Source organism: Candidatus Manganitrophaceae bacterium (assembly GCA_016200325.1).
Classification (GTDB): Bacteria; Nitrospirota; Nitrospiria; order SBBL01; family Manganitrophaceae; genus Manganitrophus.
In genome coordinates this window covers 57672-105572 of sequence record JACQEZ010000003.1, presented here as the reverse complement: position 1 = coordinate 105572, position 47901 = coordinate 57672, and the positions used below count along the sequence as shown (strand labels likewise).

Genomic DNA, 47901 nt, shown 5'->3' with positions numbered 1-47901 from the left:
CGCGGTGCTCTCCCGCGCGTGGTACAAGTTGTGACCGTAAGGGGGGAGCGGGGGGGATCTCCCCCCGGCTGCACGGGGAGGCCGGAGGGGGCCGGGCAGTCGGCCCCCACGGTGGGGGGTGGGGTAAAACCCCACGACCTTCATGCAGTAGGGGTCCGGGGCGCAAGCCCCGAATTCAGCCCTTCACGTAGAACCGCTCCCGCCGATCTTTGAAAAGATGATTATACCGATTCAGCGATTTATTCCGGGCAAGCTTCGGATCGATGTCCACGACATGCGCCTCTTCCTCCTTGTCCGAAGCGCGATAAAGAATCTTCCCCTTCGGGTCGACTATTTCACTTCGTCCAATATAAGTCAGCGTCTCTTTTTTGCGCGACTCGGAGCCGACCCGATTCGCCGTGACGGCAAAAAGGCGGTTCTCGATGCAGCGGGTCGGCATCGCATCGGGACAATAGGGAAGGACCAGATTGGAGGGATGGGCGATCACGTCGGCCCCGAGAAGGGCGAGGCTGCGCGCCGCCTCCGGGAAGAGCCAGTCAAAGCAGATCATCATTCCGACGCGGGTTTTTCCGACCAGAGAGATCTGGAACGGCAGGTTCCCGGGGGTGAACCACCGGGTTTCTTCATAAAAGAGGTGGATCTTCCGATAGACCGCAATCAGCCCCTTCGGCCCCACCAGGACCGACGCGTTGTAGAGCGATTTTCCGCTCTTCTCGGCCAATCCGGCGACGAGATGGCTCTTCCCTTCTTTCGCCAGCCGGATCAGCCGCTGTGTCGTCGGGCCGGCCGGCACCGGCTCGGCCAAGGAGACGACTTCTTTCTTCGAGACGAACTGATAGCCGGTATTAAACAGCTCCGGCAGGACCCACAGGTCGGCCCGCTCCTGCCCCATCAGCTCCGCCGCCCGCGCGGCATTTTTCTCGACCTCCCCGAACTTACAATCGATTTGGACAAACCCGACTTTCATAAAAAGCTCCTAAAAAGAAGCAATCCGCTTTCAGCGATCAGCCATCAGCAAAGAGAAGTCTTCTTAAGCTGATCGCTGACGGCTGAATCCTGACCGCTATTTCTCTTCCCTTATTTCTCTTCCCTCGTAAAATAAAGAAACGCTTGGTGAAACGAGGCGGCTTTCGCCTCTTGCTTCAGCGCCTCCGGGCTCCCCTCCCCGACCACCCCGCCCCGCTTGAGAATCAAGACCCGCCGGCAGAGCCGGTCGACATATTCCATCAGATGGCTGGAGAGGAGGATGGTCGCTCCGTTTTGATTGAAGGTGACGATCATCTCGGCCAGCCGCTCCATCGTGGCGACGTCGAGCCCGTTAAACGGCTCGTCGAGGATCAGCAGCCGCGGCGCGCCGATAAACGCGGTGGAGAGGGCCACCTTCTTCTTCATCCCGAATGAAAGGTCGCGGACCAGCGCCCGCCGCTTTTCTAACAACCCAAACGTCGTCAGCCATCGGTCGACTTCGGCCGCGGGCGACGGGACCTTTTTGACCTCTGCGATGTAGGTCAGCAGCTCCTCCGGCGTGAGCCTCGGGTAGAGCATCGGCGACTCCGGAAGATAACCGATCTGCCGTTTCGCCTCCTCCGGCTCCTGCTTCGGATTGATCCCGTTGATCTCGAGCTTTCCGGCGTCGGGCTGAAGCAGTCCGGTGATGATCTTCATCAACGTCGATTTGCCGGCGCCGTTGTTCCCGATCAGTCCGCAGATCTCCCCGTCGATTTTTAAATCGATCGGCTGGAGGGCAACCATGTTTCCATAACGTTTGGTGATGCCGTGAAGTTGGATCGACATCCGCTACGCCGCCTCCTCATTTTCCAGCCGGGTGATCGCCGAGCCGCGGAGGTATCCGAGGACGGGGAAGACGAGGACAAAGAGAAGGGGGTGAAACGCCGAGATAAAGAGGGTCGCCAATACGGAGAGGAATCCGGCGACGATCGCATGGAGCGCCGGTTTTTGATCTCCCTCGCAAATGGTCCCGCCGGTCAACGCAGCGACGGCGAGGCCGATCAAGACCAGCTCGACCAGCAGACGAAGCCCTGCGCCGGGGGGTTGCGGACGCATCGCCATTTCGATGAGCCAGGCCAACAGCGGCACCGGCGCCGAAATGAAAATGGCGTAGAGGATCTTTCCCCGCCAGATCCGCTCGACCGGAAGGGGAAGGGCATAGTCGATCCCCCGATAGGGCCGCTGCAGCGCAAAAAGGGTCGATGCGGTCGAGGCGAGAAAGTAGACCGCCGCCGCGCAGAGGACGGCGACCGAAACGCTCCCCCGGAAGGCGACGGTCAAGAGAAGGATGAGCGCCAAGGCGACATTGCGCCAAAAGAGCGGGGCGAAATTCCGGAGGGTTAAAATAAAATCTCGGACGACGAGCGGACGGACCGTCTCGGGGAGCAGAAAGCGGACCCCCGGAAAGGGCCGGCCGGTCGGCTGCGACTCCAGCAGCAGCGCTTCGACCGCCGCCACATCTTTATAGCGCCACCGTCCGAATCCCCAGACGCCGATTGTCACGAGGAAAGGGGCGATGAAATCGACCCACCACCCCATCGTCTCGACCGGCAAAAACCAGATTAACCAGAGTAGGATGAAGAAGGCGAGGACCAGCTCGCTCTGGCTCGGCGGCTTGAGGTGATTCCAGAAAAGGGTCAGACCGACCTCGATGCCGGGAAAGAAGAGCCAGAAGGTGACGACCCAGGCGATCAGGTCGGTTCTTCCGAAGAAGAGGACGACGAAGAAGGCGATCAAAAAGAACGGAAAGTCTCTCACGAGTTGGTCGATGTAAAACATCTGATAACGAACTTCCGACCGGATCGGCAGAAGATCGTCGATCCCGAGAGACGACTCGGTGGGATAGATCCGTTTCGACAGGGGGAGAAAGTTAAAGAACATCTTTAAGAAGAGGGCGGCCAAGGCGAGCTGCAACATGGTCTCATTGGAAATCGAGGACGGCGCGATCTTCCCGACGCTCGACGCAAAGTCATGAAAGATCCGCCGGCCCAACAAGAAGACGGCACCGACCATGACCGGTCCGAGCAGAAAATAGGTCGGCCATTCCTCCCCCAGGAGCCGAAGGAGGGCTTTTAAACGGAATTTGAGATACGAACGAAGCAATGGGCGGCCTACTCCATCTTAACGCGCTTTTGCCGGTTGAACATGTCGACGATCTCATCGACCGTCGTCGAATCCGGGGGACTCTTATCGGTCCGGATGAAGCCCTGCACCCGGGGGAAGCGGAGGGCATAGCCGACCCCTTCGGCATCCCGCCCCGCGGTATGGTTGGGGGAGCGGGTAATCTCGTCGGCGGTGACCGTCACGACATATTTGGGGAAGATCCAGACGTCCGGGACGATTTCGGAGTCGACCGGGTGCGGCCGTTCGGGGGAGACATTTTCATCGAGCAGCCGCTTGAGCTCGACCAGCTCCTCTTCCGAAAAGCCGGTTCCGATCCGGGTGACCGTCTTGAACCGGTCTTCGTTCGGATCGTATACAGCGGCGAGGATCGTCCCGATCCCAAACTGCGCCCGGTGTCCCTTGCCGACGAAGTAGCCGACGATGGTGAGATCGACCGAGTCGGAGAGCTCCCCTTTGTAGCTTCGCTTCAGCTTGATCCAGTTGAAGTTTCGCGAGCCGGCGGCATAGGGGGCATCGAGCCGCTTGGCGACGATCCCTTCCAGCCCCCGCTCTAGCGAGGAATCGAAGAATTTTTGAATCTTGACCGGATCGTCGGTTTCGATCGCTTGCGACGCTTCCATCACGGCGCTCTTTTTCTGAATCAGCTCGATCACTTTTTTACGCCGGTCGGCATATCCGTAATGGGTATAATCTTCCCCGTTCAGATAGAGGAGGTCGAAGACGAAGAATTTCAGCGGGAAGGCCTTCGCCATGTCTTCGATTCCATGTTTGCGCTTCCGTTGGCTCGTCACCTGGAAGGGAAGGAGATCGCCGGTTGCCTCATCGTAGGCGAGCGCCTCTCCTTCCAAGATCGCCTCCTGTTTTCCAAAGAGCGCGCGGCAGGCCTCGGCGATTTCGGGAAACATCGGCGTTGTCCGTTCTTGATTCCGGGAGAAGATCGCCAGGTCGTTTTTACTTTTATGGACCTGGCAGCGGAAGCCGTCGTATTTCACCTCGACGGCGCAGCGCCCGATCTTCTCGACGATCTCCTCCGGCGAGCTGAGCCGCTCGCAGAGCGCCGGGCGGATCGGATAACCCATCCGAACCGACATGGCGCGGATACCCTCTTCTCCCGACGCAAAAAGGGTCTTGGCGACCAGCCCGAGGTCGGAGGTGATATTATAAGCCCGATCGAGCTCTTTCCGAAACGCGCGATCCCCCTTGGCGAGGGCGAGCGATTCGAGGACGGTTGCATCTCCCGCGCCGAGCCTCAATTTGCCTGCCATGAACCGGGAGACATATTTTGCTTCCAACGGAGAGACGGAAGAGAAGAGGCGGCAGACGGCGTCGATCTTCCGTTCGACACTCCCCTCCCCCGAGGTCTCGGCGATTTCATAGATCGACTGATACACCTCCGAGACGCTCCGGCCCTTCCCACGACCTTGGATCACCGTCTCCGCCAGACCGCCGAGGTCTCCGAGGATCCGATATTTTTTCGAGACGATCTCGAGCTCGACCTCTCCCGCTTTGGCCAGCGCGCGAAGAAGATACTTCTCCGACATTCCGATGTTGATGCCGTGAAACGGCGGAAGCAGCTCCCCCTGGGTGAAGTAGATGATCCGGTCGATCTCTTCCGCGTCGGCCTGTTGAAACAGCTCCGCCAGGATGGCGAACATTTCAAGCCGCTTGGAGGTCGCTTCCAGCTTTTCAAAATAATGAACCAGGTCTAGAAATTTCATTTTTTATTTAAACCTCTGCGCCCGTCAGAAAACGATCAACCTACTCATCATATCATAGACCGATCCGAGCTAAAAGGAGACGTCATCAGCAGAATGCAGAAGCGGATCAGCCGCGGCGGGGTCGGTCGCCAAGTTTGACCTCGACCTCTTTCTTCTCCCGTCCGCGAAAGAGGGTCAGTCGAATCCGCTCGCCGGGGCGTTTCGTCCGCATGAACCGGTGGAATTCCTCGGCCGATTCAACCGGCTCCCCGTCGATGGCGACGATGATGTCTCCGCCGACGACGAGGATGGCGTTTCCAACCTCCACCCGCTGGGTTCCCCCGCGAATGCCGGCCTGCGCAGCCGGCCCGCCCCGCGCGACCCGGGCGACAATCACCCCCCGCCGAACCGGCGCTGAAAGGGCCTCCGCAAATTCAGGAATGAGGCTTTGTGTGTCGATCCCGATCCAGGCATAGGCGACATACCCTTTCGTGATCAGCTCGTTGAGGACCCGCTTTGCGGCGTTGATCGGAATGGCAAATCCGATTCCGACGCTCCCGCCCGATGGGGTAAAGATCGCGGTGTTGATTCCGATCATCTTTCCATCCGAGTCGAGCAGCGGGCCGCCGGAATTGCCGGGGTTAATCGCCGCATCGATCTGGATGACTTCATCCATTTCGAGGTCGCTCGCTTTGATGCTCTTTCGAACGGAGCTGATGATGCCGGAGGTAAGCGTTCGCTCCAGACCGAACGGATTTCCGATCGCCAGGACCTTCTGGCCGGGCCGGATTCCGTCGGAGCTTCCGATCTGAATGGTGGTCAGCCGCTCGGAAGGGACATTGACCTTGATGACGGCGAGGTCGGTTTGCGGGTCGGAGCCGATCAATTGGCCCGGCCACTTGCTTCCGTCGGCCAGGGTCACCTCGAGACGTTGGGAGTCGCGGATGACATGGTTGTTGGTAAGGATATATCCTTTTTTATCGATGATTGATCCGGAACCGGACGCTTCCGAGGGGATCGGGTTCAGAAAAAAATCATAGGTGACGGCGATGCTGGTAATGTTGACGACGCTGGCGTTGACCCGCTGGTAGATGTCGATGGTGTTTTCTTCATCCGCCGACAACCCCCAGGCGGAAGGAACGAAGAGGAGGAGAAGAAAGATCGAAAAAAGCCCCGCAATCCGATGCATTCGAGTGTAAATCGCCTCTCCGGATGAATTAGAGGATGTAAGGTTCCGAATCAGGGATCCGCTCTTGCGGCGGTCTCTCACGGTCTCGATCGGACGGCGCCGGTCTGCGGTTCGGATCTTCGACGACGATTTTTCCGGTCGCTTGCCCGAAGGTTTTTGCCGATGAGAAAAAGAGGGTATAAGAATAGGTTCCCGGCTCCGCGAAGACCGTCTCTACGGTCGCGTTGTGTGAAATGAAGGCGGGGCGTTTCTCCGAAGATTCGTCGGGATCGATGTTGATCTGAAGGTCATAGGTGGTCTGGTTGTGCCAAGAGACCTTTTCCCCCGGCGCGATGGTTACGAGTGATGGAAAGAGCTCCAGGCCGCCGCCGATTCCGGGACTGGCGATTTCAATCCGGGCGGTTCCTTCGTGCCGGCTGGGTGACAAGGAGGCACAGCCGGACAAGACGGCGATCAGGAGACAACAGAGCAGGATGCCCTTTCCACGAAGGGGAGGCGAATGGGTCATGGTGTTTTGGGAGACTCTCCTTGGATCCGACTGATCAATTTTTCACGCTCTCCCGGCAGCTCCGGCATCACGAGAAATTGGATCAGCGCCCAGGAGCGATCTCGGTCTCCGTCGACATGAACCCGATAGAAGCCGTGATACTGAAGCTTGGACCCCTCGGGCGCAATGGCGAGGTCCTTGAGGTTGGTCTGAATGAGACCGGCCTGTTTGTCGGCGATCGCGATATCATACCCTTCCGCTTCCAATGCGTCACCGATCCGATCGAAGGCGGTGGAATAGCCGAACGGGAACATGACCGCGTCTTTTGGAAGCTCTTCCGGCTCTTTTCGTTCCGGACCGCTTGCACAAGCAGAGAAGAGAAGAATCACGAGAAAAAGATAGGGAATGGCCTTCACAGCACCCTCCGAACGATGGTCGCCACTCTAATGGAGGTGGACGAAGTTGTCAATTAAAATATGCATAAAATGTACGACTCAGCTTGGAGTGCAACGCGTGAAATCCCAGGATACGGCCGGTCCATGTTCCGACCGTCGTTGCGGGCCATGCCGCCGGAGATCTCGCCGCACATTGTTCTGTGCTTTGAGTTTAATCTCCTTGTTTGGAGGCTGTCAAGATAAGCGGCGAGCGGAGGAGGACCGACGGTCAAGAGAGCTTTTCGAGATCGGCAATAATTTCGGAAACCTTCTTATACCTTTTTGATTTGCCTTTTTCGATGGCCTTCAGGATCAGGCGATTGAGGGCCTCTGAGACGTGAGGGTTGAGCTCGCGGGGGGGGGTGGGGGGGTGATGGTAATAAACGTCGCCTTGAACGAAGGGAGGGCGGCCCGCCGCCATCCGGTAGAAAGTACATCCGAGGGAGTAGATATCCGATTGGTGGTCGACCTTCTCTCCCAAGATCTGCTCCGGCGCCATGTAAAGCGGCGTTCCCTTGACCGACGTTTTGTCGGCGGCCGATTCGCTCACCACCTTTGCGAGACCAAAATCCATGATCTTGACCCGGCGATCGTGCGCAAGCATGACATTGGCCGGCTTGAGGTCGCGGTGGACGACATTTTTGCTGTGGGCGTAAGCGACGCCGAGGCAGATCTCCTTCATGATTTCGAGATGCGCCTTGAGGTCGGAGGGGTTCTTCTCCAAAAACTCCTTCAGCGTAATCCCATTTACATATTCCATGGTGATGAAAATCTCGTCTCCGTTTTTTCCGGTGTCGAAGATCGTCACCACATTGGGATGGTTCAGCCCGGCGGCAATCCGGGCTTCTTGAAGGAAATTCTGAAGGATCACTTCATTCTCCCGGATCGCCGCGGGAAGAATCTTATAGGCGACAATTCGTTTCAGGACGGTGTCTTCGGCCTGATAAACGACCCCCATTCCTCCCTGCCCGATCTTCTTGATGATCTTATAGCGGGAGGAAGTCTGCTGCGCGGAGGGGGAAGCCGGTTTGGCGGGAAGCTCCTCCATCCGGGTCGCCTCCAAGACTTTCTTTACCTCGGCGAGCGCTTTTCTGATCACGGCGTTTCGGGTCTTTACGTCGCGATAGCTAAAATCCTCCGCCAGGATCTTTTCATAGAGGCTTTGCGCTTCTTCAAACTCCCTTCGCTTTTCATACAGAAGCGCCAGCCGGTAGTAACATTCCAGATTATCCGGACCGATCGACTCCTGCGAGAGGATCTTCTGGTATCGCTCGCGCGCCGCATCGACCATCCCCTTTTCCGTAAGCAGCTGGCCGAGTAAAAGCGATGCCTGGTAGTAATTCGACGACTGAGAGTCGATCTTCTGCAGATAGGAGATCGACTCGTCGACCCGTCCTTGCTGTTTGTAGAGAACGGCCGCGTCGAAGAAGTTTCCACCCGCTTCTTGCATCTGAGCGGCTTTATCAAACTGGCGCAGCTGCACATAGAGTTCGGCCGCTTCCCGAAATCGGCCCCCTTTCTCATAAGCCTCCGCAGCCGCGGTCGGATCGTCTTCTGCGAGGAACAGCTCGCTGGCGCGGTGATAGTCGCCATTATTCATCAGCATCCGGGCCGCCTGGCTTTTCCTCCCCATCAGCTCATACATTTCAGCGGCCTCGGCCCAGCCCTCGCCCCTTTCGAAAGACTCCGCGGCCGCCAGGTATTCCTTCTCCTCCTTAAACTTTTTCCCGACGACGCGATGCCCTCGGTGCATATCGCCCATTTGCTCATAGAGCGCCGCAGCCCGATCAAATGCGCGGGCGGCGAGAAAAAGCTCCGCCGCTTTCTCGACCTCCCCTCCATGGACGGCCGCTTCCGCCGCCTCCAGGTGAAATCCTCCGGCGGTGAGAATCTCCGTCGCCTTTTGAAATTGTTTTACCTTGATATAGTGCTGGCCGCTCTGATAAGCGCTCTGCGCAAGCTGCCGGCTCTTTTCGGAAGGAGGTCCTGTGTGGGCTCTCTTCTCTCTCAAGAAGTACTTCTCATACATCTCGGCTGATTTATCCAGCTCATTTGCTTGTTCATAAACGGTCGCTGCTTTGAGAAGGTTTCCGAATCGCTCATACTGGGCGGCCGCCTCATGAAACCGTTTTCCCTTTTCGTAGGCCTCGGCGGCCAGCGAGATCTTTTTACAGGCGAGATAACATTCGGCCGCGCGGACATATTCTCCCCCTTTTTGATACATGACCGCTGCTTTTTCCGTGTCTCCTGAAAGCTTGTAGAACTGGGCCGCCTCTTGCCATTGTTTTCTCAGTTCGAAGATCCGTCCGACCTGTTGATAGGCCCGTGCCTCTTTGTAGGCTCGGATCGCCTCGTCGTACTCTCCTCCCTGCTCGTATAGTTCCGCCGCTCGGAAAAGATCACGCGATTTCTCCGCCTCCTTTGCTTCTTTGAGGGGATTGAATGTATTGGTCGATCCCCGCATGGACAGGTAGCGCTGGCCGAAAATAAAGCCGATGATGATCAGCAAAAAGAGAAAGGCATAACCGATGACGGTTGCCTCTGAAGCGCCTGAAATGAATTGCTGGAAAAAAAGGAGGGGATCATTGAAGAGCAAGGAGCCGTCGAAGCTCCATGGGGACTGGTTCATTTCTTTAAAACGACCCTCAAGCGGGTGTCCCCCACTGTGATGATGTCATTTTCGGAAAGGGATGTTTTCTCTACCCTCAGATCATTCACCAGAATTCCATTGGTGCTCTTTAAGTCGACGAGGACGAAACCTTTTTCCGACCATTCCAAATCGGCATGATGACGGGAAACCTTCGGATCATTCACGGAGATATCGGCCTTTCCCCGGCCGATGGAAAGCCGCCTGGGGGCCAATTCATAAGCCCGGCCGATCTCTTTTCCTGAAACAACCTCCAATGTCCAGGCGATGGTCCCCTTTAAAGTGCGCTCGGAAGGGGTCAGCTCCAGAGAAGCGGAAGATGCCGGACGGCTTGGCGCTTCCTTTTCCGAGAAAATAAATTCGGCCGAGCCGATCTTGATTTCATCATGGTCTGAGAGCTTTTGACGGGTGACCTTCTCTTTGTTTACGAGCGTTCCGTTCCGGCTTCCCCGGTCCTCAATATGAAATCCGTCTTGATCCTGACTGATCAATGCATGTTCCCTTGATACCATCGGGTCTTTGATCACCCAATCGCTTCGGAGATCCCGCCCCAATGTAAAGAACCCCTTGTCCAAAATTTTTTCGACGTGCGCGCCTCCCCCTTCCTGCTTCAGGATGAGTCTCGGCAGGGAAGCGAGTCGCTGCTCCACCCCTTCGCCGAGCGCTTCGAGGGCATCATCCACATCGGCGGCGGGTGTGACGTCTAAGTCATAAAAAAGTTGAATCTCCATCGGGTCCGATTCATCCGATGAATAGGTATATACCAAGAGCTGCTCTTGAAGCGTACCCTCTTTCTTCGCTTCGCCGGGAGATTGAAAGTAACCTTCCGAGAGCTTACCGCTCCTAAAATAGAACAAATTGACCTCTCCGCTCTTCTTTAGAAGGAGGACGGCCTCTTTTTTCTTTTTTTGAACTTGGGCCAGCAGTGCTTCAATATTAAGGATATCGGTGGTTGCGACAATACTCGGTTTTTTTTGCGATAAGACAAGAAGGGCTTTAAAGAAGATTGGATTGGTTATATAAAGGTGGAGCGCTCCCTCTGCTTGAGACATCAAGTAAAAGTAATCGGCGAAGGGAAGGGAAGAAAATGTATCGTCCTTTAATTGAACCGCCGCATAAAGATCGTCCTGCAATATGAACAGAAGAAGCGAGCGATCTTCTTCCTCTAACGTTAAAATGGCGGTGACCAGATCTCCTTTCGATTTCAGATCATTAAAAAGAGTTTCAATCTGCCCTGCGGAATAGAGATCTTTCGAGAACAATACCCGTTGATTTGAAATGAGGTCTTTTAACATTTCCCCTCGGCGGATGGAAGAGATCGGTTTGAATTTAGTGTAGTTTATAACCTATTTCTTGTCAAACCAGAGGGGGTATTTTAGATGGCAATAAGGGATATTCACGGGGCGGCATGCGCCCCGATGGATGGTGCAAATCAGGGATTGAGGGAGAATGTGGAATAACGAGGGCGCGCCGCGAGCAACGCGGCGACCCGGCCGAAAAAAGAGTTCCGACCGGTTCGATCGGACGTGGCCGTCCGGGTGTTGCGCTTTACGCCTCGCTCCTGGTTTTTTCGATCTTATCGAAGAGCTCTTGCCGCTCTTTGCAGGTGACGCAATATTGTGCAAACGGCATTGCTTTCAACCGACCTGCACTGATCTCCGCGCCGCATTCTTCGCAAATTCCATATCGGTTTTCCCGTAACTTCAAGAGCGCTTCTTCTATCTCTTTGAGCCGGCGGTTTTTCATCTCCAGAAGGGTGAAATCGACATCGGTCTCGTGACTTTTGAGCGCCTGGTCACCCGTGTCGAGAATCCCATCTCCCGCGACGGCGTCGCCTTGGTTTTCCATGAGGGCTTCAATCTGTTGGACGACCTCCCTCCGCCTTGCCGCGAGCATTTCTTCCAACGCTTTTCGTCTTTTTTCACCTTGCTCCATCAACAACCTCCACCCAAAAACAGAAGCTTATCGCTTATAATGTTTGAGGATTGCTCGAATCGTCAGGCAGTTTCACTTCCGCATTTCCCATCGGAACTTGAATGTCCTGGCTGTATGCCGCCGTTAAATAGCGGACCGCCTTTTCCATAATCGCCCTCTCACTGCTGTGTGTCAGCATTCCCAACGCCTCTTGGAGGGCGACCCACCTTGCCTCATCGACTTCGGAATCGTGATCCTTTTCGTTTCCGGTTAAAAACTCTAAAAGATAGAAGTGAACCGTTTTAAAAATTTTTGTTTCCTCTTCCTTGGAATAAAACCAATATTGGATTTGACCGATCTTCTCAAGAATACGGCCGAAGATCCCCGTCTCTTCGCGCACCTCTCTGACGGCGGTCTCTTGTAACGTTTCACCCTTTTCGACCGAGCCCTTCGGAAGACACCAGATCAGCTTTCCTTTCTGGTTGTAATGCGAGATGAGCACAACCTGGATGTCATTTTCCTTTGCCTTAAAAATAACCCCCCCGGACGATGTGTGTCTTCTGGTTTTCATTTCAACTCTCTCATTCAGCAGCGACCGAGCCTGCCGAACGCCCCCTTTAAATCCTAAAAAATTGTAGCACTAACAAAATCCAAATGACAAGACCTTTTCGAGAGATGACGACATTTCGATCTCAAAAGGGGATCACCGCACCCGCTTTACTTAAAGAGCGGCTCGGCCCGGAGAAGCAGGCGGAATAGGTCAGAGAGAATCAAGGAGGGTCTCGAACGGATGACTTGGAGGAGGTCGATCAATTATAGTGTCTGACAGAGACTCCGATCACTCTTTTTCATGGCCGACCGTCACAGGAACCTCTTCTTCTTGCTTGGCGACGCCCCCCGATTTGACGGTCCATTGCCTTCGGACCCGGCCGAGGGTAAAGAGATTGAACTTGAACCCCGAGATCGGCCGCATCTGAGCGATGACGATAAAAAGATCCTTCGTCTCGAACGGTTTAACCTCTCTCACTTCGGTAATCATCGGCAGGAACTTCATTGCGACAGCGAACCGGAAAATTGCAGAGAATAAAAATAAAAGTTGCAAATTGGAGGTCAACAGCAGATGGAACGACCCGATGTTGATTTCTCTCGGCAACCAGCGGCTCAAATATCCTCCGAACGTAGCGCCGAGAAAGATTCCGATGGCGTTGGCGGAATTATAGATTGCGACACACTGCGGCCGCTTTGCCGGGGAGACGGCATCGAAGACGAAGTTTCCCATCGAGAGCGAAAATCCGGCCCAGATGATCCCCCCGAACGTCTGGACCGCCAGGATAAAATAGAAATTCGTTGCAGAGAGCCAAAAAAGAGGGATGATCGGAAGAACGAGTCCCGTGATCGTGAGGACCCTTTTGTTCCCGAATTGATCTCCGAACCGGCCCCAGATGTGAAGGGTGAGGAATTGCGCCAGGACCGTGACCGCGGAGGAACCCATGAATTGAAGGTAGCTGAAATGGAGATCCCGGAGAAGAAAAGGAGAGATAAACGGTCCGGAAACCTGAACTGAAAAATGGATCAATGCGATAAAAAGAACAAACCGGCCGAAGTTGGTCTTTCTGCCGTTCCGGATAAACTGCCAGACCGAAAATTGGTCTTCGGCTTTCGGAGTGTATCGAGGCTCGGTCATGCGGGAGAGATAGTACGCCGAGATCAGCCGCGCGATGAATGCAATGGAGAATAGGATCGCAAAACCGAGAGCGACTTTCCCCCATCCCTGCGCCTGATGAAGAAGAAGGCCTGCCCCGCAAAGCGAGGCAAAGGCGGCGATGCTCATTACCCCGTTTCTTCTTCCGAAATACCTTCCACGCTGATTTGAATTGACCAGATCTCCCATCAGACTATTCCAGGCCGGATTTGCAAAGCTGCCGAGAACGAAGTAAACAGAGACCGATGCAATCAGCCAGGGAAGCGCGCTCTCTTCGGAGATGATAGACGTCGAAAGAATAAAAAGCCAAGCCAATGCTTGACCGATCACCCCGCAGAGGATAATCTTTTTTCGGCTTTTCAGAAAATTAAGAAGCTTGACCGAGATGAATTGGAAAAATGCGCCGATCAGCTGCGGAAGGGAGGCCAGGAGCGCAATTTGAGGGTTGGTGGCCTTCAGGAAAATGGCGAAAGCGCTGAAGTAGCTTTCTCCGGCCCCCGACATGATTGAAAAAAAAAGACCGTCGCGAATGGCGTATTTAAGACTTTTCCGAGCGTGCGTTCCAGGAGATGGTTCTTTTTCTACGATGATTGCCTTTTCCAACGGACCCTTCCAGATCAACCCGAGAGCGACGAATGATCTGGCTATTTATACCATACGAATTTCATTTTCGAGGCAAAAATTGAAATTAAAGGTCTTATTCTTTCTTTTTTTGATCAGATGACGCGCCGGACGAAGCGCGTTTTCCCCTCAGCGCCGTCAATCGTGCTTTATTCTCGGAGAGCTTCGGGAGATGATATTTTTCATCGAAGGCAACGACCTGCTCCAGACAGCGAATGGCCCCCTCTAAATTGCCTTTCTCCTCGTGGAGGAAGGCTTGATGATAAAGGGTGGCGGCGCAGCCGATCTCATTCCGTAGTTCCGCATAGAGGACATGGGCCGCCTCGCTGAGTTGTTGCGCGGCTTCCATCTCGCCCGATGCCCCCTTCGCTTTGGCGAGCCGATGGGAGAGGTCGGCAACAATTGCCGGCCGCTTCAACTTTTTTGCAAGGGCCAGCCCCTTTTCCGCATAATTCAACGCCTCTTCCGGTTTTGATTTTCTCAACATGACCATCGAGAAGTTTCCATATAACACCGCAACCTCTTCCCAACGCTCTTCCCGCTCCAAGAGCAGCGCCCCCTGTTTATAGAAGTGGATCGCCTGATCATAATCCTCTTCGTCGGCATAGAGATTGCCGATATTGACATAGGAGATCCCCAGGCGCGCGTAATCTTCACCTCGCTTGAGAATCTCTACCGCTTTTTTATAATGATCGATCGCCTGATCGACCTGTCCGGTCGCAGCGTGTACATTTCCGATGTTGCCGTGCAGGTCGGCGAGCTGATCGGGATCGCCTCGGATCCCCTCCAGCGCCTTATGATAATACTGAAGCGCTGTTGCGTAATCGCCCTGAGCGAATGCGTTGTTTCCCCGCTGCAGAAAGGAATGAATCTGCATCAACTGTTGAGAAACGTCTCCACCGCTTTCTTGCCGTTTTTCAGGATCGGTTTCCCATCTCCCACCAAGAGGATTTCAAAATCATGCTCCAGCAGTCGCCGGAGGCCCTCTTTTGCCTTTTTAACGTCGGCATATCTGTCTGGAGGAAGCAGGCCCACGGTTCCATCGTTTCGGCCGATGAGCGCGTCCCCCACGATAAAGATCCCCCCTTGCTGGTTCAGATAGAGCGCCGATTCTCCGGGAGACTTCCCGTTCGAAATCGACACGACCTTCAATCCGGCCGGCAGCAGCTCTCCGTCTTTATAGGTGTGATCGACGGTGATGGACCCCATCTCAGCGGCATCCGCTTCCGGGGCCCAGATCTTGGTGTTGAGCAGCAGCCGACACTCCATCGCTTCCCGCATATGATCGCGGTTGGTCAGGATGACCGCCTTCACCCCATTGATCGAGAGATCTTGTTTATCGTCAATGGTCATCGGAGGGGGATCGATCACGACACGCTCTTTCCCCTGTCCGACGAGATATCCATTAAAATGGATCTTTTTTTCTTCCGAATACCATGACCATGTTTCAATGCCTGGAAAAATTTCTTCCATTAATGCCTCCTGGAGTATATGTTGCCGGTCGCCATTATAACATGAGAGGCATTGAAATCAAATCGAATTGCCTCTTTTCAGGGGCTATATAAGCATTATTTTATTGATTTTATTTTTATCGCTGATCCCGGATGACAAAAAATGGGACCGACCGGCCTGGAGCGCACCGATCGATCCCGTCGATTTGGGCCCATCGATTTGGGCATATCGCTTTGGGTTCAACAGGGTCGATCTGAGGAGATGTTCCAAGGGCGCTTCGCGACGACCCTACTTGATGGTAACACGCGAGGCTTGCAGTCCCTCTTCCCCTTCCTCGACCTCGAATTCGACCCGCCTTCCCTCTTCAAGTTCATCAAACGCCATTCCATGAACCGAGTTCCGGTGGAAATAGATGTCTTCATGACCGTCGGATTGAATAAAACCGTAATTGCTTTCCTTAAATAGCCGAGCGATGACCCCATGGGGGTGGCTTTCAGCGGGCAGTTTCTGTCCGATCTGTTCCTTCTTACCCCGGTAGCGTTGGAGCTCTTGCCCGATTGCGCTAAAAACTTCATTGATCGCATCGCCGATGGTCTCACCCGTTTTATTGGCGGTGAGGGTCTTTCCGGGAACGGCGAGAACGACCGTTGCCTCTTCCGAGCCGTTGAGGTGATGTTGACTTTTTCGAAGGGTTATCCGTGCGTGGGTGATCTTCTGGCGTCCCTGCTTCAGACGGTTAAACTGATCCTGAATCACTTCATTCCAATAAGGTGACGGTTTGGAGTGTTGCCATTCGATCTTGATGTCCATAAAAACCCCCTTTCTGCATCTCTCTTCCATTCTATTAAATTCTGCCGAGAAGCTCAATCCATATAAATCGCAGAACAACTGGAGACCGCCCCGATGTTTTAGACTATCTGTGACGCTCCGTCGCGCGCTCTTTGATGCAGCTCTCGCAAGGACAGATCTCTTTTAAGAAATCGAATGGATAAATGCCGGTATCATGCCCATCGCTCCAATGGATCGAGATGGCGTAATGCCCGACCGCTTCAATGTGGACCGGGGCGATATTGGCGGGGATGCTGCCGGGGGGGATCAGCCGCTCTCCGCTCCATTCATGAATGCAGGAGGCGCAACGGCAGTTCTCCCGAAGATAGAGATGCGGATAGACGGCCTGGTGTTGATCGCTCCAGGTGATCCGAATTCCTTTCTCTTTCAAATTTGCAATTTCGATGGGGATCGCTTCTTTCGATATCATATCGACTCCTTTAGAAAAACAGTGTCAAATGGACCGCATTGACCTCTTCTTCCGCGTCATGCTACTCTGAAAGTAGAATTAATTAAGGCATCTGACCTTTATCAGATCTGTTTTAGGAGGAAAGGCAATGGGACTCCTCTCGATGGAAGAAGTAAAACGAAAAATCCATGACCTGAAGGGCTGGGAGCTCTACGACAGCATGCTTCAAAAGAAATACTCTTTCAGGACCTTCAAAGCCGCGATGCAATTCATCAACCGGGTGGCCGAGCTCTCCGATTCGGTCGACCATCACCCCGATATGATGATCAACTATAATCGGGTCCTCCTCAAGCTGACCACTCACAGCCAAGGAGGAATCACGGATAAAGATTTTAACCTAGCGCGAATGATCGATCAAGTCGAAAAACCCCCGACGATTTAATCTTTTATTCCCGTCCAATAAATCGTTCATCCCAAATAGGTATAGAGCCCCAATTCTACCCGGTTTTTATGCCGATTCTTCGGTCGCAGCCTTTCCCGATTTTTCTGCAATTTTGGTATACTTCATATTAATTCTCGAACAAAACCCCGGTAATGGACCGAAAAGATGCTTCTTCTTGCGATTGACTTCTATGGAATCGAACCGTTTCATAAACCGACCCGTCTTCCGGTCAAACCGGGATTAAACATCGTGACGGGCGCCAACGGCGCCGGCAAGACAGCCGTTCTGCGTATCCTCTCGTCACTGCTCTTCGGGACCGAATTGACCGGAGTGAGATGGGTCGAGAATCAGCCGGCGCAGGCCGCGGTGATTCTGCAGGCGAAAGACAAAGCAACTTACCGTATCACGGGTGACTATCAGAAGGGAATCTTTAATCTATCACGGCTCGACCCCTCCGGGCAAAAAACGTTGATCGAAAAAGATCGGAAAAAAATTACCGCCTGGGTCTGCGATCAGGCCGGCGGCCTGTCGGAGAGCCACCTGCTCCCCCTCTTTTTAATTGACCGGCTCCAGTTTCCATCGATTGTTCTTAAATCTAACGGCTCCCCTAAGCCGACGGTCGCGACCCACGGATCTGCGGCCTCGGCGGCCGGCGGCCCGGTTCCTCTGTCCAAGCCGGCCGAGAAGGCGCTGCTTACTCCGGAAACCCGTGCCGAGAAGGAGCGTCGATTGGAAGAAATCCGGCAGAAGCTGGAGGAATTAGGCCGGTGCGAAGAGGAGATGCTGAATGCCCGCGACAAGGTCGCCGAGCTGAAACGTCGATTGAATCAATTAAATGACCTGACGTTGCAAGAGAACCAGGTGGCCGAAGCGGAGACGAAGAGGTTCGCGGGATGGCAAGGGATCGAGATCACCCGTCCGGAGCTCTTCCGTCAATATGAAGAGGGATTGCAGCAAAAGCAAAACGGGCTGACCCAGTTGGAGGAAGAGAAAGAGGAGATGCAGGCCCGGTTGATGCAAATCGGCGAGACAGACCTCTTCCAGGATCGCCATCTGCAGGTCGGCGTCATCCTGACCATCCTCTCATTCCTCCTCCCGATTTTTATCACCCTCCATGGTCCCTTTCGCTATCTCTTTCCGATCGGGGTCTTGGGAGGAATCGGACTCTCGCTCTTCGCCTATTTTCAGCTTCACCAGCGAGATGCCGCAAAATCCGGACTGGAAAAAAAGCTGGCCGGAATGAACGAGAAGATCAATTCGGTCAACCGGAAATTCGACAAGGAGTACAAAGAGGTCACCGATCTTCTCTCCAAGTCGGGTTGTAAGGACATTCAGGAACTCAAAGAGCGTCAGCGCGCCTATCAGCAGCATGTTCATAAAAAGAAAGAGCTCGCGGAGAAAAGGGAAAGCCTTCTGAAGGGGGGAACGGTTGAAATCATCGCCCAGCAGGCTCAGGAAGGCGAAGCCGCTTTCGCCGCGCTGGAGGCGAAGCTTCAGGGATTCACCGATCTGAATGAAGAGCTCTACCGTCTCGAGGAGGCGCTCCGCCTGCCCGATTCAAATGAATCGCAGCAGATAGAGATGCCCGACCTGGGGCCGCTTCCCGCCGCAGGCTCCGAACCCTCTCCCACCCCTTTCCTCTCCGTTATGACCTCTCTGGCAAAACAGAGGACCCCCCCTCTCTCCTTCGAGCAGATCGAAAAACAGACGAACATCCTCTATGCGCTTTTTGATCGGAGTCAGAGCCGAGCGATTCACCTGAAGGAAAACGGAGAGATCAACGTCAGTGCTTTTGGCCTGCACCAGGTCAGCTCCGGCACGGCCGATCAAATTTTTATCGCCCTGATTTTGGCGACGCTCGATCATCTTTCCGAGACCCCCTTTCCCCTGTTTCTCGACGAGCCGTTCAGCATCCTCTCCCCTGCTTCTCAGGCGACGGCGCTGGAGTTGTTGCGCGGCGCCGCCCGGAGACGACAGGTGGTCCTTCTCAGCGTCCACCCCTTTTCACCCAAGGGAACGGACCATTCCGTCGATTTAAGCGCTTTATAAAAAACACCCTTAAGCTGTTTTCATGCCGCTTCCATGGTATATTCATTCTTTGTCATTTTTACCTTGGGAGAACGCCATGGCGCTTTATCATCCAAAACATCGAAAGCAGGCGGCCGCCCTCAAGCCTGAACTCAAGGCGATGGTGGTCCATTCTTTCTTGAAAAAAGTTCAGCAATATTCCGAAGAGATGATTGAAAAGAAATGGAAGGCGACAAGAAAGCAGCGGGGAACGGATCTCGAGACCCTCCAGAAGCTCGCCCACTGGGTTCAATACCACCGCTTTAATGCGGTGGCTCTTGAGGAGATTGAAGACGGAACGCTCGACGCCTGGTTTGAGGAGTGATTTTGCGCGAACGGTGCTCGGCGAAAAAGATCAGAACCGGCGCTGTTACGAAAACAGACGCGGCTGATCCGCTTCCTTCTTCGTCAGAAGCAGGAGAATTTTTTGTTGGGCCGATGAAAAAGGATATTCGGAGAGGCGATCAAGTAAGACCCATTTCAGGTCGCCCTCTTCTTTCCCCCCTTTTCCCGTGACCGCTCCCGAGAAAACGTGGAGCGTCATCTTAAAATGCGTAAAGGTGTGGCGGATTTTCGCCAAGGGGGTCCATGTCGAAACGCGCCATGGGATCTCTTGGCGAAGAACGGCCTTTGCCCCCCGGTCGATCTGCTCGCCGGTGATTTCTCCCCCGGGAAACTCCCACATTCCCCCCAGCAACCCCTTCGCCGGACGCTTTCGGATCAGCACCCTGTCGCCCCGGGTGACAACCCCGGCGATGTAGTCCCGGTGGGGGATGAGCTTCGGCCGGCTCCTCACCGGAAGGCGATCCTGGAGCCCTTTCTCGAAGGCGCCGCAGCTGTCTTTCACCGGACAGATCGGGCATCGCGGCGCGGTCGGCGTGCAGACGGTCGCCCCCAGATCCATGATCGCCTGCGTGTAGTGGTCGGCCCCCTTCTGGGGAAGGAGCGCCTCCGAGTACCGCCACAGCGCCTCCTCAACCTCCTTTTTCTTCGGATCTTCCTCGATGCAAAAATAGCGACAAAGGACCCGCTTGACGTTGCCGTCGAGGATCGGATGGCGCTGTCCAAGCGCAATCGTCGCGATGGCGCCGGCGGTCGACCGTCCGATTCCGGGAAGGGACAAGATCTCCTCAAACGATTCCGGGAACGTCCCGCCGTGACGGGCGACGATCTCTTTGGCGGCCCGCTGAAGGTGCCTTGCGCGCGCGTAATAGCCGAGTCCTTCCCACGCCTTCAATACCTTGTCCGGCGGCGACGCGGCGAGCGCTCGGAGCGTTGGAAAGAGGGTCAGAAAACGATCGTAATAGGGAAGGACCGTGGCAACCTGGGTCTGTTGGAGCATGATCTCGGAGACCCAGACGGCATAAGGATCGGAGGTCCGCCTCCAGGGAAGATCCCGTCCGTGAGCGCGGTACCACTTGAGGAGCGGTCGGGTGAATAAATTATTTTTAGCTTGAAGATGAACAGACATGATTTACGAAGATCGGCCGTCGGCGTCGGATCGACCCCGAAGAAAAATCGGCTCGCTATTTCTGAAGAATCTCCTTGATTTTTTCGACGACTTTGTTGGGGGTCGTGGTCGCTTTGACGAGGAAATCGTTTGCCCCGGCCTGAAGCGCCTTGCTGATCTCTTCGCTCGCCCCCTTTGCCGAGAAGACGATCACCGGGACCGACTGAAAGTTAGGATTGGCCCGAACGGTCTGGAGGACCTTAAACCCGTCCATGATCGGCATCATCAGATCGAGGAGGATCAGATCGGGTTTGTCGGTCGTGATCGCCTTTAATGCCTCGACCCCGTTGTTGGCGACGGTCGGAAGATATCCCGCGGAGAGGAGCTTGTTCTTATATGCCCTCTGATAGAACTCCGTGTCGTCCACGATCAGAATTTTTTCCTTCATCCGGAAAATCCCCCCAATGTATGAGAAACCCGATGTTGAAGATCCCGTTTCAGCTCTTGAAGCTCCCTTTCGAGCCGCTCGATCCGTTCCGCGATCGGGTCGGGCAGATTGGTATGATCAAGCGTTCCTTCTTTCTTGGAGCGGTGAATGATCTTCCCGGGAATTCCCACCACGGTCGCATGATCCGGCACCGACTGGAGAACCACCGAGTTGGCGCCGATCCGGACATGGTTGCCGATGACGATTGCGCCGAGGACCTTTGCCCCGGCTCCGACGATGACGTTGTCGCCGAGCGTCGGATGTCTCTTCCCCGGCTCCTGACCGGTCCCGCCGAGGGTGACTCCTTGATAGAGGGTGACATTCTTGCCGATCTCCGCCGTCTCGCCGATGACGACCCCCATCCCATGATCGATGAAGAAGGCCTCTCCGATGACGGCGCCGGGATGAATTTCAATCCCGGTGATGAACCTCGAAAAGTGTGAAACGAGCCGGGGAATCACGGGGACATTCTTTCGCCAGAGAAAGTGCGAGACCCGGTGAAGCAGCGTCGCATGAAATCCGGAATAGGTCAAGACGATCTCGATCACGCTCCGGGCGGCCGGATCTCTCTCGAAAATCGCTCGAATATCGTCCCTCATTGCCCTGAACATAACCTCGTCGGCTCCCTTTTATTTCCGCTCGATGAGACAGACCGCCTGCGCCGCAATCCCTTCCTCACGCCCGATGAAACCGATTCTCTCATTGGTGGTCGCTTTCACATTGACGCGCGTCGGCTCGATCGACAGGGGGCGGCTGATATTGATCTTCATCTGTTCCACGAAGGGGGCGATCCGCGGTCGCTCCGCGATCACCACCGCATCGATATTTATCACAATAAATCCTTTTTGTAAAAGGAGAGAGGCGATCTCCTCTAAAAGACGAACGCTGGAGACCCCCTTCCATTTCGGATCTCCCTCCGGAAAATGTCGTCCCAGGTCCCCTTCACCGGCCGCGCCGAGCAAGGCATCGCCGATTGCATGGAGCAAGACGTCCGCGTCGGAATATCCCTCGAGCCCCTTTTTGAACGGAATCTCGACCCCGCCGAGGATGCACCGAAGACCGCCGACCAGTCGATGGACATCATATCCGATGCCGACCCGGATCATCGGCGGCGCTCCTCTCCCCGTGCGTGAAGGAGAATCTCCGCCAGCCTCAGATCGGGAGGAGTCGTAATCTTGATGTTCTCCGCCGACCCTTCGACACACCGGATCGGGTGCCCGAGCCGCTCCACCAGCATCGCCTCATCGGTCGCTTCAAAGCGGTCGGTCTCCGCCTTTTGATAGGCCTCTCGCAACAGGCTCAGCCGGAAGGCTTGAGGGGTCTGCATCGCCCATACATTTTCCCTAGGGAGGCTCTGAGAGATTATTCTACCAGACGAAACCCGTTTTAGGGAATCGGTGACCGGCCGGGCCGCCACCGCGCCGCCGACTTCCGCCGCCGCAGCCGCCACCCGCTCAATCAACTCCGTCGTCACGAGGGGGCGGACCCCGTCATGGACGAGGATCAGGTCGTTCGGATCGCTCCGTTCGCATAATTCAGACACGGCGGCCCAGACCGAATCCTGGCGCCGCTCCCCCCCGTGAAGAATTCGCTTTACCTTGTCGAGCCGATGCGAAGAGACGAGCCCTTCAATAAAGGAACAATCCTCTTTGGAGACGACACAGGTGATCTCGTTGATGATCGACGCGCTTTGAAAGGGGATCAGTGTATGGATGAGGATGGGAAGACCGCAGAGTTCCAAGAACTGCTTCTTTGTCTCTCCTCCCAGCCGCTTTCCTTGACCGGCGGCGGGGATCACGGCATGGACGATCAATTGGCTCTCACCGCCGGATATTCCTCGCGCTCCCTCTCCGGCTCTTCGCGAACACGGGTGAAAATCATCCTTCCGGCGGTCGTTTGCAAGACGCTGGTGACGACCACATCAATGTTCTTTCCAATCCATCTCTTTGCGTCATCGACAACGATCATCGTGCCGTCATCCAGATAGGCGATCCCCTGCCCCGATTCTTTCCCCTCTTTTAATACGAAGACCCGCATCGTCTCTCCGGGGAGGACTACCGGTTTTAAAGCATTACAGAGTTGGTTTATGTTTAGAACTCTAACCCCTTGAAGTTCAGCCACTTTATTAAGATTCAGGTCATTGGTGACGACCTTGGCTGAGAGGCGCTTGCCGAGCGCGATGATTTTCGAGTCGACCTCTCGGATCGAGGGGAAATCGTCATCGACAATCCGCACATCGATATCGACCATTTTTTGAATCCGGTGCAAAATATCGAGGCCCCTTCTGCCGCGGGCGCGCTTGAGAGAATCGGACGAATCGGCGATGTGTTGGAGCTCCTGAAGAATAAATTGCGGAATGATGTAGGTTCCTTCGAGAAAGCCTGTCTCGCAGAGATCGGCGATCCGGCCGTCGATGATCACGCTCGTATCGAGAATTTTGCTGTTTGAAACGACCGAGGAAAGCGCCGCCTCCGTCTGTCGCCTTCCGAGAAATAAAATGGTAGGGTCCATTTCAATTTTAAGGGAGAGGAAGAGCCCCATGTAGGAAAGAAAAAGAAGAGAGAGCCATTTCCAGAAGAGGAACAAGGTCGGATTGAGCGAAAAAAGTGGATCGACGATGACATTCAGAATGCCGCTCGCGAGCACACCGAGAATAAATCCGAAAGATCCCCAGAAAAGTCGCTTGACGGCGACCTTTTGCATAAAGCTTTCCAGCGTGACCAGCCCCCCGCCGAGCAGCAGTCCGATGAGCGCCCCCCAATAGGCGTTGCCGACATCGAGAAGCCGGGATGCAACCGAATAACCGGTTAGGGTGCTAAAGAGAATGAAAAAAACATGAATCGCATAATTTCCAACCATCGCCGCCCCTCCACCCACCTGATGAGCCGAGAGTAACAGAACCGCTCCAACTCTGTTCCTGAACACCTTTGTGACCGAATTGATTGGACATCCTTTTCCATGCGACGTTGGCGCCGGCGGAGGTGCTCTCCGGCCGGCCTCTTATCTGCTCTTGTCTCTTAAGGTGAGATCGTTACAAACATCGTCCTTCCCTGCCGATTAATCAATAAGAGGACCGATTCGTCTTTCTTGATCTTGGAGAGGATGGCATCGTAATCCTCGGTATTGCGGACCGGTTTTCGATTCACCTCCATGATGAGATCTCCCCTTTGCAGGCCGACCTCCTCGGCGACGCTTCCCGATTCGACCCGGGTGATCACGACCCCTTTTTCGTTCCGACCCAAACCGAGCTGTTTTGTGATTTCAGGGGTGAGGTTTCGAACTTCAAGGCCGCTCAGCGCGGTGCTGGCCCCTTCCTCTGCCGGTTGCTCGGTCTCCCCGCTTTTTCCGACATCTTTCGGCTGCTCTTCAATCGTAAGCTCGAGATCTTTCTCTTTCTTATCTCGGACCACCCGCACTTTGGCGCGGGTTCCGACCCCGGTCTGCGCCACCATATTTCTTAATTGGGTGGAGTTCTCAATCGGCTGGTTGTTGTATTGAACAATGATATCGCCCCGTTTAAAACCGGCCTTCTCGGCGGGACTGTTGGGGAGGACATCCCCGACGAGCGCCCCCTTCGACTCTTTCAGGCCGAATTCCTTGGCGAGTTGAGGGGTAATCTCTTGAATGGAGATCCCGAGCCATCCGCGGACCACCTTTCCATTTTTGACCAAGCTGTCCATGATGGTGTGGGCCATCTTGCTCGGGACGGCAAAGCCGATCCCCATATATCCGCCGCTCTGTGTAAAGATGGCGGTGTTGATTCCGACCAGCTCTCCGTGGGTGTTGACCATCGCCCCGCCGGAGTTGCCGGGGTTGATGGCGGCATCGGTCTGAATGAAGTCTTCATAATCGGCGATCCCGACGTTCGCCCGCCCCACCGCCGAGACGATCCCCATCGTCACCGTCTGGTTGAGCCCGAACGGATTCCCGATCGCCAAGACATATTCTCCGACCTGCAGCTTGTCGGACTCTCCCCAAGGGATCGTCGGAAGGTCCTTCGCATCGATTTTAATCACCGCGATGTCGCTCTTCGGATCGCTTCCGATCAGCTTTCCCTTGAACTCCCGCTTGTCCCCCAATAAAACTTTGATTTCATCCGATTTGGCGACGACATGATTGTTGGTGATGATCAGTCCATCGGAATCGACGATCACCCCCGAGCCGAGGCTTTGCGCCTTTCTCTCCCGGGGGGGCGGCTGTCCGCGACGGGGGGCCTGGTCCCCGAAAAAGCGCCGGAAGAACGGATCATCGAAGGGGAACCCGGGAGGGCCTCCCCCTCCTTCTTCTCCGCCGCCTTCACCTCCTCCTTTGATCACCCGCGTGGTTGAAATGTTCACGACCGCCGGCGTAACCGCCTTGGAGATCTCCACAAAGGTCTGTTCGGTTTGGGCGATGGCGGGCGGTTTTTGTTTTTGCAGCTCTTTGGGAGCCTCATTGACCGCCGCCCCAAAAGGGAGGAGATGAAATTCGGAAACCAGTGTAATGCCGATGACCATTCCGACAATCACCAAAAAAACGGAAAATACAAACCGCTTCGGCCGTATCTCTTGATTATCCCCCGACATCCATCCTCCAATCCGAACGGCTGTTGATCCCCTCGAATACCGACAATGTTAAAAAAAGCCATCCCGATTCAAATCCAAACCTGGGACGAATGGGCTGGTCTCCCATCCGATCCCTCAGGAGCCGGGCTGTGCAGAATTCAATCGTTCTTAAAAGTGGCGTTTCGAAAAATTTCAATGTAGTATGCACTTCTTTGTTTGATTCTAATTTTTTCGCATTATACTATAGCTGTTTTCATAAAGTAAAGTTATTGAACTATCAATAAGATAAGGGAGATCGCGTTTTTGAAGAGAGGAAAAGAGGGCCAGATGCGGAAATCGCGGCCGAGGCGATCGGCGACGCGCCGAGCCAACGGAAAATCCCCCTCCAGAGCGATTCCGGTCGATCGGTTCAAGCCGACCGAGCAGGAAGAATGGGTGGAGAAGGGAAAAAAGCTGATCTGGCATCCCTTTACTCAGATGAAAGAGTGGGAGACAGAGAGACCGACCCTCATTACGGAGGGGACCGGAGTTTATCTCACCGATTCGGACGGAAAAAAATACCTAGACGGAGTCTCTTCCATTTGGGTCAACGTTCATGGACATCGCAAGCGGGAAATCGACGAAGCGCTGATCGATCAGATCGGGCGGATCTCTCATTCCACCCTGCTCGGCCTCTCGAATCGGCCGGCGATCGAGTTGGCCGAGCGGCTCCTCGGACTCGCCCCCCCCGGGCTGGCGAGAGTTTTTTACTCCGACGACGGTTCCACCGCCGTCGAGGTGGCGATTAAGCTCGCCTTCGGCTACTGGCAGCGGAGGGGGGGGGAATATCAAAAAAAGAGAAAGTTCCTCTCCTTCGAGCAGGCCTATCATGGCGACACGATCGGATCGGTGAGCGTCGGCGGGATCGATCTCTTCCATCGCGCGTACGAACCGCTTTTATTCGAAACGGTCAAGGTCCCGGCCCCCTTTTGTTATCGCTGTCCCCTTTCATTGTCCCATCCTTCCTGTCAGCTGGCCTGCATCGATGCGGTGGAGAAGACGATCCAGCGCCACCGTCATGAACTGGCCGGGATGATCATCGAGCCGCTGGTCCAAGCCGCGGCCGGAATGCTGACCGCGCCCCCCGGTTATCTCAAGGAGATGCGGGCGCTCTGCAGCCGATATGACCTGCTGATGATCGTCGATGAGGTGGCGACCGGTTTTGGGCGAACGGGAAAGATGTTTGCGTGCGAGCACGAGGGGATCACCCCCGACCTGATGGTTCTCTCCAAAGGGATTACGGGGGGATATCTTCCGCTGGCCGCGACCCTCGCCACTCAGACGATCTATGATGCCTATCTGGGAGAGTATTCCGAGTTTAAGACCTTCTTTCACGGCCACAGCTACACCGGAAACCCGCTCGGCTGCGCCGCCGCGATTGCGAACCTAAATATTTTCAAAAACGATCGCGTTCTGGAAAAGCTGCAGGCCAAGATTGCGTTTGCGAAAAAAACGCTCCGTCCTTGGAAAAGATGGGCCCATGTCGGAGATATTCGTCAGGTCGGACTGATGATCGGCATCGAGCTGGTCGCAGACAAGAAAAAGAAAACTGCGTATCCGGTGGCGTGGCGGGTCGGCGCCCAGGTCTGCCGCGCCGCGAAGGAACGGGGCGTTCTCCTCCGGCCGCTCGGGAACGTCATTGTTTTAATGCCGCCGCTGTCGATCTCGATACGGGATTTGAAAAAGCTGATGACGATCGTCGGAGAGGAGATTCGAAGAGTGACTTCCGGCCTTAATTAGGCTCGGCTTTTTCCTTCTTCCATTGCAGATAGACCTTGAGGTAGCCTTCCACGATTTTTTGGGTATTCCAATGAAGCATCTTGGCATACTGGAGGAGATAGCTTCGAAGATAGACCTCCGCCGGAAGGGACTTGAAGTTGTCTTCCTCGATATGTAAGAGGTAGGTGATGTTGATGCGGGTCCGGTCTGCAATCTCTTGGACTGAAATTCCCTGCCGCTCCCGCATCTGTTTCAGGACCTTGCCGTTGATCTCGCCCGGCTCGGTGGTCTCGTCGAGAAGGAGCGAAGGGGCCGGCGCTTCGGCCGGCGCCGCGACCGGCTCGGCGAGCGCCTCTATTTCTTTTGAAATGCTCTCGTCGTATTTCTTTCTTTTCTCCTGATCGATCAGCGTCCGGTAGGCCTCTTCGATCTTTTTATAAATCTGCTCGCGGTCTTCCCGGTCGAAGAGGGAATACGCGGCGGCGGAGTCGGTCCCGTAGGTCTTCCTCGCCAGCTCGTATGCCTTTTGGATTTCTCCCCAGGTGGCGCGGTATGAGACCTCCAAGACCTCGTAATAATTTTGCTCTGAAAAACGCTTCATGCTCAATGCACTATTGATTGACGATAGAGTTTAATTTCAATTCTTCCTTCTTGATCAAATTCAAGACGGTCCGCTCCAGGCACCGGGCCGCGCTCGAGTTGGGATACTCCAGCAGCAGCGGGCGTTTTTTCTTCGTCGCCTGCCAAACGTGGTCATCATACTCGACGTACCCCACATAATCAACTTTAATCCCGAAATACTTTCCGCAGGAACTCCTCATTGAAAATCCCAAGGTCATGTCGTCTTTGGAGCGCACCTGGTTGACGACGATTTTCGGGGCGAAGGTGTAGACCGCCTCCTTTAATTTCTGCCCCGCCTTCTCGTTGATGGAAGCGACATGATCGATCAAATCGTGCGGCGTTCGAATCCCCCGCTCGTTCTTTTCGTCCATCGCGATCATCACGATCTCTTTCACCTCGGGATCCCGGGCGATTTTTTTAAATCGTCGATAAAAGACGCTCTTGATAAAACGGTAGACATTTTCGATCGAGGTCGGCTCCGGAATCACGCTGAGAATGCCGGTATCGGCGCTCAGAAAAAAATCAAGGTTGGTGAAGGAGGTTCCCGCGCCGAGATCGAGAATAATATATTCAAAATCCAATTCGTGAATCTGACGGATCAGCCGCATCTTTTGGCTGTGTTTCGGATTGGCGATCTCCAAAAAATCTTGCGCGCCGGAGATCAGCGCGAGGTTGGGAATCTCCGTCTGCGTGAGAATCTGTCCGATATCTCGAATTTTCCCCTGGACGAAATCGGAAAGGGTCGCTCCGGGGTTCACCCCCAGACAGGTGTGAAGGTTGGCGCATCCCAAATCGGCATCGACCAGGAGGACCTTCTTCCCCATTTGCGTCAGCGCGATTCCGAGATTGGCCGACAAGAAACTCTTCCCCGTTCCCCCCTTCCCCCCGCCGACGGCCCAGACCGCTTTTTTAGGGAGCTGAAGATCTTTAAACAATCCTATTTTATCCATTAAAACCGACGTTCAATCGCAATGAATGGCACGATGAATCCGATGAGAGGTGATTGATAAAAGGGCTTCCGACTTTCCCGGCAAACGATACCTGTTATCATTATATCAAACGGCTACTATTTTCAACTAAAATTATGTTATCCTTTCTAAAATTTAGGGTAATCTCAGGGTGATCTCAGGATAATCTCAATGGACGCGATGAATCATAGAAGGGCTCCCTTTCACCTTGCCGTCTTCCTCCTTTTGTCGATCCTTTTTCTGATTCCCGCGCTGTTGCCGGCCGAGGAGGTCTTTCAGGAGGATTTCACAGCGGGCCTTGAAGCGGGACTCCCAAGGGGATGGAAGCTCAAGCAGTGGTTTGGGAAGAGCCATCAGGTCGAGATCGTCTCCGACGACGGGGCGCCGGCGGTCCGCCTGGTAAGCGACAAAAACAGTTTCGGGCTCTATCGAGAGTTCGCGACCCAGGCGAAATCGGCCCCGCTTCTCACGTGGAAATGGAAAGTCGTTCGTCTCCCCGACGGCGGCGACGTCCGAGACAAGAAGAAAGATGACGAGGCCGCTCAGATCTACATCCTGTTCCCCCGCTTTCCGAAAATGTTCAATACCCGGATGCTCGGCTATATCTGGGACAGCAGCGCGCCGAAGGGGAGCCAGGTGGTCAGCCGGAAATCGTCCAATACCCGTTACGTCGTTTTGGAGAGCGGGAAAGAGCATCTGGGGGAATGGCTGAAGGAGAGCCGGAATATTTATGACGATTACAGAGCCCTTTTCGGAGAAGAGCCCCCCGCCGTCGGCGGGATCACCTTGATGATCGACTCGGATGACACCGGTTCCTCCGCAGAAAGCTACTTTGCCGACATCCGCCTCAGAAAAAAAGAATAACCCATCCGGGGAAGCGGCCGCTTTCTTTTCCAAGGTCCTCCTCCTCGTCAATCCCGCCGCCGGCGCTCGCTCGAAGAGAAAAAAGCTCGATCGGATCATCGAAGACCTCCGTCGCATTTCCGACCATCTGGAAGTCGTTTACACCGCCGCGGCGCTCGATGCAACCCGCTTGGTCAAAGAAAGAAGAAACGGCGCTTGGACGCTGTTGCTCTGCGCCGGAGGAGACGGCACGATCAACGAGGTCGTCAATGGGCTGATGGATGAGGACGGCGCCTCCCCGCCCCCCCTCGGCATCCTCCCGACCGGGACCGGGAATGGGCTGGCCCGGGAGATCGGCCTCCCCCTCGATCCGTGGAGCGCCTATCAGCGGCTCCTCAACGGGAGGGTCGAAACCATCTATCCCGGCAAGGTCGTCCTGGAGCCGAAGGGGGGTGAGCCGCAGAAACCGACTCGGTATTATCTTCTTTTGGCGGGAGTCGGTTTTGATGCGTTTGTGGTCGAGTGGGTCGAGCGGCGATCCGTTTTTTTCAGAAAGCTTCCGAAACTCTGGGTCTACATCCTCTTCGGGATGGTCGCCCTCTTCTTCTATCCCTATCCCTCGCTTCGCTTCTCAATCAACGGCCGGTTGTTGACCGGCTCGGGCGGCGTGGTTGCAAAGGCCCGATTGGTCGCCGGCCCGCTGACCTTCGCCCCCTCGGCCCGGCTCGGCGCCCCTGCGTTTTCCTTTTGTCTTTTACCGCAGAGAGGCCTGTTCGGATACCTTCGTCTCCTCTTCCAGCTCTTGCTCACCGGAACGCCGGGGTGCTGCATTGAATACCACTCCGGGACCGAGCTGAAAGCGTTGGACGGGGCCGGCTGGGTGGAGGCCGATGGCGAGCTGCTCGGTCCGCTCCCCGCCACCTTCACTCTCGCCGAAAAACCGCTTCAGCTGATTTATCCTTCGGGAAGATCGGCGCAATCGTAATCCCGCTTCCGTTCTTCCGCCGATCAGTCGGCCTTCAGCTCGGGAAAGGTTACGGCGTGGGCGCCGGCTTCTTCCATCTCGGCCAACGCCTTTTCGGTATCCCCCGGCGCCCCCTCAACCCCGCGCGAGGCGTCGCGCAGCAACACCGTCTCGAAGCCGGCGCCCAGGGAATCTAAAACGGTATTTTTCACGCAGTAGTCGGTGGCGAGCCCGCCGATAAAGAGCCGGCGGATCCCCTGCCGCTTCAGCCGCTCGGCCAGGCCGGTTCCTTGAAATCCGGAATACGCCTCCTCCTTCGGATCGCTCCCCTTTGAGACAATCGCCGCCTGATCGGGAAGGGCGAGCGCCGGATGGAATTCGGCGCCGGGTGTTCCCTGCACGCAGTGCGGCGGCCAGATCCCCCCCTGCGGCTTAAAAGAGAGATGCTCCGGCGGATGCCAATCCCGCGTCGCATAAATCGGCGCGCCCGCGTTGATAAAAAATCGAACATAGTCATTCAAAACCGGAACCACCCTGTCCCCTTCCGGCACCGGCAGCGCGCCGCCGGGACAAAAATCATTCTGCACGTCGACCAGAATTAACGCCCCCCTTTTTCCCAGCTTCATCCGATCTCCCTCCTTCTCCGAAAATTATACAGACTCCGACAACGAAGGACAATACGATCGGCGTTCAACGCTCCGAAAAACGAAAGAAAATCCCTTCCCGTCGCCCGGACGCCGCCTTGATTTTATCCCCCCAAAGAACTAAACTAAGGGGCATCTTTTTTTAATTGGACCCAGAGGTTTTCTGGAGAGTCGATGTCGGAAAAAGAGCGCTCCCCGTTTCTGAAATATGCCATTGGGCCTTTCGCCATCGCCGTTGCCGTTCTCTTCAAAGAGGGGGCTGCTCCGACCCTCGGCGCAGATCGGCCCTTTCTTCTCCTCTTTGCCCCGATCATGCTCAGCGCCTGGTATGGCGGACCCGGGTCGGGACTGATCACCACCGGCGTGGCGGCGCTCGTCGCCGATTACTTTTTTCTCCCTCCTTTTTATACGATCGGGTCGTTCAATCGCACCTCTTTGATCCAGCTTCTGATCTTCATCGCAGAGGGGCTCAGCATCAGCTTTCTGAGCGCCGCGATGTATCGTGCAAAGCACCGCTCCGACCGGACCGAGCGGGACATCGTCCGATTAAATCAGGAGCTGGAACAACGGGTCTTGGAGCGAACCGCCCAACTGGAGGCGACCAATAAAGACCTCGAAGGGCAGATACAAGAACGGCAGCGGACCGAAGGAAGGCTGCGCCGGAGCGAGAAGCAGCTGGCGGCGGCGCAAGCGATCGCCCACATCGGCAGCTGGGAGTGGGACATCGTCACAAATCAGGTCGTCTGGTCGGACGAGCTCTACCGGATTTACGGTCTCGACCCTCGATCCGATCAGATTCGCTATGAGACGTTTATCAATCAGATCGCGCCTGAAGACCGGGCGCGAACGGAGGAGATCATCACGCGCGCCCGCTCCGACGGCCGGCCGTTCAGTTTTCATCACCGGATCCTCCGACCCGACGGGGCGGTCCGGATCCTTCAAGCCCGGGGAGAGGTGATCTTCGGCCCCGACGGCCGGCCCGCGAAGATGATCGGCACCGGACAGGACATCACGGAACGGAGGGCGGCGGAAGAGGAGCTCCGGCGGACGGAAGCGTTCCTCAACTCGATCGTGGAGAACCTTCCGAACATGATCTTCGTGAAAGAGGCCCAAGCGCTTCGGTTCGTCCGATTCAACAAAGCGGGTGAAGCGCTGCTCGGATATCCGAGAGAAGCGTTGATCGGCAAGAACGACTACGATTTCTTTCCGAAAGCGCAGGCCGATTTCTTCGTCGCAAAAGACCGTCAGGTCCTCCAAGACGGCCGTCTCCTGAATATTCCCGAAGAGCCGATTCAGACCCAGCACCTCGGCACCCGGATTCTCTCGACCCAAAAAATACCCCTCTACGACACCGACGGAAAGCCGCTCTATCTGCTCGGCATTTCGGAAGACATTACGGAGCGAAAGAAACTGGAGGCGGAGCGGGAGGAGCTGATCCGGGAGCAGACGGCGCGGATCGAGGCCGAGGCGGCGCAGCAGCGCCTCACTTTCCTCTCCGAGGCGAGCGCGCTTCTCGCCTCCTCGCTGGAGTATGAGCCGACCCTCGCCCGCGTCACCCAGCTCGCGGTGCCGCGCTTGGCCGATTGGTGTACGGTCGACCTGACGGAAGAAGACGGAACGATCCGCTCCCTCGCCGTCGCTCACATCGATCCGGAAAAGATGAAATGGGCCGCGGAAATCAATCGCCGTTATCCCCTCGATCCGAACGCGGCGCAGGGTGTCCCGGCCGTGCTCCGGACCGGCCGGTCGGAAATCTATCCGGAGATTTCAGACGCGATGCTGGCGGCCGCCGCCCGCGACGATGCGCACCTCCGGATCCTGCGCGAGGTCGGGCTTCAGTCGGCGATGATCGTACCGCTCGTCGTGCAGGGTCGGCCGATCGGCGCGATGACCTTCGTTTCGGAGTCGGGCCGGCGGTATGGCGAAAGCGACCTCGCCCTGGCCGAGGAGCTGGCCCGCCGCGCCGCCTTGGCGATCGAGAACGCCCGGCTTTATCGGCAGGCCCAGGAGGCCAATCGGGCCAAGGATGAATTCCTGGCGGTCGTCTCTCACGAGCTTCGCACGCCGCTCAACGCCATTTTGGGATGGTCGCTCTTGTTGCAGGAAGAAGGGGTCGCTCCGGAGACGATCGGGCATGCGCTCGAGTCGATCGCCCGAAACGCCACGACGCAGGCGCAACTGATCGGAGACCTCCTCGATGTCTCCCGCATCGTCACCGGGAAGCTTCATATGAATATCCGTCCGGCGGCGCTGGCGCCGATCGTTCAAGAGGCGATCAATGTCGTGCAATCGTCGGCCGAGGCCAAAGGGATTCAATTGATCCCGGAGATCGCCGATCCGACCTTGTCGATCGTCGGCGATCCCGATCGATTACAGCAGGTCGTCTGGAATCTTTTATCGAATGCGATCAAATTTACCCCCGAAGGGGGGAGCGTTGTTATCCGGGTCGAACCGATCGATACAACGGTTCAAATTCGTGTGACCGATACCGGCATCGGCATTCCCCGCGAATTTCTCCCCTATGTCTTCGACCGCTTCCGTCAGGCCGACGCTTCCAGCACGCGGGTTCACGGCGGTCTCGGGCTCGGTTTGGCGATCGTCCGCCACCTCGTCGAACAGCATGGCGGAACGGTGGAGGTCGAAAGCCCCGGCGAAGGCCGGGGGGCGACGTTCACCGTGACGCTGCCGATCCAACCGGGTCGAACGAAGGGGGGCGTTCCGGAGCCGTTCAAGCCGGCCCTCTTCGAAGATCGGCCGGCGGATCGGTCTCGGTTGCTGGAGGGGTTGCGGGTGTTGGTGGTCGAAGATGCGCCCGACACGCGGGAGCTGATCGCCGCCCTGCTGAAACGGCACCAGGCGGAGGTGAAGGCGGTCGGTTCCGTTCAAGAGGCGATCGATGCGGTGACGGAAGGACGGCCCGATCTTTTGATCAGCGACATCGCGATGGCGGGCGAGGATGGGTATGTTCTCATGGAGCGGGTCCGGACGGTCGCTTCCGAACAGGGGTGGAAGATCCCGGCGATTGCATTGACCGCGTATGCGAGAAAAGAAGATCAGGAGCGGGTCCTCGCCGCCGGTTTTCAGCTCCATCTTTCCAAACCGGTGAAGCCGAGTCAGCTCGTCCTCGCGATCGGCAAGCTGACCGGACGGATCGCGGAGGGCCGTCTTGGCGAAGATCTCTTGAATCCTCCGGCCGACTAGGTCCGATCCTCTCCCTTTTGCTCGGCGTCGAGGTACCGGTTCATCTCCTCCACCCGCTCCGTGAATTGCGCCTGACCCGCTTTGGGAAGGGGATCGCCGCGGACCACGTCGGCGTTCTTCGGATCGATCGGCTTGCCGTTCTTCATCAGCGTGTAATGGAGATGCGGCCCGGTGCTGAGGCCGGTGGAGCCGACCCGCCCGACGACATCGCCCTGATCGACCCGTTTGCCGACCCGCATCCCGTCGCCGTAGGCGGAGAGATGCCCGTAGAGGGTGCTGTAGCCGTTGCGGTGCTGGATGATCACCGCCTTTCCGTGGCCGCCGTTCCAGCCGACGAAGGTGACCGTCCCGCCGCTCGCCGCCATCACCGGCGTCCCGTAGGGGGCGGCGAAGTCGATCCCGAGGTGCGGCCGGTTGATCTTCAACACCGGATGAAACCGCCGGGTGGTGAAGCCGGAGCTGATATACCGATAGCGGAGGGGCGATTTCAAGAAGGCCTTTTTGAGGGAGCTCCCCTTCTCATCGAAGTAATCCCCCTTCTCCCCCGCCTGCGAAAAATAGTAGGCGCGGTAGGCGTTTCCTTGGTTGACGATTTCGGCGGCGAGCACCCGGCCGGTCCGAACGATCTCCCCCGCCTTTTTGAAGACCTCATAAACGATGTGGAATTCATCCCCTTCTTGAATCTCGGTGCTGAAGTCGACATCCCAGGCGAAGATGTCGGAGAGATCGAGCACCACTTCCGGCGGGACCCCGGCGCGCCGGGCCGAATCAAAAAGGGTGTCGGTGATGACCCCGCGTCGGTTGACGACGTCGCGGTCGAGGGTGATCTTTTCTTCGATCGCATGGAATCCCCCGTCGGCCCGCTCCAGCTTCAACGCCCGAAAGGGATCGATCTGATAGACGAGCATCCCGACGCCGAGCGGCGCCTCTTCCAGGATGACTTGTATCTTCTGGCCCGGAATAATTTTTCTCAGATCATAAAACTTTTTCGCCGCCTGGACGATATGGAGCATCTCGCCGTGAGAAACCCCCAACACCGAGAGGACACCGAAGAGGGAATCGCCCGTTTTGAAGGTGTGCTCCTTGACCATCCGCTTCGGCTCCAGAAAACTCGAGGGCGAAGCCGCCTCGGGGGCGCTCGCCGCCGGCGGTTCCTCGGTGGCGGGGGGAAGGACGGTCGGCTGATTCTCCGGCAGCCAGCGGGCGCCGAAGTAAAGCAACAAGGAAAGCAGGGTTAATCCCAAACCGATTTTCTTCATAAGATGTCGATCTCTCAAATTCTGATCCTATTCTAATTTTGTTTCTAATTTTGAATTCTATTGTAGTACGAAGGGATCTTTCGGAACTGTAGTGTAATTCGCTGTGAGGAATACTACAGTTTAACATAAATGGGGTGGGCACTCCACCTTTTTCCGGAGTTGGTCGGTTGGGCGGGTTCTTGCGTTAGGGAAGCAGGGGCGTCTGTCTGTTGGAGTGGGGTTTCGCTCCACATTTTATTGAATTAGGGTCGTGGGGTTTCGCCCCACCCCCCACCGTGGGGGCCGACTGCCCGGCCCCCTCCGGCCTCCCCGTGCAGCCGGGGGGAGATCCCCCCCGCTCCCCCCTTACGGTCACAACTTGCACCACGCGCGGGAGGGCACCGCGGATGGTGCTTCGACAGGTGACCTGATTCGGTCGATAGAACGTCTGATATAAAACGCAGCAGAGTGGGGGGGCGTAGTGCGCCCTCGACGCGCTGCCGCTTACGACCCTTTTTAATTATTTCAATCGTACTGGAATTAGGTTTATCTCCTCGGTGGCGGGCTGAGTCGGAGCGCAAGGGCCCCACTGGGGGATGGGTGGAGCGAGGACGCAGTGCGCCACCGCTATAATGGATCGTTCCATCTACCTTCTCAGGGCGCATGTCTGAGGCGCAGTCCGCACTGTTCTTGTGCGGTCGCGCCGAGTTCGGCCGTGGGGGGGAGCAGGGAGGGGACTCCCCCCCGGCTGCACGGGGAGGCCGGAGGGGGCCGGGCAGTCGGCCCCCACGGTGGGGGTGGGGTAAAACCCCACGACCTTCAGGCAGTGGGGTTTACGGCAAAGCCGATCTGCTATCCCTCATTGCCCCCGTTGCTGTTTTTTGCCCCTCCCATTATGTTATGATCCTTACGTGAGAGGGGTCCTCATGTTGATTGGCGAGCAACGTCCATTTTCAAAAATATTCCAGGATCATCTCGGCGCGCCGGCCGTCTTCTGTCACGAGGCGTATCTCTCGCTCGGGACCTGCCAGACCGCTCCCGCGCCGGCGGACGCTCCGTCCCTCTTTATCGGCGGACAGGCGGCATCCCTTCACGCGCTTCATTTCTCACGGACCGATTTGGCGGCTATTCCGGTGGAGACGCGGCAGCAGCGGAGCATCGCCCGGGAGTTCGGCATCGAGCCTTTCTCTACCGGCTACGGCATCGAGCAGAGCGGGACCGGCATCGGGATGGGGAATGTGCTTCGGTATGATGCCTATCTTTTCTTCTATGAACGGACGTCGTTGGAGTGGCTCGCCCTCACCGAGCAGGCGACCTCCGACCCCGCCTCCGCCGCCCCCTTCGAATGGGAAAAGCTCACCTGGGCCGACCGGCGTCGCGCCGCCCTTCTGATGCCCTACGGCTATATCCTCGGCACGTTGCAGATCGATGCGGCGCGGGGGCGGCTCTTGTTGACGGACGGATCGCTCCCCTCCCCCTCTTTCACCGTTTTCCGAAGCGGCATCTCTTTTAAGTCGGCCTCCTTCAAGACCCTTCCCAAAATCATTCTCGATCAGATGGGGGCCGCGCCGATGTCCGCCTACGAGCTGAATCGCTTTTCCGAATGGAAAGAGCATACCGAAGCGATCGGCCGTCTGCTGATCTTTTAACGCCCCCTCTCCCCGCCCGATAGAAACGCTTTACGAGATTCTTTTGATGTGTTACTTTAGGCCGGTCATTTCTTAGGATGACTCAGACGATGCCGACGGGAAGAAAAACAAAGGGGCAGGTGGAAGCGGAGATCAGCAACGCGATCATTCAGTTTGAAAAAGATTATATGGGCCGCGGCCCCAAGGAAACGCAGACCTATATTATCGATGACATGATCTTGGTCCGCCTGAAGGGGGTGCTCACCCCCGCCGAGCAGCAGCTGGCAAAGAATCCGGAAGGGACCAATCTGATCAAGCAGGTCCGCTCCAACCTTCTGGAGCAAGGCCGGGGGCTCCTCTCGGAGCTGATTGAAAAAATGACGGAGCTCAAGGTGGTCAGCCTTCATACCGACATCAGCACGAAGAGCGGCGAACGGGTGATTATTTTTTCTCTCTCGGAAAATTTGGAAAGACGATTTGAAGTAGATCCCGGCAGGTAAGGTTGTGCAGAGCAATCGAGGTCGCTCTCGCCAAACAAAGCAATGGGTCGGGGCTATTCCGAAATCTCGCCGCTCAGGATTCTCCAATTATGTAAAAATCAAAACTATACTTTCAAATATTATAAGATCAATCTTCCTTCCTGAAATACACAATTCTGGCATATCTCATAGGGCTTCATATTCAAGCCGTAATCCGTACTCAATGGATTCTTGAATGAGACAATTAGGAGAGCAACAGCCATCGGGGGTCTCGCTTTGATCAGATTGAGAGCCCAGGCTGAAAAGTGGTCTGCAAGTGCGTGACTCCCGGATGTATATCCGAGTGGGTTGTCCGAACTCGCGTCTTTAACCGCTGAACTGCGGCTACTCCCGATAGCGTTTTTATTTCTACCTACTGCCTTTCTGAATGAGCGGGATACCAAAGAAGGGGGCCATAGATCAGAAGCCAGAAGATAAAACCTCCGATCCAAAGCAAGCCTGCCCCCAAATACCCTCCTAAGTTGAAAAGACTGTCCGCCAGAAAGAGATCCGCGACAACCCGCAATATAGCGGCGATTTGGAGAGTAAGAAAGATCCTCCAAACCGCGCTGCCGGCCGCCATACGCCGACCGGAGTGACCAAGCGTGATCCGGGTGGACATTCCCACCACCATGCTGGATAAAAAACCGACGGTCAGCGCATGTAACGGCGCAAAGCCGAGTGTGAACAGATTTTCGTGACTCCAAATAGACATTAAGTTCTGCAGCAGATCCAGCATAATCGCAACGGAGAACCAGGCGAAAGAGAGGTGGAGCATAAAAAGCATCTTTATATTAACGCTTTTCCAAATGCCCCATACTAAAGAAAGAGAAGAGGCGAATATCAGGAGGACCGTATCCGGAATCCAGAAGTACCTTCGCATTCCCACCCCTTCTAACAGACCCCGAAGAAAAATGCCGGCCAGCAGAATCCAGAGAATCGATAAGGGCTGAACAACCCGGTAGTCATTTAAAGCATTATTGGAAAAAAACGGGATCACAAGATGACTGACGGTCACAGTGAGAGGAAGAAGAAAAAACCAGATGCCGATGACCTCAGCGAGATTCAGCCAGATCGGATCATTGATAAAGATCCAGAGAAAAAATGAAACCAGCCCGGCTGCTCCGAAGAGAATAAACAGAACCATCAATCCGAGGTGGATCTTTTCCGAGGAGCGCGCTGGAAGTAAAATCCGGATGAGGGAAGCCGTCCCGATGCCCCACCCCAACAATACCGATAAGACTGCGAATAGAAGAATGGATTTGCTAAAAAGGAGACCTCCGTAGAACAAGACCGTTCCCGCGCCCATTCCAAAAAAGGAGAGAAGATAATGAAGTGCAGGGATTCTTGAAGTATCCAGCCAATTGGGGAAGAAGGTAAAGAGAAATCCAAAGATAAAAAAGGGGACAAATCCATAGATCATTAAATAAGCGTGCGCCCCGACCGGAAGAATCATCCAGGAAGTAGAAGGATGAACACTTGCAAAGCGGCCGGAGAGTTCTACAAGCCACCAAAGCATCGCCGCAATGGCCTGGAGAACTCCTCCCAGGAAAAATAGCCGGTGTGGCGCCGAGGCCAGCGCCTTACATATCTTAGAAAAACGATTCATTGTGGGCCAGCAGGGTTTTATCCCAAGGTTCGTGTTGTTTTTCTACCGGCTCCATAGTAGCATCGGTCACATCCAACAAACAATGCTACTCGGGCGGGTAAGTCGCTTGGTGAAAACAACCTTATCCGATCAATTACACCCAGATAGACAATCTGGAGATCAAATGACAGGACCGCTTTATCAGTTTTTCATCGATGATCACCGGCGGCTGGAAGAACTGCTGAATCAGGCAGTCGCGGCCCCAGGAAGAATTCATCTGTCGGCCTACGACGCGTTTCGTCGAGGGCTCCTCAAACATATCAGCGTGGAAGAGAAAGTGCTCCTTCCGGCAGCACAACTGGCGCGCGATGGGGAGATACTGCCGATGGCCGTCAAACTTCGCCTCGATCATGCCGCCCTCGCCGCATTGTTGGTCCCGCCCCCATCCGAGCCATTCTGGAAGATCATAATCGGATTGAAGAGGCGCCCCAGGGTTTGTATGATCTTTGTGAACAGATGAAGGAGGCCGATGCCCTGATGGCCAAGGTGCGAAGCGCGCCGGATTTGGTGGCTACCCCTTACAACCCTGATCCCAATGTATTGAATCGGGTCCGTTGAATTCTGGAAAAAGCGGGATACAACTTTGATGATTACATTGGAACATGAAAAAAGAGTTTCGATTCGGAAGAGAACAACTCACCGTGGAGAGCATCTCAAAGTGGAGCGGCGCCGAATAAACCGAGGAGGATTCAAATGTAACCTGGCCGGAACACGAACCGACTCGCGATTGGCTTCAATGCATATTATATGATCAAATGGGTTGACCAAAACCGTCAGATTACTCCTTCCTGTACTTGAAGCCTCAAATCTTTCACAAAACAAAACGTTTCGACGGCAAATCGTTTGTAACTGAAACAAAAACTGAAACAAAAAGTTGAAACATGTTAATGAAGGATGTAAATTACAGACCCAGAACCTTTTTTTACGTCGCAGCTAGGAGACGGATCGCCGGGAACGAATGGACATCCTGAGAACCGATATCGAAAGGGCCCTCGATGAGTTCGCCTCTCAAGAGGAGGGGATGCGTTTTCAGGGGCTGGCGGTAGTACTCGGCAAGAAGCGCTGGCCCGAACTCATCGCCCGCCAGCGCAAGAAGGATTTCGGCCTCGATGCCTACGCGCCCTCAAGCCTGACACCCGAGAGGATCGGCAAGGGACTCGCCGCCTCGATCACGCCAACGCTGAAGAAGGTTTCTGCCGACGCGAAGACCGCCAAGGAGAACTTTCCTGACCTAAGGACGCTCCTCTTCGTGACGTCCGCCAAAGTCGGCAACGCCGACCGAAAGCGGTGGGAAGAGGCAATTCAGAAAGACCACGGCCTGGAACTTCACATCATCGAGCGCGAGGAAATCATCACGCTGATGATGATGCAGGAGAACGCCTCGCTCCGTGCCAGATTCCTTCACCTCGATATCAATGCCGAACCGCAGGTCGCAGACCTCATTGAAAAAACAAGGCGTGCGGCCGACGTTGTGGCGCGAACGTGGGCTGGCAAGACAAAAGGGCATCCGCTCATCGAGCTCACAGCGGTGCGGCTTGACTCAGATGGCGCGGAGTCTGCCGACGTGCTGGCGCTTGAGCAGATCGACCAGGCGCTGTCGCAGAGCCGCCGCATCGTTCTCGAAGGGCCCGCCGGCCGCGGAAAAACCACGACGTTGATACAGCTCGCGCAACGCACGCGTCCCGCCGGCACACCGTTCATAGTCGAACTCCCGGCGTGGACGTCATCGCACCGGGGAATTCTTGAATATGTTGCCGGGATGCCTGCGTTCCAGGCCGAAGGTCTCACTGCCATCGACCTCGCGCGCGTGCAGAAGACGGAACCTTTCCTGTTGTTGTTGAACGGCTGGAACGAAATTGCGGAGTCGAATTCCGCACAGGCGAACAATGCACTCCGGGAGCTCGAACGGGATTTTCCGAGCGCGGGCATCATCGTTGCAACCCGCACACACCACTTGACCCCACCGCTGCCCGGTGCATTGCGACTGCGGTTGTTGCGCCTTCGACGCATACAGCGGGCAGCTTACCTGACAGCCCGCCTTGGCGCAAAAGGCACCGAGCTCCGCGCCCGCATCAATGCCGACCCGTCGCTCGACGAGCTGACCCGCACACCGTTCATCCTCTCTGAAGTCGCTTCGTTGTTTGAAGCGGGCGCAGAAATTCCCTCCACGAAAATTGGCGTTCTCGCCCAGGTTCTCCGTCTGCAAGAACAACGAGACGAACACAGAAACGCGTTGCAAGCAGCACCGATCTTCGGCCGGCAGACGAACTACCTGAAGGCCCTCGCAAATGAGATGACCCGCCACGGTTCGGTGGCACTGCCTGAGGTTGATGCCTGTGTTGTCGTTGCTCGCGTTGCACGAGAGCTTGCGGACCTTGGCCAGGTCGAGCCGGTGAGTGCACCGACGGTCCTCACGACGCTCACGGCACACCACGTGCTCGAGCGCGTCGACTACCCACAAACGGCGTTTCAATTCGAGCATCAGCAGCTTCAGGAGTATTACGCTGCGCTCGACGTCCGCGCGCGACTTCTCGACCTACGAGACGATGATCACGACGCGATCGGCCGCTTCATGGCCGACTACCTGAATGATCCGGCATGGGCCGAACCGCTGCGCATGATTGCCGAGACGTTTGCCGAGCAGACCGGCGACAGCGAAACCCAGACGCGAAACACCCGAGCCGGCGGGAAGCTGGTGGAGATGGCGCTCTTCGTCGACCCGGTATTCGCCGGCGAGCTTGCGCAGCTTTGCGGCGCCGCCGTCTGGAATGGAGTTCGCGCGGCCGTCGGCGAGCGTTTGCGCGGCATCTACGCAATCCGCGACGGCAAGTATCAGCAGTATGCCCTCGCCGCCATGCTCGCCACCGGTGCGAACGACTTCAGCGACATCATCCTACCGCTTCTATCGGGACAAGACAACCAAACGCGGCTGCGCACCTACCGGCTCTGGCCCGATATCCAACTCTCGTCGCTTGGATCGAGCTGGCGCGAGCAGGTGCGCGGCTGGAGCGAAGAGGCACGAGCGGATTTCGTGTCCGAACTGCTTCATCATCGTGTCGATGGCGAGATTGCGGCCTTCGCTGAGGAGGACAACAGCGTCGCGGTTAAGAAGGCGGCGGTCTCCGGCCTTATGTGGACTGGGTCTGACGACGCGCTAATCCGCGTCCTCGAGTCAATGGATGCGCAGACATTCGAGGAGGTTGCGCGCAAAAACGCCGACCGCATGCCTGCGGCCCTCATACCCAAGACTATCGCGGCGATGCGAAAATTCATTGAGAGTAGCACCGACCATCCCGCCCGCCTGCGAACTGCGCTCGATCTAATCGCGGTTGGCGAGCCAGGCCTGGATGGCGTCGTCAAGGATGCGCTGGCGGCGCTGCCCGGCGGCGACATGCGCAACCTGGGTTCACACTACATTCAACCGGCGCTCGAGTATTTGCGTAAAACCGATCCGGCCTGGGCGAGCGAGTGGGTGGTAATTCAGATTGCCGAAGGCGTCATCTACGGGTCCGAGAACTGGTTGCCATTCGCGACTGCCATTCCCGACGGCCTTGTCGAAAAATACCTGCAGCGCCTCGAGACCGAAAACTTCAAGAACGCGCGCTTTGAGGGCATGATTGCGGTGATCGCCGCGCGCGCGGACGCAAAGCTCGCAGCGCGCGTGTTTGCGAAGCTGCGCGAGCTGCGGCGCAAGGTAGATGCAGAACCCGGCGAGCAGCACGAATTCGAGTGGCAGGTGATGAAACAGCTGGAGGACCTGTTTCGCCGTCTTCCCGATGACGTCGCCGCGGCCGGCGTCCTCTCATCCGTCACGAGCGGCGACCCCCTCGACATCAAAGTAGCGGCGGACCTTCTCAGCAGGGTCGCCAGGTCGGACGTGGAACCGCTGCGCATTGGCGACGACGACTTGAAGGCACGGCTCCGCGCGTACCTAAAAAGCAGTGTCGATCTCGTGCTCCGCCAAGATGACTTCAACGGCGAGGAGAAAGCCAACTTGGCCTCGTCGATTGCGCAGGTCGGAAAACCCGAAGACATGGCGGACCTGGTGTTGCTCATCCGCGCCGATATCGAGAGGGTCCGCCGCGGCCGGGCCGCGCGCGCGGCCGGCGACCGTGGACCTCTCGGCAATGGCGGCGTCATGAGCTACGCAAGGTGGCACATCGCCTCCATCATGCACCTCGACCCGGCTGGCGCCGAGCAGGTGCTCATTGACCTGCTTCCCGAGCCGGAATACCTCTCGGACGCCGCGGCGGCGATGGCGCGCGACTTCGTGCCGAAGCCGGATCGCTCCTTTGATCGTACGTTCCGCTACAACTTGATGTGGGCCGCGCGAGAAGGTCACGTTCCGCCACCCGCCGACGACCAGCGCCGCACACGATTTGCTGCCGCACTGAATGCCGAAATCAAGCGCCTGCGAGAGCAGAGCCAAGGCAGGAAACCCGCCATCGGCCTGAAAGGGCTCGCAAGTGCGCTTGCCACAATTGACGGCCGCGGTTCCGCGGCAGTAGTGCTCGACGTGATTGCCATGCCCGGCCAATGGGACCAATACTCCTGCCTCGGCGCCGCAGAGGTCTTGTTGATGGCGGGTGTCGTCTTGCCCGCGACCACCGCGTTCGCTCTGGTTGATTCCATCCTCGGGCAGACAGAGAAGTGGATACAGGATTCAGACAAGTACCTTCTGCTCCGGATTCTCGCGCTCTGCCCATTCGTCGATGATCCTGCGGCCGGGATCGCCAGGATTCGGGACGTGCTCGACAAGCGGCGGCTCCGGGGATACGAACTGCGCGAGCTCGTCACCGCTCTCGGCGAGAACCGCTCGGATGCCGCCGTCGATCTTCTGTACGCGCTTGCGTCCGATGCGCCGACGTTCGAGCAATGCGAGGACAATTTCATAAATGCCTTCGCTGCACTCGACACGCAGCGTGCACGCGAACTGCTCCTGGGTTTTGTCGATCCAGACATCCGCGGCATCGCGCTGACGCGCGGTCCCGACCGCGAGGACGTGCTGGTCGCACGGCTCACGGAGCTGGCCCAGCGCAGGCCGGAGGCAGCCGCGCGGCTGCGGGAGTTATGCGAACGCGACTTGCCGGAACTCAATCGGCACGTCCTCTCGAAAGTCATGAACCGGCTCGGAACGCCCGAAGCCCTCGTCGCAAATCTGAACCTGATCAATGACGCCAGGCCCTCGACGGTTCCGCAAGGCATTTGGGACCAACTCAAAAGCACTTTCGTCGAGCGACGACCCGATGGGCAAAGTCCCAACGTCTTCACGGAACACGCGCGCGCGTCAAACGAACTGCGCGTCCGGCTGTTCAGGATGGCGCTTGAGGACCGAAAACGTCGAAGATCTGCCTTCATGCTTCTCGGTCAAATCGAGGAATGGCGTCTGGAGCATGGCAGGCCGACGGGTGAACCACGTCACCCCGATCTCGCATCCGGCCAATCTTGGCCGCCCGAGGAGCCCTTCTTTGTGCCGGAGGGAAGTTCCGTGCCCGACAAGACACAGACATGAGCAACTGCGGTGGGTTGGAGGTGGACAACCGGTGAGCTGCTTCAACGAGGATGCCGCATAACATCCGAATGCACCTGACCGGCTCCAGCGCAGGCGATGGGGGGTGTAATCCTTTCTTTCCCTCAGTAATCATCAGATCTTGGTGTTTTACAGTTCAATGAATTGTAGGTGTAGCCGTGACTTACTTTGGAAGTGACACTATGCTCTCTGTCTTTTTCAAGATTGCCAATACCGATTCCCTGAATCTTCGTCGCTTATATTCAAATACAACGTTGGTCCAACCACCGCTCTCCCAAGATCCACACTAAAGAAAATATCACTATTTTCATCCCAACTTGGCGATTCTAAACCCCTCCCCTTTTAATTTCCCTTGACTTGGAGCACCAACCTGGTTTTTAATTTTCCTACGCGGGAGATAACCTGAAGGATTCTGAACCCAGAATCGGTCAGGCTATAAGCCGACTCAATGTTCTCACTGGGTCGGCTTTTTTATTTTATCCAAACGCCGCACTTGAACAGCGGCGCCCCGTTCGATTAAAATTTCAGAAGTTTCAGTTCCATCGCCGACCTGTTACAGACTCACTCTGGAGGAAGATGACGGTCGCTTACTACCCATTGCTGATCCTGCTGGCGCCGCTCGCGGCGGCCGGAGTCAACGGCCTGCTGGAAGGGGCCCTCGGACGGAAGGCCTATCGGATCAGTGCCGCGGCGCAGGCCGTGGCGCTCGCGGTCTCTCTTTGGACGCTCAAGCAAGTCGCCGGGAACGGTCCGATCGACGTCCCGATCTTCTCCTCCGCCTGGGGCGGCGCGCTGCAGTTCGGCCTCTACATCGACCGCCTCGCCGCCGTCATGCTGACGCTCGTCAGCGCCATCGGCTTTCTCATCTCCCTCTTCTCCGTCTCCTACATGCAACAGGAGCGGGGGCGGACCCGGTTCCACACGCTGTTGGCCCTGCTGATCTTCATCCTCCTTTCCATGGTCGCCAGCAAAAACCTCATGATGCTCTTTATCTTCTGGCAGCTGATCAGCTGGATGCTCTACCTCCTCTCGCACCACTATAGCCACCCCCAGACGCTCCAGGGGGCGACGAAGACCTACACCACCCTCCGGATCGGCGATGTCGCCTTCTTGGCCGGGGTCGTCCTCGCCTACCGCGTTTACGGCACGCTCGACTTTCCGCAGCTCTTTATCAATGCCGCCGCCCAGACGCCGGAGCGCTTTTCGCTCTGGCCCGGGTGGTCGATCGGCGCGCCGACCTTGATTACCCTGCTGATCTTCGTCGGCGCGATGAGCAAGTCGGTCCAGTTTCCGATGCACATCTGGCTGCCGGGAAACCTCTATGCCCCGACCCCGGTGACCGCCCTGCTCCATGCCGGGATCATCAATGCCGGCGGCTTTCTTTTGAACCGGCTCGCCCCGCTCTACGGCCAGAGCCCCGCCACCCTCCATTTCGCCTTGGCGATCGGGCTCCTCACCACCCTGCTCGGGGCGACGATGATGCTGACGCAGAACGACATCAAAAAAACACTGGCCCACTCCACCATCGGGCAGATGGGCTACATGATCATGGAGTGCGGGCTCGGCGGCTTCGCGCTGGCGATCTTCCACCTGATCGCGCACGGCCTCTTCAAGGCGACCGTCTTCTTGGACAGCGGCCATGTCATCCATGCCGCCCGGCAAGAGCCGAGACATCCACCCCATGACCACCCGGAGGAAGTGACCGAACCGGAAGAGGAGTTCTCCGGGCTGACCTGGGGGGCGGGCTTTCTGATTACGCTGCTCTTCCCGTTGATCATCTTACTCGCGGCGCATGGGGCGCTCAGAATCCCGCTGATCGATTCACAGGGGGCGGTGATCTTTCTCTTCTTCAGCTGGGTCACCTCGTCCCAGGCGATCCTCACCCTCTACCGGTTGCGGGCGGTCTCCTCGTGGAAGGTGGCGTCGATCATGCTCTTCACCCTGTTGTTGGTCGTGGTGACCTACCTCTTCGCGGCGGAGCGGTTCACCGACTTTCTTTATCCCGCCCCGGGCGAAGCGCTCGCCTACTTTCAGGCGGCCCACCTGCCGGCGTGGCTCTTCGACACCCTGGTGGTGGCGATCGCGCTCGGGATCATCTCCGGCTGGAGTGTGATCTACGCGAGGAGCCACGGCCGAACGATCCCGGTGCCGAAAGCAGCCAAGGCGCTTCAGGTCCGTCTCTACATCCTTTTCATGAACCGGCTTTATCTCGAGGCGCTCTATGCCCGACTCGGACGCGGACTGACCAATCGGGTGCGCCGGATCGATCAAAGCCCGCTCCGATGGATCTGGGCCGGAGTCGCGCTGGTGGTGGCGTTGGTCCGGCTCTTCCCGGCCGCCGATCGCGCTGGTGAGCTCTCCTTCACAAGCATCGTCCTCTTTTCGATGGCCGCCCTCCTCCTGCCGCTCTTTCCGCTGCAATGGCTTTATGTGACGGCGCTGACCCGGCTGACCGGCGTCTTCCCGGCGCTCCTCGCCGTCTTGATGCCGATAGCCGGATTCTATGCAATCCAGGGGCTTCTTTCGGGGATGTCGCCGGAGCTGCTCGGCGCCGTCCGCGCGCTCGCCCTGTTCGGCGCCGTCTATGGAACGATCAAGGCGCTGGCGCAATTTAGGGTCGAGCGGCTGATCGCCTACGCCGGCGTCGCCTTCGCGTCAATTCTCTGGTGGTATCTCGCCGGCGCGGCGGCCGACACGCCGCAGGCGGCGGTCTATGTCAGCGCCCTCTCGCTCATCACCGGCGGGCTTTTCCTCGCCTGGCGGGTCGTCCAGCTCCGTTACGGAAATCTCGATCTGAACCGGATCGGCGGGCTGGCGCGGCCGATGCCCCGCTTCGCC

40 protein-coding genes (1 of these 40 cut by a window edge) are annotated in these 47901 nt (G+C 56.5%); 12 read left to right on the top strand and 28 right to left on the bottom strand.

The genetic code is table 11. The features are described from left to right. Positions 1 to 175: 175 nt before the first annotated feature. From HY282_02765 to HY282_02690, 16 genes are all read right to left on the bottom strand, one after another. On the bottom strand, positions 176 to 967 hold the full coding sequence (locus tag HY282_02765) for an acyltransferase (GenBank protein MBI3802667.1): 792 nt from the start codon (positions 965 to 967) through the stop codon (positions 176 to 178). A gap of 110 nt (positions 968 to 1077) precedes the next feature. Continuing rightward, complete coding sequence (locus tag HY282_02760) at positions 1078 to 1794, bottom strand: ABC transporter ATP-binding protein (protein ID MBI3802666.1); 717 nt, start codon at positions 1792 to 1794, stop codon at positions 1078 to 1080. Positions 1795 to 1797: 3 nt separating this feature from the next. Beyond that, positions 1798 to 3111: a hypothetical protein gene (locus HY282_02755; GenBank protein ID MBI3802665.1), complete on the bottom strand. Its 1314-nt coding sequence runs from the start codon at positions 3109 to 3111 to the stop codon at positions 1798 to 1800. Positions 3112 to 3119: 8 nt separating this feature from the next. Further along, positions 3120 to 4850 carry an ATP-dependent DNA ligase gene (locus HY282_02750; GenBank protein MBI3802664.1) on the bottom strand — a complete coding sequence of 577 codons (1731 nt, stop codon included), beginning with the start codon at positions 4848 to 4850 and terminating at the stop codon, positions 3120 to 3122. Positions 4851 to 4956: 106 nt separating this feature from the next. Beyond that, positions 4957 to 6018, bottom strand: coding sequence for a trypsin-like peptidase domain-containing protein (locus HY282_02745; GenBank protein MBI3802663.1), 1062 nt, complete (start codon positions 6016 to 6018; stop codon positions 4957 to 4959). Between the two features lie 28 nt (positions 6019 to 6046). Further along, positions 6047 to 6526 carry a hypothetical protein gene (locus HY282_02740; protein MBI3802662.1) on the bottom strand — a complete coding sequence of 160 codons (480 nt, stop codon included), beginning with the start codon at positions 6524 to 6526 and terminating at the stop codon, positions 6047 to 6049. Then, positions 6523 to 6921 carry a hypothetical protein gene (locus tag HY282_02735; protein ID MBI3802661.1) on the bottom strand — a complete coding sequence of 133 codons (399 nt, stop codon included), beginning with the start codon at positions 6919 to 6921 and terminating at the stop codon, positions 6523 to 6525. Before HY282_02735 ends, HY282_02740 begins: the two co-directional genes overlap by 4 nt. A 247-nt stretch (positions 6922 to 7168) precedes the next feature. Beyond that, positions 7169 to 9568, bottom strand: a complete 2400-nt coding sequence (locus HY282_02730) for a protein kinase (GenBank protein MBI3802660.1) — start codon at positions 9566 to 9568, stop codon at positions 7169 to 7171. Further along, on the bottom strand, positions 9565 to 10881 hold the full coding sequence (locus HY282_02725) for an FHA domain-containing protein (protein MBI3802659.1): 1317 nt from the start codon (positions 10879 to 10881) through the stop codon (positions 9565 to 9567). The genes HY282_02730 and HY282_02725 overlap by 4 nt, the downstream gene beginning before the upstream one ends. Before the next feature lie 253 nt (positions 10882 to 11134). Then, complete coding sequence (locus tag HY282_02720; protein MBI3802658.1) at positions 11135 to 11482, bottom strand: TraR/DksA C4-type zinc finger protein; 348 nt, start codon at positions 11480 to 11482, stop codon at positions 11135 to 11137. Positions 11483 to 11555: 73 nt separating this feature from the next. After that, positions 11556 to 12071: an NUDIX hydrolase gene (locus tag HY282_02715; GenBank protein ID MBI3802657.1), complete on the bottom strand. Its 516-nt coding sequence runs from the start codon at positions 12069 to 12071 to the stop codon at positions 11556 to 11558. A gap of 267 nt (positions 12072 to 12338) precedes the next feature. After that, positions 12339 to 13805 (bottom strand): MFS transporter, encoded by a 1467-nt coding sequence (locus HY282_02710; GenBank protein ID MBI3802656.1) that lies wholly within the window; start codon positions 13803 to 13805, stop codon positions 12339 to 12341. Between the two features lie 94 nt (positions 13806 to 13899). Continuing rightward, complete coding sequence (locus HY282_02705; GenBank protein ID MBI3802655.1) at positions 13900 to 14703, bottom strand: tetratricopeptide repeat protein; 804 nt, start codon at positions 14701 to 14703, stop codon at positions 13900 to 13902. Continuing rightward, entirely contained in the window at positions 14700 to 15296 is a 597-nt protein-coding gene (locus HY282_02700) for a hypothetical protein (GenBank protein ID MBI3802654.1), read from the bottom strand. The genes HY282_02705 and HY282_02700 overlap by 4 nt, the downstream gene beginning before the upstream one ends. A 267-nt stretch (positions 15297 to 15563) precedes the next feature. Continuing rightward, the gene (locus HY282_02695) at positions 15564 to 16085 is read right to left on the bottom strand and encodes an HPF/RaiA family ribosome-associated protein (GenBank protein MBI3802653.1); all 522 of its coding nucleotides are present in this window, start codon (positions 16083 to 16085) and stop codon (positions 15564 to 15566) included. 103 nt (positions 16086 to 16188) lie between these two features. After that, entirely contained in the window at positions 16189 to 16533 is a 345-nt protein-coding gene (locus HY282_02690) for a DUF971 domain-containing protein (GenBank protein MBI3802652.1), read from the bottom strand. A 127-nt stretch (positions 16534 to 16660) separates the two neighbouring features. Here HY282_02690 and HY282_02685 point away from each other — a divergent pair, with 127 nt between their 5' ends. The 3 genes from HY282_02685 to HY282_02675 all read left to right on the top strand — a co-directional run bounded on the left by HY282_02685 (position 16661) and on the right by HY282_02675 (position 19346). Then, positions 16661 to 16954, top strand: coding sequence for a 4a-hydroxytetrahydrobiopterin dehydratase (locus tag HY282_02685; protein MBI3802651.1), 294 nt, complete (start codon positions 16661 to 16663; stop codon positions 16952 to 16954). A gap of 165 nt (positions 16955 to 17119) precedes the next feature. After that, on the top strand, positions 17120 to 19003 hold the full coding sequence (locus HY282_02680; GenBank protein ID MBI3802650.1) for an AAA family ATPase: 1884 nt from the start codon (positions 17120 to 17122) through the stop codon (positions 19001 to 19003). A gap of 76 nt (positions 19004 to 19079) precedes the next feature. After that, entirely contained in the window at positions 19080 to 19346 is a 267-nt protein-coding gene (locus tag HY282_02675; protein MBI3802649.1) for a hypothetical protein, read from the top strand. 45 nt (positions 19347 to 19391) lie between these two features. Here HY282_02675 and mutY read toward each other — a convergent pair whose 3' ends face one another. The 7 genes from mutY to HY282_02640 form a co-directional block, all read right to left on the bottom strand. Further along, positions 19392 to 20492: an A/G-specific adenine glycosylase gene (gene mutY, locus HY282_02670; protein MBI3802648.1), complete on the bottom strand. Its 1101-nt coding sequence runs from the start codon at positions 20490 to 20492 to the stop codon at positions 19392 to 19394. Between the two features lie 55 nt (positions 20493 to 20547). Next, positions 20548 to 20919, bottom strand: a complete 372-nt coding sequence (locus HY282_02665; protein ID MBI3802647.1) for a response regulator — start codon at positions 20917 to 20919, stop codon at positions 20548 to 20550. After that, positions 20916 to 21569 (bottom strand): serine O-acetyltransferase, encoded by a 654-nt coding sequence (gene cysE, locus HY282_02660; GenBank protein ID MBI3802646.1) that lies wholly within the window; start codon positions 21567 to 21569, stop codon positions 20916 to 20918. Before cysE ends, HY282_02665 begins: the two co-directional genes overlap by 4 nt. Before the next feature lie 18 nt (positions 21570 to 21587). Beyond that, positions 21588 to 22064: a 2-C-methyl-D-erythritol 2,4-cyclodiphosphate synthase gene (locus HY282_02655; protein MBI3802645.1), complete on the bottom strand. Its 477-nt coding sequence runs from the start codon at positions 22062 to 22064 to the stop codon at positions 21588 to 21590. Beyond that, entirely contained in the window at positions 22061 to 22771 is a 711-nt protein-coding gene (gene ispD / locus HY282_02650; GenBank protein MBI3802644.1) for a 2-C-methyl-D-erythritol 4-phosphate cytidylyltransferase, read from the bottom strand. The genes HY282_02655 and ispD overlap by 4 nt, the downstream gene beginning before the upstream one ends. Continuing rightward, a complete protein-coding gene (locus tag HY282_02645; protein MBI3802643.1) occupies positions 22768 to 23817 on the bottom strand; it encodes a TRAM domain-containing protein in 1050 nt (349 codons plus the stop codon). Before HY282_02645 ends, ispD begins: the two co-directional genes overlap by 4 nt. A gap of 158 nt (positions 23818 to 23975) precedes the next feature. Then, positions 23976 to 25523 (bottom strand): DegQ family serine endoprotease, encoded by a 1548-nt coding sequence (locus HY282_02640; GenBank protein ID MBI3802642.1) that lies wholly within the window; start codon positions 25521 to 25523, stop codon positions 23976 to 23978. A gap of 306 nt (positions 25524 to 25829) precedes the next feature. Here HY282_02640 and bioA point away from each other — a divergent pair, with 306 nt between their 5' ends. After that, positions 25830 to 27281 (top strand): adenosylmethionine--8-amino-7-oxononanoate transaminase, encoded by a 1452-nt coding sequence (gene bioA, locus HY282_02635; GenBank protein ID MBI3802641.1) that lies wholly within the window; start codon positions 25830 to 25832, stop codon positions 27279 to 27281. Here the strand turns inward: bioA and HY282_02630 are convergent. After that, complete coding sequence (locus tag HY282_02630) at positions 27274 to 27861, bottom strand: helix-turn-helix domain-containing protein (GenBank protein MBI3802640.1); 588 nt, start codon at positions 27859 to 27861, stop codon at positions 27274 to 27276. The two genes, bioA and HY282_02630, sit on opposite strands and share 8 nt — an antisense overlap. 10 nt (positions 27862 to 27871) lie before the next feature. Further along, positions 27872 to 28831, bottom strand: a complete 960-nt coding sequence (locus HY282_02625) for an AAA family ATPase (protein ID MBI3802639.1) — start codon at positions 28829 to 28831, stop codon at positions 27872 to 27874. A 189-nt stretch (positions 28832 to 29020) separates the two neighbouring features. On the opposite strand from HY282_02625, the gene HY282_02620 reads away from it, so the two are divergent. Together HY282_02620 and HY282_02615 are read left to right on the top strand one after the other, a co-directional pair. Further along, positions 29021 to 29713 (top strand): DUF3047 domain-containing protein, encoded by a 693-nt coding sequence (locus HY282_02620; GenBank protein ID MBI3802638.1) that lies wholly within the window; start codon positions 29021 to 29023, stop codon positions 29711 to 29713. Continuing rightward, complete coding sequence (locus HY282_02615; protein MBI3802637.1) at positions 29682 to 30677, top strand: hypothetical protein; 996 nt, start codon at positions 29682 to 29684, stop codon at positions 30675 to 30677. The genes HY282_02620 and HY282_02615 overlap by 32 nt, the downstream gene beginning before the upstream one ends. A gap of 23 nt (positions 30678 to 30700) precedes the next feature. Here the strand turns inward: HY282_02615 and HY282_02610 are convergent, their stop codons facing one another. Beyond that, positions 30701 to 31282, bottom strand: a complete 582-nt coding sequence (locus tag HY282_02610; protein ID MBI3802636.1) for a nicotinamidase — start codon at positions 31280 to 31282, stop codon at positions 30701 to 30703. A 192-nt stretch (positions 31283 to 31474) separates the two neighbouring features. On the opposite strand from HY282_02610, the gene HY282_02605 reads away from it, so the two are divergent. Further along, entirely contained in the window at positions 31475 to 34501 is a 3027-nt protein-coding gene (locus HY282_02605; protein ID MBI3802635.1) for a PAS domain S-box protein, read from the top strand. On the opposite strand, the gene HY282_02600 is transcribed toward HY282_02605, so the two are convergent. Further along, entirely contained in the window at positions 34498 to 35760 is a 1263-nt protein-coding gene (locus tag HY282_02600) for a M23 family metallopeptidase (protein MBI3802634.1), read from the bottom strand. The two genes, HY282_02605 and HY282_02600, sit on opposite strands and share 4 nt — an antisense overlap. Positions 35761 to 36665: 905 nt before the next feature. On the opposite strand from HY282_02600, the gene HY282_02595 reads away from it, so the two are divergent. Continuing rightward, positions 36666 to 37388: a hypothetical protein gene (locus tag HY282_02595; protein MBI3802633.1), complete on the top strand. Its 723-nt coding sequence runs from the start codon at positions 36666 to 36668 to the stop codon at positions 37386 to 37388. Positions 37389 to 37477: 89 nt separating this feature from the next. After that, entirely contained in the window at positions 37478 to 37867 is a 390-nt protein-coding gene (locus tag HY282_02590) for a DUF2294 domain-containing protein (protein MBI3802632.1), read from the top strand. A 391-nt stretch (positions 37868 to 38258) separates the two neighbouring features. Here the strand turns inward: HY282_02590 and HY282_02585 are convergent, their stop codons facing one another. Beyond that, entirely contained in the window at positions 38259 to 39494 is a 1236-nt protein-coding gene (locus HY282_02585) for an NnrS family protein (protein MBI3802631.1), read from the bottom strand. A gap of 163 nt (positions 39495 to 39657) precedes the next feature. On the opposite strand from HY282_02585, the gene HY282_02580 reads away from it, so the two are divergent. The 3 genes from HY282_02580 to HY282_02570 form a co-directional block, all read left to right on the top strand. Next, entirely contained in the window at positions 39658 to 39993 is a 336-nt protein-coding gene (locus tag HY282_02580; protein ID MBI3802630.1) for a hemerythrin domain-containing protein, read from the top strand. Between the two features lie 498 nt (positions 39994 to 40491). After that, positions 40492 to 45045: a hypothetical protein gene (locus tag HY282_02575; GenBank protein ID MBI3802629.1), complete on the top strand. Its 4554-nt coding sequence runs from the start codon at positions 40492 to 40494 to the stop codon at positions 45043 to 45045. Between the two features lie 594 nt (positions 45046 to 45639). Next, positions 45640 to 47901: the 5' portion of a hypothetical protein gene (locus HY282_02570; GenBank protein MBI3802628.1), read on the top strand. The gene runs 648 nt beyond the window's last position; the window shows 2262 of its 2910 coding nt (coding positions 1-2262); the start codon lies at positions 45640 to 45642; the stop codon falls past the right edge of the window.

What these genes read in the sequence shown, in the direction of transcription:
- HY282_02675 (MBI3802649.1), top strand. Translation starts at nt 19,080, where the DNA reads ATGGCGCTTTATCATCCAAAACATCGAAAGCAGGCGGCCGCCCTCAAG.
- HY282_02600 (MBI3802634.1), bottom strand. Translation starts at nt 35,760, where the DNA reads ATGAAGAAAATCGGTTTGGGATTAACCCTGCTTTCCTTGTTGCTTTAC.
- HY282_02730 (MBI3802660.1), bottom strand. Translation starts at nt 9,568, where the DNA reads ATGAACCAGTCCCCATGGAGCTTCGACGGCTCCTTGCTCTTCAATGAT.
- HY282_02665 (MBI3802647.1), bottom strand. Translation starts at nt 20,919, where the DNA reads ATGAAGGAAAAAATTCTGATCGTGGACGACACGGAGTTCTATCAGAGG.
- HY282_02740 (MBI3802662.1), bottom strand. Translation starts at nt 6,526, where the DNA reads ATGACCCATTCGCCTCCCCTTCGTGGAAAGGGCATCCTGCTCTGTTGT.
- mutY (MBI3802648.1), bottom strand. Translation starts at nt 20,492, where the DNA reads ATGTCTGTTCATCTTCAAGCTAAAAATAATTTATTCACCCGACCGCTC.
- HY282_02690 (MBI3802652.1), bottom strand. Translation starts at nt 16,533, where the DNA reads ATGATATCGAAAGAAGCGATCCCCATCGAAATTGCAAATTTGAAAGAG.
- HY282_02590 (MBI3802632.1), top strand. Translation starts at nt 37,478, where the DNA reads ATGCCGACGGGAAGAAAAACAAAGGGGCAGGTGGAAGCGGAGATCAGC.
- HY282_02725 (MBI3802659.1), bottom strand. Translation starts at nt 10,881, where the DNA reads ATGTTAAAAGACCTCATTTCAAATCAACGGGTATTGTTCTCGAAAGAT.
- HY282_02700 (MBI3802654.1), bottom strand. Translation starts at nt 15,296, where the DNA reads ATGGAAGAAATTTTTCCAGGCATTGAAACATGGTCATGGTATTCGGAA.
- HY282_02585 (MBI3802631.1), bottom strand. Translation starts at nt 39,494, where the DNA reads ATGAATCGTTTTTCTAAGATATGTAAGGCGCTGGCCTCGGCGCCACAC.
- HY282_02640 (MBI3802642.1), bottom strand. Translation starts at nt 25,523, where the DNA reads ATGTCGGGGGATAATCAAGAGATACGGCCGAAGCGGTTTGTATTTTCC.
- HY282_02580 (MBI3802630.1), top strand. Translation starts at nt 39,658, where the DNA reads ATGACAGGACCGCTTTATCAGTTTTTCATCGATGATCACCGGCGGCTG.
- HY282_02760 (MBI3802666.1), bottom strand. Translation starts at nt 1,794, where the DNA reads ATGTCGATCCAACTTCACGGCATCACCAAACGTTATGGAAACATGGTT.
- HY282_02765 (MBI3802667.1), bottom strand. Translation starts at nt 967, where the DNA reads ATGAAAGTCGGGTTTGTCCAAATCGATTGTAAGTTCGGGGAGGTCGAG.
- HY282_02620 (MBI3802638.1), top strand. Translation starts at nt 29,021, where the DNA reads ATGGACGCGATGAATCATAGAAGGGCTCCCTTTCACCTTGCCGTCTTC.
- HY282_02645 (MBI3802643.1), bottom strand. Translation starts at nt 23,817, where the DNA reads ATGGTTGGAAATTATGCGATTCATGTTTTTTTCATTCTCTTTAGCACC.
- HY282_02750 (MBI3802664.1), bottom strand. Translation starts at nt 4,850, where the DNA reads ATGAAATTTCTAGACCTGGTTCATTATTTTGAAAAGCTGGAAGCGACC.
- HY282_02720 (MBI3802658.1), bottom strand. Translation starts at nt 11,482, where the DNA reads ATGCTCGCGGCAAGGCGGAGGGAGGTCGTCCAACAGATTGAAGCCCTC.
- HY282_02715 (MBI3802657.1), bottom strand. Translation starts at nt 12,071, where the DNA reads ATGAAAACCAGAAGACACACATCGTCCGGGGGGGTTATTTTTAAGGCA.
- HY282_02610 (MBI3802636.1), bottom strand. Translation starts at nt 31,282, where the DNA reads ATGAAGCTGGGAAAAAGGGGGGCGTTAATTCTGGTCGACGTGCAGAAT.
- bioA (MBI3802641.1), top strand. Translation starts at nt 25,830, where the DNA reads ATGCGGAAATCGCGGCCGAGGCGATCGGCGACGCGCCGAGCCAACGGA.
- HY282_02575 (MBI3802629.1), top strand. Translation starts at nt 40,492, where the DNA reads ATGGACATCCTGAGAACCGATATCGAAAGGGCCCTCGATGAGTTCGCC.
- HY282_02605 (MBI3802635.1), top strand. Translation starts at nt 31,475, where the DNA reads ATGTCGGAAAAAGAGCGCTCCCCGTTTCTGAAATATGCCATTGGGCCT.
- cysE (MBI3802646.1), bottom strand. Translation starts at nt 21,569, where the DNA reads ATGTTCAGGGCAATGAGGGACGATATTCGAGCGATTTTCGAGAGAGAT.
- HY282_02685 (MBI3802651.1), top strand. Translation starts at nt 16,661, where the DNA reads ATGGGACTCCTCTCGATGGAAGAAGTAAAACGAAAAATCCATGACCTG.
- HY282_02625 (MBI3802639.1), bottom strand. Translation starts at nt 28,831, where the DNA reads ATGGATAAAATAGGATTGTTTAAAGATCTTCAGCTCCCTAAAAAAGCG.
- HY282_02655 (MBI3802645.1), bottom strand. Translation starts at nt 22,064, where the DNA reads ATGATCCGGGTCGGCATCGGATATGATGTCCATCGACTGGTCGGCGGT.
- HY282_02695 (MBI3802653.1), bottom strand. Translation starts at nt 16,085, where the DNA reads ATGGACATCAAGATCGAATGGCAACACTCCAAACCGTCACCTTATTGG.
- HY282_02680 (MBI3802650.1), top strand. Translation starts at nt 17,120, where the DNA reads ATGCTTCTTCTTGCGATTGACTTCTATGGAATCGAACCGTTTCATAAA.
- HY282_02595 (MBI3802633.1), top strand. Translation starts at nt 36,666, where the DNA reads ATGTTGATTGGCGAGCAACGTCCATTTTCAAAAATATTCCAGGATCAT.
- HY282_02630 (MBI3802640.1), bottom strand. Translation starts at nt 27,861, where the DNA reads ATGAAGCGTTTTTCAGAGCAAAATTATTACGAGGTCTTGGAGGTCTCA.
- HY282_02745 (MBI3802663.1), bottom strand. Translation starts at nt 6,018, where the DNA reads ATGCATCGGATTGCGGGGCTTTTTTCGATCTTTCTTCTCCTCCTCTTC.